This is a genomic window from Ruegeria sp. TASC047 (genome assembly GCF_059612445.1).
Genome location: NZ_JBXWQP010000029.1, coordinates 113,526 through 169,455 on the forward strand (window position 1 = coordinate 113,526; position 55,930 = coordinate 169,455).

At 60.2% G+C, this 55,930-nt stretch carries 57 protein-coding genes and 3 tRNA genes (2 of these 60 only partly in view); 39 read left to right on the top strand and 21 right to left on the bottom strand.

Going from position 1 to position 55,930, the window contains the following annotated elements:
• On the top strand, positions 1-328 hold the 3' portion of the coding sequence (locus AC2FLO_RS08355; protein ID WP_267366018.1) for a c-type cytochrome. 86 nt of this gene lie to the left of the window's left edge; 328 of the gene's 414 nt are visible here — the last part of the coding sequence; its start codon lies beyond the left edge, outside the window; its stop codon occupies positions 326-328.
• Here the strand turns inward: AC2FLO_RS08355 and AC2FLO_RS08360 are convergent.
• Together AC2FLO_RS08360 and AC2FLO_RS08365 are read right to left on the bottom strand one after the other, a co-directional pair.
• Positions 325-1,011 carry a hypothetical protein gene (locus tag AC2FLO_RS08360; RefSeq protein WP_496752728.1) on the bottom strand — a complete coding sequence of 229 codons (687 nt, stop codon included), beginning with the start codon at positions 1,009-1,011 and terminating at the stop codon, positions 325-327. The two genes, AC2FLO_RS08355 and AC2FLO_RS08360, sit on opposite strands and share 4 nt — an antisense overlap.
• 42 nt (positions 1,012-1,053) lie before the next feature.
• Positions 1,054-1,716 (bottom strand): DNA-3-methyladenine glycosylase I, encoded by a 663-nt coding sequence (locus AC2FLO_RS08365; protein WP_496752727.1) that lies wholly within the window; start codon positions 1,714-1,716, stop codon positions 1,054-1,056.
• A 418-nt stretch (positions 1,717-2,134) separates the two neighbouring features.
• Between AC2FLO_RS08365 and AC2FLO_RS08370 the strand changes: the two genes are divergently transcribed.
• From AC2FLO_RS08370 to AC2FLO_RS08390, 5 genes are all read left to right on the top strand, one after another.
• On the top strand, positions 2,135-3,085 hold the full coding sequence (locus AC2FLO_RS08370) for an ABC transporter substrate-binding protein (RefSeq protein WP_496752726.1): 951 nt from the start codon (positions 2,135-2,137) through the stop codon (positions 3,083-3,085).
• A 10-nt stretch (positions 3,086-3,095) separates the two neighbouring features.
• Positions 3,096-4,145, top strand: a complete 1,050-nt coding sequence (locus AC2FLO_RS08375; protein ID WP_480481922.1) for a quaternary amine ABC transporter ATP-binding protein — start codon at positions 3,096-3,098, stop codon at positions 4,143-4,145.
• Positions 4,142-6,208 (top strand): ABC transporter permease, encoded by a 2,067-nt coding sequence (locus AC2FLO_RS08380; RefSeq protein ID WP_496752725.1) that lies wholly within the window; start codon positions 4,142-4,144, stop codon positions 6,206-6,208. The genes AC2FLO_RS08375 and AC2FLO_RS08380 overlap by 4 nt, the downstream gene beginning before the upstream one ends.
• A 105-nt stretch (positions 6,209-6,313) precedes the next feature.
• Positions 6,314-6,979 carry an NnrU family protein gene (locus AC2FLO_RS08385; protein WP_496752724.1) on the top strand — a complete coding sequence of 222 codons (666 nt, stop codon included), beginning with the start codon at positions 6,314-6,316 and terminating at the stop codon, positions 6,977-6,979.
• A 70-nt stretch (positions 6,980-7,049) separates the two neighbouring features.
• Complete coding sequence (locus AC2FLO_RS08390) at positions 7,050-7,571, top strand: DUF2478 domain-containing protein (RefSeq protein WP_480582967.1); 522 nt, start codon at positions 7,050-7,052, stop codon at positions 7,569-7,571.
• A gap of 231 nt (positions 7,572-7,802) precedes the next feature.
• Here AC2FLO_RS08390 and AC2FLO_RS08395 read toward each other — a convergent pair.
• Positions 7,803-7,886, bottom strand: a tRNA-Tyr gene (locus AC2FLO_RS08395).
• A 116-nt stretch (positions 7,887-8,002) separates the two neighbouring features.
• On the opposite strand from AC2FLO_RS08395, the gene rlmB reads away from it, so the two are divergent.
• From rlmB to AC2FLO_RS08415, 4 genes are all read left to right on the top strand, one after another.
• Positions 8,003-8,773: a 23S rRNA (guanosine(2251)-2'-O)-methyltransferase RlmB gene (gene rlmB / locus AC2FLO_RS08400; protein WP_496752722.1), complete on the top strand. Its 771-nt coding sequence runs from the start codon at positions 8,003-8,005 to the stop codon at positions 8,771-8,773.
• A 15-nt stretch (positions 8,774-8,788) separates the two neighbouring features.
• Complete coding sequence (locus AC2FLO_RS08405) at positions 8,789-9,070, top strand: hypothetical protein (protein ID WP_496752793.1); 282 nt, start codon at positions 8,789-8,791, stop codon at positions 9,068-9,070.
• Between the two features lie 98 nt (positions 9,071-9,168).
• Positions 9,169-9,627 carry a YHS domain-containing (seleno)protein gene (locus AC2FLO_RS08410; protein ID WP_496752720.1) on the top strand — a complete coding sequence of 153 codons (459 nt, stop codon included), beginning with the start codon at positions 9,169-9,171 and terminating at the stop codon, positions 9,625-9,627.
• 196 nt (positions 9,628-9,823) lie between these two features.
• Entirely contained in the window at positions 9,824-10,294 is a 471-nt protein-coding gene (locus AC2FLO_RS08415; RefSeq protein WP_496752718.1) for a CoA-binding protein, read from the top strand.
• On the opposite strand, the gene AC2FLO_RS08420 is transcribed toward AC2FLO_RS08415, so the two are convergent.
• From AC2FLO_RS08420 to hisF, 3 genes are all read right to left on the bottom strand, one after another.
• Positions 10,291-10,863, bottom strand: coding sequence for a hypothetical protein (locus AC2FLO_RS08420; RefSeq protein WP_496752716.1), 573 nt, complete (start codon positions 10,861-10,863; stop codon positions 10,291-10,293). The two genes, AC2FLO_RS08415 and AC2FLO_RS08420, sit on opposite strands and share 4 nt — an antisense overlap.
• 69 nt (positions 10,864-10,932) lie before the next feature.
• The gene (locus AC2FLO_RS08425; protein WP_496752715.1) at positions 10,933-11,250 is read right to left on the bottom strand and encodes a phosphoribosyl-ATP diphosphatase; all 318 of its coding nucleotides are present in this window, start codon (positions 11,248-11,250) and stop codon (positions 10,933-10,935) included.
• Entirely contained in the window at positions 11,247-12,008 is a 762-nt protein-coding gene (gene hisF / locus AC2FLO_RS08430) for an imidazole glycerol phosphate synthase subunit HisF (protein WP_496752713.1), read from the bottom strand. Before hisF ends, AC2FLO_RS08425 begins: the two co-directional genes overlap by 4 nt.
• Positions 12,009-12,125: 117 nt before the next feature.
• Here hisF and AC2FLO_RS08435 point away from each other — a divergent pair, with 117 nt between their 5' ends.
• Positions 12,126-12,572 carry a DUF302 domain-containing protein gene (locus tag AC2FLO_RS08435; protein ID WP_267363290.1) on the top strand — a complete coding sequence of 149 codons (447 nt, stop codon included), beginning with the start codon at positions 12,126-12,128 and terminating at the stop codon, positions 12,570-12,572.
• A gap of 4 nt (positions 12,573-12,576) precedes the next feature.
• On the opposite strand, the gene hisA is transcribed toward AC2FLO_RS08435, so the two are convergent.
• Positions 12,577-13,296, bottom strand: coding sequence for a 1-(5-phosphoribosyl)-5-[(5-phosphoribosylamino)methylideneamino]imidazole-4-carboxamide isomerase (hisA, locus tag AC2FLO_RS08440; RefSeq protein WP_496752711.1), 720 nt, complete (start codon positions 13,294-13,296; stop codon positions 12,577-12,579).
• Positions 13,297-13,430: 134 nt separating this feature from the next.
• Here hisA and AC2FLO_RS08445 point away from each other — a divergent pair, with 134 nt between their 5' ends.
• The gene (locus AC2FLO_RS08445) at positions 13,431-13,832 is read left to right on the top strand and encodes a DUF2147 domain-containing protein (RefSeq protein ID WP_496752709.1); all 402 of its coding nucleotides are present in this window, start codon (positions 13,431-13,433) and stop codon (positions 13,830-13,832) included.
• 3 nt (positions 13,833-13,835) lie between these two features.
• Here AC2FLO_RS08445 and hisH read toward each other — a convergent pair whose 3' ends face one another.
• Positions 13,836-14,474: an imidazole glycerol phosphate synthase subunit HisH gene (gene hisH / locus AC2FLO_RS08450; RefSeq protein ID WP_480537406.1), complete on the bottom strand. Its 639-nt coding sequence runs from the start codon at positions 14,472-14,474 to the stop codon at positions 13,836-13,838.
• Complete coding sequence (gene hisB / locus AC2FLO_RS08455) at positions 14,475-15,062, bottom strand: imidazoleglycerol-phosphate dehydratase HisB (protein WP_496752707.1); 588 nt, start codon at positions 15,060-15,062, stop codon at positions 14,475-14,477.
• A gap of 154 nt (positions 15,063-15,216) precedes the next feature.
• On the opposite strand from hisB, the gene AC2FLO_RS08460 reads away from it, so the two are divergent.
• The gene (locus AC2FLO_RS08460) at positions 15,217-15,456 is read left to right on the top strand and encodes an Lrp/AsnC family transcriptional regulator (RefSeq protein ID WP_480482339.1); all 240 of its coding nucleotides are present in this window, start codon (positions 15,217-15,219) and stop codon (positions 15,454-15,456) included.
• On the opposite strand, the gene AC2FLO_RS08465 is transcribed toward AC2FLO_RS08460, so the two are convergent.
• The 3 genes from AC2FLO_RS08465 to AC2FLO_RS08475 all read right to left on the bottom strand — a co-directional run bounded on the left by AC2FLO_RS08465 (position 15,453) and on the right by AC2FLO_RS08475 (position 16,587).
• The gene (locus AC2FLO_RS08465; RefSeq protein WP_496752705.1) at positions 15,453-16,319 is read right to left on the bottom strand and encodes a GNAT family N-acetyltransferase; all 867 of its coding nucleotides are present in this window, start codon (positions 16,317-16,319) and stop codon (positions 15,453-15,455) included. The genes AC2FLO_RS08460 and AC2FLO_RS08465 overlap by 4 nt on opposite strands.
• 85 nt (positions 16,320-16,404) lie before the next feature.
• A tRNA-Gly gene (locus tag AC2FLO_RS08470) sits at positions 16,405-16,479 on the bottom strand.
• Between the two features lie 33 nt (positions 16,480-16,512).
• Positions 16,513-16,587, bottom strand: a tRNA-Gly gene (locus AC2FLO_RS08475).
• A gap of 150 nt (positions 16,588-16,737) precedes the next feature.
• Between AC2FLO_RS08475 and AC2FLO_RS08480 the strand changes: the two genes are divergently transcribed.
• On the top strand, positions 16,738-16,890 hold the full coding sequence (locus AC2FLO_RS08480) for a hypothetical protein (protein WP_209597812.1): 153 nt from the start codon (positions 16,738-16,740) through the stop codon (positions 16,888-16,890).
• A gap of 15 nt (positions 16,891-16,905) precedes the next feature.
• Here the strand turns inward: AC2FLO_RS08480 and AC2FLO_RS08485 are convergent, their stop codons facing one another.
• The 6 genes from AC2FLO_RS08485 to AC2FLO_RS08510 form a co-directional block, all read right to left on the bottom strand.
• Complete coding sequence (locus tag AC2FLO_RS08485) at positions 16,906-17,289, bottom strand: MAPEG family protein (RefSeq protein ID WP_496752703.1); 384 nt, start codon at positions 17,287-17,289, stop codon at positions 16,906-16,908.
• Between the two features lie 78 nt (positions 17,290-17,367).
• Positions 17,368-20,805: a pyruvate carboxylase gene (locus AC2FLO_RS08490; protein WP_496752701.1), complete on the bottom strand. Its 3,438-nt coding sequence runs from the start codon at positions 20,803-20,805 to the stop codon at positions 17,368-17,370.
• A gap of 154 nt (positions 20,806-20,959) precedes the next feature.
• Positions 20,960-22,087, bottom strand: a complete 1,128-nt coding sequence (locus AC2FLO_RS08495; protein ID WP_496752699.1) for an alpha-hydroxy acid oxidase — start codon at positions 22,085-22,087, stop codon at positions 20,960-20,962.
• A gap of 39 nt (positions 22,088-22,126) precedes the next feature.
• Positions 22,127-22,588 (bottom strand): GGDEF domain-containing protein, encoded by a 462-nt coding sequence (locus AC2FLO_RS08500; RefSeq protein ID WP_496806603.1) that lies wholly within the window; start codon positions 22,586-22,588, stop codon positions 22,127-22,129.
• 12 nt (positions 22,589-22,600) lie between these two features.
• Complete coding sequence (locus AC2FLO_RS08505; protein WP_496752697.1) at positions 22,601-23,419, bottom strand: hypothetical protein; 819 nt, start codon at positions 23,417-23,419, stop codon at positions 22,601-22,603.
• Positions 23,420-23,443: 24 nt separating this feature from the next.
• The gene (locus AC2FLO_RS08510) at positions 23,444-23,902 is read right to left on the bottom strand and encodes a hypothetical protein (protein WP_496752695.1); all 459 of its coding nucleotides are present in this window, start codon (positions 23,900-23,902) and stop codon (positions 23,444-23,446) included.
• Positions 23,903-24,082: 180 nt separating this feature from the next.
• On the opposite strand from AC2FLO_RS08510, the gene AC2FLO_RS08515 reads away from it, so the two are divergent.
• Positions 24,083-26,479, top strand: a complete 2,397-nt coding sequence (locus AC2FLO_RS08515; RefSeq protein WP_496752693.1) for an ATP-dependent helicase — start codon at positions 24,083-24,085, stop codon at positions 26,477-26,479.
• Positions 26,480-26,483: 4 nt separating this feature from the next.
• Here AC2FLO_RS08515 and AC2FLO_RS08520 read toward each other — a convergent pair whose 3' ends face one another.
• Both AC2FLO_RS08520 and AC2FLO_RS08525 read right to left on the bottom strand, forming a co-directional pair.
• A complete protein-coding gene (locus AC2FLO_RS08520; RefSeq protein ID WP_496752692.1) occupies positions 26,484-26,774 on the bottom strand; it encodes a DUF1330 domain-containing protein in 291 nt (96 codons plus the stop codon).
• Between the two features lie 370 nt (positions 26,775-27,144).
• Positions 27,145-27,369 carry a DUF1127 domain-containing protein gene (locus AC2FLO_RS08525; RefSeq protein ID WP_496804431.1) on the bottom strand — a complete coding sequence of 75 codons (225 nt, stop codon included), beginning with the start codon at positions 27,367-27,369 and terminating at the stop codon, positions 27,145-27,147.
• A gap of 889 nt (positions 27,370-28,258) precedes the next feature.
• Here AC2FLO_RS08525 and mraZ point away from each other — a divergent pair.
• The 9 genes from mraZ (at position 28,259) to AC2FLO_RS08570 (ending at position 37,989) form a co-directional block, all read left to right on the top strand.
• Entirely contained in the window at positions 28,259-28,762 is a 504-nt protein-coding gene (gene mraZ, locus AC2FLO_RS08530) for a division/cell wall cluster transcriptional repressor MraZ (protein WP_267363323.1), read from the top strand.
• A 4-nt stretch (positions 28,763-28,766) separates the two neighbouring features.
• On the top strand, positions 28,767-29,759 hold the full coding sequence (gene rsmH / locus AC2FLO_RS08535; RefSeq protein ID WP_496752791.1) for a 16S rRNA (cytosine(1402)-N(4))-methyltransferase RsmH: 993 nt from the start codon (positions 28,767-28,769) through the stop codon (positions 29,757-29,759).
• Entirely contained in the window at positions 29,756-30,124 is a 369-nt protein-coding gene (gene ftsL, locus AC2FLO_RS08540; RefSeq protein WP_209504535.1) for a cell division protein FtsL, read from the top strand. The genes rsmH and ftsL overlap by 4 nt, the downstream gene beginning before the upstream one ends.
• Positions 30,121-31,908 (top strand): peptidoglycan D,D-transpeptidase FtsI family protein, encoded by a 1,788-nt coding sequence (locus AC2FLO_RS08545; protein ID WP_496752688.1) that lies wholly within the window; start codon positions 30,121-30,123, stop codon positions 31,906-31,908. Before ftsL ends, AC2FLO_RS08545 begins: the two co-directional genes overlap by 4 nt.
• A gap of 22 nt (positions 31,909-31,930) precedes the next feature.
• Positions 31,931-33,430 carry a UDP-N-acetylmuramoyl-L-alanyl-D-glutamate--2,6-diaminopimelate ligase gene (locus AC2FLO_RS08550; protein WP_496752686.1) on the top strand — a complete coding sequence of 500 codons (1,500 nt, stop codon included), beginning with the start codon at positions 31,931-31,933 and terminating at the stop codon, positions 33,428-33,430.
• The gene (locus AC2FLO_RS08555; RefSeq protein WP_496752684.1) at positions 33,427-34,821 is read left to right on the top strand and encodes a UDP-N-acetylmuramoyl-tripeptide--D-alanyl-D-alanine ligase; all 1,395 of its coding nucleotides are present in this window, start codon (positions 33,427-33,429) and stop codon (positions 34,819-34,821) included. Before AC2FLO_RS08550 ends, AC2FLO_RS08555 begins: the two co-directional genes overlap by 4 nt.
• Before the next feature lie 36 nt (positions 34,822-34,857).
• Complete coding sequence (mraY, locus tag AC2FLO_RS08560; protein ID WP_480506250.1) at positions 34,858-35,940, top strand: phospho-N-acetylmuramoyl-pentapeptide-transferase; 1,083 nt, start codon at positions 34,858-34,860, stop codon at positions 35,938-35,940.
• A gap of 167 nt (positions 35,941-36,107) precedes the next feature.
• A complete protein-coding gene (gene murD / locus AC2FLO_RS08565) occupies positions 36,108-37,505 on the top strand; it encodes a UDP-N-acetylmuramoyl-L-alanine--D-glutamate ligase (RefSeq protein ID WP_496752682.1) in 1,398 nt (465 codons plus the stop codon).
• Between the two features lie 109 nt (positions 37,506-37,614).
• A complete protein-coding gene (locus AC2FLO_RS08570; protein ID WP_480475937.1) occupies positions 37,615-37,989 on the top strand; it encodes a glycine zipper family protein in 375 nt (124 codons plus the stop codon).
• Here AC2FLO_RS08570 and AC2FLO_RS08575 read toward each other — a convergent pair.
• Positions 37,986-39,167, bottom strand: a complete 1,182-nt coding sequence (locus tag AC2FLO_RS08575) for a BaiN/RdsA family NAD(P)/FAD-dependent oxidoreductase (RefSeq protein WP_496752680.1) — start codon at positions 39,165-39,167, stop codon at positions 37,986-37,988. The genes AC2FLO_RS08570 and AC2FLO_RS08575 overlap by 4 nt on opposite strands.
• Before the next feature lie 839 nt (positions 39,168-40,006).
• Between AC2FLO_RS08575 and AC2FLO_RS08580 the strand changes: the two genes are divergently transcribed.
• From AC2FLO_RS08580 to ftsZ, 15 genes are all read left to right on the top strand, one after another.
• Positions 40,007-41,830 carry an adenylate/guanylate cyclase domain-containing protein gene (locus AC2FLO_RS08580; RefSeq protein ID WP_496752678.1) on the top strand — a complete coding sequence of 608 codons (1,824 nt, stop codon included), beginning with the start codon at positions 40,007-40,009 and terminating at the stop codon, positions 41,828-41,830.
• Positions 41,831-41,858: 28 nt separating this feature from the next.
• Positions 41,859-43,016, top strand: a complete 1,158-nt coding sequence (locus AC2FLO_RS08585; RefSeq protein ID WP_496752676.1) for a phosphatase PAP2 family protein — start codon at positions 41,859-41,861, stop codon at positions 43,014-43,016.
• A gap of 21 nt (positions 43,017-43,037) precedes the next feature.
• Positions 43,038-44,639 (top strand): S8 family serine peptidase, encoded by a 1,602-nt coding sequence (locus AC2FLO_RS08590; protein ID WP_496752674.1) that lies wholly within the window; start codon positions 43,038-43,040, stop codon positions 44,637-44,639.
• A gap of 188 nt (positions 44,640-44,827) precedes the next feature.
• A complete protein-coding gene (gene ftsW, locus AC2FLO_RS08595) occupies positions 44,828-45,991 on the top strand; it encodes a putative lipid II flippase FtsW (protein WP_480506256.1) in 1,164 nt (387 codons plus the stop codon).
• A complete protein-coding gene (locus AC2FLO_RS08600; protein WP_480899058.1) occupies positions 45,991-47,088 on the top strand; it encodes a UDP-N-acetylglucosamine--N-acetylmuramyl-(pentapeptide) pyrophosphoryl-undecaprenol N-acetylglucosamine transferase in 1,098 nt (365 codons plus the stop codon). The genes ftsW and AC2FLO_RS08600 overlap by 1 nt, the downstream gene beginning before the upstream one ends.
• Positions 47,085-48,494, top strand: a complete 1,410-nt coding sequence (gene murC, locus AC2FLO_RS08605; RefSeq protein ID WP_480481858.1) for a UDP-N-acetylmuramate--L-alanine ligase — start codon at positions 47,085-47,087, stop codon at positions 48,492-48,494. The genes AC2FLO_RS08600 and murC overlap by 4 nt, the downstream gene beginning before the upstream one ends.
• 75 nt (positions 48,495-48,569) lie before the next feature.
• Complete coding sequence (locus AC2FLO_RS08610) at positions 48,570-48,818, top strand: DUF2484 family protein (protein ID WP_480583041.1); 249 nt, start codon at positions 48,570-48,572, stop codon at positions 48,816-48,818.
• Positions 48,815-49,081, top strand: coding sequence for a DUF2484 family protein (locus tag AC2FLO_RS08615; protein ID WP_267363876.1), 267 nt, complete (start codon positions 48,815-48,817; stop codon positions 49,079-49,081). Before AC2FLO_RS08610 ends, AC2FLO_RS08615 begins: the two co-directional genes overlap by 4 nt.
• Before the next feature lie 24 nt (positions 49,082-49,105).
• Positions 49,106-49,399 carry a hypothetical protein gene (locus AC2FLO_RS08620; protein ID WP_209504519.1) on the top strand — a complete coding sequence of 98 codons (294 nt, stop codon included), beginning with the start codon at positions 49,106-49,108 and terminating at the stop codon, positions 49,397-49,399.
• Positions 49,396-50,334, top strand: a complete 939-nt coding sequence (murB, locus tag AC2FLO_RS08625) for a UDP-N-acetylmuramate dehydrogenase (RefSeq protein ID WP_496752671.1) — start codon at positions 49,396-49,398, stop codon at positions 50,332-50,334. The genes AC2FLO_RS08620 and murB overlap by 4 nt, the downstream gene beginning before the upstream one ends.
• A 108-nt stretch (positions 50,335-50,442) precedes the next feature.
• Positions 50,443-51,360, top strand: a complete 918-nt coding sequence (locus AC2FLO_RS08630) for a D-alanine--D-alanine ligase (RefSeq protein WP_496752669.1) — start codon at positions 50,443-50,445, stop codon at positions 51,358-51,360.
• Positions 51,348-52,355 (top strand): cell division protein FtsQ/DivIB, encoded by a 1,008-nt coding sequence (locus AC2FLO_RS08635; protein ID WP_496752667.1) that lies wholly within the window; start codon positions 51,348-51,350, stop codon positions 52,353-52,355. The genes AC2FLO_RS08630 and AC2FLO_RS08635 overlap by 13 nt, the downstream gene beginning before the upstream one ends.
• An 8-nt stretch (positions 52,356-52,363) precedes the next feature.
• A complete protein-coding gene (gene ftsA, locus AC2FLO_RS08640) occupies positions 52,364-53,698 on the top strand; it encodes a cell division protein FtsA (RefSeq protein ID WP_209504922.1) in 1,335 nt (444 codons plus the stop codon).
• Positions 53,685-54,104: a hypothetical protein gene (locus AC2FLO_RS08645; protein WP_496752665.1), complete on the top strand. Its 420-nt coding sequence runs from the start codon at positions 53,685-53,687 to the stop codon at positions 54,102-54,104. The genes ftsA and AC2FLO_RS08645 overlap by 14 nt, the downstream gene beginning before the upstream one ends.
• 348 nt (positions 54,105-54,452) lie before the next feature.
• Positions 54,453-55,930: the 5' portion of a cell division protein FtsZ gene (gene ftsZ, locus AC2FLO_RS08650; protein WP_267363882.1), read on the top strand. 127 nt of this gene lie beyond the right edge of the window; 1,478 of the gene's 1,605 nt are visible here — the first part of the coding sequence; it begins with the start codon at positions 54,453-54,455; its stop codon lies beyond the right edge, outside the window.

The window sequence follows — 55,930 nt, forward strand, 5'->3', positions numbered from 1 at the left end:
AGAGGAACTCTATTTGCATTACTGCGCGACCTGTCACGGGATTGACGCAACCGGGCAAGGGCCGATGGCCAGCGTGCTGGTTGTTCAGCCGTCCGATCTGACCGCATTGTCCAGCGAAAGCGGGGTGTTCCCGACCGCCCGCGTTGTTGCCCGCATCGACGGCAGGGACCCGCTGGTCAGCCATGGCAGCCCGATGCCGGTCTATGGCCCTTATTTCGACGGGCAGGACACATCCATGAAAACACCGGAAGGTCAGCCGATCCTGACCAGCCAGCCGATCGTTGATCTGGTGGCATATCTGGAAACCCTGCAGCGCGCCCGGAACTAACTGCAAATCCCTTCGATCCTGGCTTCGCTCCACGGGATCAGGACCGGGCGCTCGCGCCCCTGTTCCGGCAAGGGTGACAGATCAAATTGGGCACCCAGCATGTCATGAAGTCTTTTGGTGCGCTTGGCCTGAGGGGCCAGCGCGCGACAGCACACGTACTCCTCGACGATCGCGCCCTGCTGTTCGAACCCGTAGGTCAGAAAATCCGGAGAGGTTTCGAGGTCGAACAGATACGGATCCCTTCGGCCCCCATGTTCCGCCGCAGCGCGCAGGGGGTGGTAACCCGTGGTCCGGCGATTCTGCCATTGCCAGACATGCGTCAACTCATGGGCCAAAAGCATCGCGGCCAGCAGGTTCATCTGATCCGGAAAGTCGGACATATAGTCCTCCAGATACCAGTCGCGGGCAAAGTAGACTTTGTTGAAGAGGGCCACGGCAACAGGTTTGCCCGTCACCGGCCCGGGGTCCACCGGGGGCAGAATGCGTTCGCGGCAGGCCAGTCGCGGGCGTTCTTCGCGGAAATACGTCACGTTTGCCACCGGGGCACCTTCGACCAGACGGATATGATCCAGATCCAGGGTTTCCCCCTGAATGGTTTCCGCAAAATCGCGCTCCTGCTCGGTCAACTCACGACCGCAGGCGGCCAGCAACAAAAGAGAAGCAAAGAATACACGCAGAACCATAAGTTGAATCTTATTCCGCTGCGGGTATTCCGCAAACCGTTTTCACAGACTCATGGCCAGTACCCGGCTGATTTCCGTAAGTGATCGCCCGGACTGGCCCATCCATGTATTAAAGGCGTTCTGAACCGCCCCCAACGCTTTCTTCGAGGTGGCAGGCTTGTCAATCACACCTTCGGCAATCAGGCGGGCGGTGACATCCTGGGACAGAATGAAGCTGTCCCGCCCGGCAAACCGCATCGCGTACTGTGCCGAAGCGCCGCCCAGTCGGGCCCCGCGTTTGGCCAACATGGCCAGAAGATTGACGTAGTCATCAGATGGCCAGCCGCCCAGCACTTTACCCACGCCGCCTTCCTCGCGCAGCTCAAGCAGGAACGCAGCGTTATCCCGTACAGCCGCGATCTTGGTTCCATTCCTGACGATGCGCGTATCCTGCAACAGGGTGTCAAACTTCTCATCATCCATGAACGCGCATCGCCCCACGTCGAACCTGTCAAAGGCTGTTTCGAACCCGTCCCATTTGTTTTCGATGACTTTCCAATTGAAACCGGCCTGAAAGATGCATTTCGTGATGATCGACAGCCAGCGGTCCTCGGGCATCGCTGCCAGTTCCTCAGGGGTTTTCGGTTTGCTCAGTTTTGCGTCCAGTGCTTCTGGCCCGCCGTGGCGCGCGGCTGCGATTTCAAAGATTTCGTCAAACGTTCGCATCTGTCTAACCTTGATGTTGCCCGACAATGAATGTTTGTCTTTTGTTCTTGTTTGGCAATGAAAAATATGACCGTTTCCAGATTTGAGGCAGTCCCCGGAATAATCGAATTCGCAGAAAAATGCAGATTTTTGAAAGAAGTTCTCGACAAAAGGTGGCAAAATGTTTTCTGATTGACTCGTCAGTCAATGTCCCGTCTTAGCGAAATGAAACAAGGGCTAGCCGGGTTGGATGCATAAAGAGAGCCGGGAGGGGGGAACAATCTGGCAGAAAGATCTTTTCCACAATTTGGAAACGGATCACTGTTCTTTTCCAGCCAAATTTGTGCATGCTGCGGCATGGCATTGTCATCAGACAGAAAGACCGGCGGGAAAATCCTTGCCGGGATGGGCAAAACAAATATCACAGGGAGTTAAGTCCATGAAAAAACTAAGTGTAAGCGTAATGGCTCTGAGCGTTGCAGGCGCGGCGCAGGCGGCGGATATGGGCGCCGTGGATGAACCGATCAAACTGGCGATCAACGAATGGACCGGCCAGCACGTCACCACGCATGTGGCGGGTGAGATGCTCAAGGCAGCCGGGTACAACGTCGAATATGTGACCGCTGGCATGATGAACCAGTTCCAGGCGCTGGCCGATGGCGACATCGACGCGACACTGGAAATCTGGTCTTCCAACGTTTCCGATGAATACGCCAAGAAAATCGGTGAAGGCACTGTGGTCGAAATCGGTGATCTGGGTCTGGATGCCAAGGAAGGCATCGCATACCCGGCGCATGTGGCCGATCTGTGCCCGGGCCTGCCCGCATGGGAAGCGCTGAAAGATTGTGCACAGGTCTTTGCGACGGCGGAAACTCTGCCCGGTGGTCGTCTGGTCGACTACCCGGCCGATTGGGGTACTCCGGGCGCGGATCGCATGACCGGTCTGGAATTGCCTTTCAAAGCCGTACCTGCAGGGTCCGAAGGGGCGCTGATCGCGGAATTGCGCGCTTCGACCGAACGCAAATCGCCACTGCTGATCACCTTCTGGCAGCCGCATTGGGCGATGTCGGCCTATGACGTTCAGTTCGTTGAACTGCCCGCTGGTGAAGAGGCGTGCTTCAGTGATCCGGCCTGGGGCCCGAACCCGAACGCTGTCAATGACTGCGACTTCTCTCCCTCGCGCATCTTCAAAGCCGGCTGGAGCGGTATGGAAGAGAAATGGCCGGCAGCCTTTGAAATCCTGACCAACTATCAGCTGGCGGTTGAAGACCAGCAGCCGATGATGGGCGCGATCGACGTTGACGGCGGAAAGGTCGAAGAAGTTGTCGCCGCATGGATGGCTGAAAACGAAGGCAAATGGCGTCCGGTTGTTGACGCGGCAACCCAGTGAGCCCGCGTAAGTGACGGACACGACTATGCCAGCCATCGCCTGCCGGAATCTCTGGCAGGTGTTTGGCCCCGGCGCTGACAAAGCCCTGACCGACGCGCTGTCTCGGTCAGGGAATGACGCAGACAAGGCTGCCGCCGCCCTTCGGGAACAGGGGCTGATCCCTGCCGTTCAGGATGCCAATTTCGAAGTTCAGGAGGGCGAGCTTTTCGTCATCATGGGCCTGTCGGGCTCGGGCAAATCCACGCTGATCCGCTGCATTTCGCAGCTGCTGCCCGGCACGGGCGGTGAGATTCGGGTGGACGGCGAAAATGTCATCGGAGCCTCGAAGAAGGCCCTGACCGAGTTGCGCCGCAAAAAACTGGGCATGGTGTTCCAGCATTTCGGCCTGTTCCCGCATATGACCGTTTCCGAAAACGTGGCCTATCCGCTGCGCGTGCAGGGTGTGGGCAAGAAGGAACGGCTGGCGCGCGCACAGGAGGTGATCTCACTGGTCGGTCTGGAAGGGCGCGAAGACAGCTTTCCGCGCCAGCTTTCAGGTGGCCAACGTCAGCGTGTGGGCATTGCCCGCAGCCTCGCCGTAAATCCCGATATCTGGTTTCTGGATGAACCGTTCTCGGCCCTCGACCCATTGATCCGCCGCCAGTTGCAGGATGAATTCCTGCGCATTCAGGCGACGCTGAAGAAATCCATCGTCTTCATCACCCATGACATTCAAGAGGCGCTGAAGCTGGCCGACCGCATTGCAATCATGCGCGACGGCAAGATTGTTCAGATCGGAACGCCCACAGATATCGTGTTGCGCCCGGTGGATGATTACGTGCGCGAATTCTCGAAGGATGTCGCCAAAGGTCAGCACGCCAAGGTCGCCTCGGTCATGCGGAGCAAGGCGGAATGTGGCCCGGATGATCCCGGCCTCACCACCTCGATGACGCTGGACGCAGCCCTTGCGCATTGCATGGAGCTGTATGAACCCGTGCCCGTGCGGGATGAGGCGGGCAATGTCGTCGGTACGGTGCATCCGTCCGATCTGGCGGCAGCTCTTCAGGTGGACGAGACATGACCGCCATAACCGACCTCCCGACACGGCGCAGTGCGCAGTTGACGGCAGGTGCGAAGGCCGCCCTGATAACGGTTATCGTCGGTGCAGTTTGCCTTGCGCTCGAGGGTTTCGCCCCGTGGCTGGTCAAATGGCCCACCGCGTGGGAACTGCCTGCAACCCAATGGGTTGGCGCGTTTCTGGACTGGTTTCTGAACCTGATCAAACCGGCAATGCGGCTGTTTTCGGACCTGATGACCCACCCAATGAACTGGGCGAATTTCGTGCTGGGCAATACGCCATGGCCCATCCTGATCGGGATCGTGACCGCGTTGGGCTGGTATCTGGGCGGCATGTCCATGGCCGCACTTGGCTTTCTGGGCCTCAGCTTTGTTTTGGCCTCGGGCTATTGGGCGGAAAGCATGAATACGCTGGCGCTTGTCGCCGTGTCTGTCCCTGTGGCGCTGGTCATTGGGGGCGGTATCGGCATCCTCGCCAACGAAGTGCCAAAGGTGAAATCCTTTGTGCAGGCTGTCCTGGACATCATGCAGACGGTGCCCACCTTTGCCTATCTGACACCGCTGCTGCTGCTGTTTGGGTTTGGTCCTGTTGTCGGTCTGATTGCTTCGGCCATCTATGCCGCACCGCCCATGGCGCGCAATGTGATGCTAGGATTGGAACGGGTAGAGCCCGAGATCAAAGAGGCGGCCATCATGTCCGGCGGCACTCGGTTCCAGCAACTGTTCCAGGTCGAAATCCCTGCCGCCACCACTCAGATTATGGTCGGTGTGAACCAATGCCTGATGGCTGCTCTGTCGATGGTTATCATCGCCGCCGTCATCGGCGGGTTCAACGATATCGGCTGGGAGGTTCTGCTGACCATGCGCAAGGCGCAGTTCGGCGAGTCGCTGATGGCGGGTCTGGTTATCGTGGTCTTTGCTGTGGTGATCGACCGGATGAGCGGCACTTTGGCGACCGAGCGTAAACGCTATGACAGCCGTGTTGTCTGGGTGATGTTGGGTTTTGCTATTATCTTCACAGCGGCCTTCTGGGCGTGGTTGCCAAACCCTGCGGAGCTGACCCTGCTGGACCCGATGGCCGAAGCCGTGGACAGCGGCCTGACCGCATTCACGCAGGCCAATGGCCAGTGGCTGGACGCCCTCAAGAACAACTCGCTGTTCTATATTCTGCTGCCGCTGCGGATCGGGTTGGATCAGGCGGTGCTGCCCTTCACATGGGGCTTCCAGTGGACGTCGAGCATGAGCTATGGCCTGTTCGCGGCCGGTGCCGGGATTGCGCTTTTCATGGCGTGGCGCGGACGGCTGACTGGCGGGCTGGTCGTTCTGATTCTGATTGGAATGCTGGAAACCGGTATCGCGAACCTGCCGTGGCCCTTTGTCCTGACTGGCGCTGCCGCGCTGGGCTGGGTTGCCGGGGGCTGGCGCTTGGCCGCGCTCTGCGTGGGGCTGCTCTGCACCATCCTCGTCTCGGGCCTGTGGGAAAGGGCGCTGCTGTCGCTTTATCTCAGCGGTGCAGCGGTGTTTACCTGCGCTTTGGCGGGTGGGCTGATCGGCCTTGCCAGCGCGGTATGGCAGCCTGTGTGGAACGTGGTTCGACCGATCTGTGACATGTTGCAGACGATCCCCCTTTTCGTGTTCCTGATCCCGGTGCTGATGGTGTTCCAGATTGGCGAGTTCTCGGCCTTTCTGGCCATCTGTGCCTATGCGATTGTCCCGATGATCCGCTACACGCGGCACGGGCTGGTCAACACACCGGATGAGATGATGGAGGCCGCAATTTCAAGCGGTGCGACCGAGTGGCAGATCATGCGCGATGTGCGGGCGCCTTATGCCGCGCCCACGATCCTGCTGGGGCTGAACCAGACCATCCTTTATGCCTTTGCCATGCTGGTTATCGCGGCACTGATCGGGACCACCGGTCTGGGCCAGTCGATCTATCTGGCGCTGGGTCAGGCGGATGTGGGGCTTGGTATTTCGGCCGGGGCCGCGATGGCGATTCTGGCACTGATTGCCGACCGCATCGTGCAGGGCTTTGCCGAAGAACGCCGCGCGGCGCTTGGGCTGTAATACAGGCAGGGGCGGCGTATCCGCCCCTGCGGCCCAACTTGATTTCGGGCAAGGAAGTCGCTGCCCTCTCACTCTAGACCGACCCCAACACGTTTGGAGAATATCATGACCGGTTGGGGACTATTTCTTGCAGCACTCATCGCTTTCCTACTCAGCCATGCAATTCCTGTACGGCCCACCGTGCGGGGATGGCTGATCGGCACGCTCGGGCGCCGGGGGTATTTCGCGGCCTATTCACTTCTGTCGCTGGCCGTGCTGGCCTGGCTGATTGTCGCCGCTGCAAACGCCCCCTATGTCGAGGTCATCCCGCCGTTCGCAGTCTTGCGCTGGGTGCCAATACTGATCATGCCCGTGGTGTGCTGGCTGGCTGTGGCCGGGCTTGCGATCCAGAACCCGTTTTCTTTCGGTGGGATGGGCAAAAGGCCTTTTGACCCCGAACACCCCGGTATTCTGCGCACCACCCGCCACCCGATCCTTGCTGCGCTGCTATTGTGGTCCTTGGCGCATCTTCTGGCCAATGGAAGCCTGTCACATGTGATCCTGTTCGGCCTGTTTGCCGGATTTTCTGTTATGGGCATGGCCCTGATCGACAGGCGAAAATCGCGTGAGATTGGCTTTGAATGGGTCCGGTTGTCGCGAAATACGGCGCGGTTCTCACTGCGCTTACCGCGTCCATGGCCACGCCCTTGGATCTGGCTAACCGCACTGGCCGCTTACGCGGTTCTTCTTCACCTGCACGCACCTGTGATCGGTCTGTCGCCGCTGCCTTGACTGGAGGAGTGGCCGGGCAGCCCCTTGCGTGCTATTTGAAACGTCACAATCGATTTACAAGAGGTCCAAGATGCATCTGGCCTATGTTACCACCACCGACCGCGGCGCGACGGATCGCCTGCTCAGCGCTGTTGCTGAACGTCTGCTGGCGTCTGGCGCGAAACTGGCCGGTGTCGTGCAAACGAACACGGAATGTACCGACAGCAGCAAGTGCGACATGGATGTCCGCGTGTTGCCGGATGGTGAAACCATCCGAATCTCACAATCACTGGGCACCCAGTCGCGCGGCTGCCGTCTGGACCCGGCAGCGCTGGAACAGGCGGTGGGGTATGTGACCGCCTCGCTTGCGAACGCACCGGACCTGCTGATTATCAACAAATTCGGCAAACATGAATCCGATGGGCGCGGTTTTCGCCCCGTAATCGGCGAAGCACTGGCGCTGGATATTCCGGTGCTGGTCGGCGTGAATGGGCTGAACGCCGAAAAGTTCAACACCTTCGCCGAAGGTGCGGCCGAAGAGCTGCCTGCGGATTTGGACGACATCGTAGGCTGGTTCAACCGCATAGCGCAGATGCGCCCGGCTGCGGAATAGGTGCGCAATCGACTGGCGCGTTGATCTGAACGTCATGACATGCGGTGGCGAAGGCCACGCGGCACCTTTCGTTCACAATCCGGTCGCGTTAGCGCCGGTTTAAGATGTGTAAAACGGATCAGGTCTGTTGAATCTGAGAATGACGGCAGACCAACAGCAATAACACAGCTGACAGACAATAACGCAATGCGGACTACACGTCCTGACCATCTTCGAAATATGTTGGAAAGATGGTGGGCGACCCTGGAATCGAACCAGGCGTGCGTCTCCGCGAGGGAGTTACAGTCCCCTGCCACACCTTGCGGCCTGTCGCCCACTGTCAGGCGTTGCACCTGACGTGGAGGCGTGATTACTAGCGCACCAAAGGAGCGTCAACAGGAAAATTTCCCTTTGACGCAGGAAACCGAATTCCCGGCCCGGAGGCCCGTAAAATGAAGAAACCCAAATGGGTCGTCGAAAAGGAACAGGCGCGCAAAGCTGCTGCTGCGGAAACCGTCTGGCTGTTTGGCCTGCACGCGGTTCGCGATGCGCTGATGAACCCGAAACGGCAAAAATTACACCTGATGGTGACGCGGAATGCGTGTGACAAACTGGCGGAAGCTATTGAATTTGCGGGGATCGAGGCCGAGATGGTCGACCCGCGCAAGTTTTCTGCGCCCATCGATTCTGGATCCGTGCACCAGGGCGCAGCGCTGGAGGTCAAGCCGTTGGAATGGGGCAGTCTGGCAGATAACTGCATCGGTCGCGAAAACCCTCGCGTCATTCTGCTGGACCGGGTCACCGACCCGCACAATGTCGGGGCGATTCTGCGCTCGGCCGAAGTTCTGGGGGCCAGTGCTGTGGTCGGCACACGCCACCATTCCGCGCCCGAGACCGGGGCACTGGCAAAAACCGCCAGCGGTGCGCTTGAGCGGCAGCCTTATCTGCGGGTGCGCAACCTTGCGGACGCGATTGTCGAGCTTCAGGGCATGGGCTTTCTGGTCCTTGGGCTGGACGGAGAAGCCGACATGACAATCGAAGGTGCGCTAAGCGATGGCCGTGACCGCCCTGTCGCGCTTGTGCTGGGCGCGGAAGGTCCGGGCTTGCGGCAGAAGACAAAGGAAACCGTGGATCAGTTGGTTAAAATTGACGCAGCCGGGGGATTTGGCTCGCTGAACGTCTCAAATGCTGCGGCAATCGCCTTATATGCATCGCGACCCTGAGCAAAGGAGAGCTTCATTCCCGGTCCTGCCAAAATCGCGACCTGCTGCTATTGCGGCACCCGGGCTGCCTTGATCCTGAAAGGCAAGGAACGGCACGAGCTGAGCTGTTCCAGTTGTGGCGCACCTTTGCATGATCTGAAGATGCTGCCCGCGCGGAAAGTACATAAACCCGAACCGCTGCGCGTAGCTGCGTCTCATGCTGCCCCTCGGAAAGCAAAGCGCAAAAAGAGGAAGAAGACCATGCTTGCGCGCGTGTTCGACGAAGCATGGGACATGATCGAAGACATCTTTGACTAAGTTTCAACTGGCGAACACTCGTTCACATCCGCGTCAACAGGGGTTCCGAAAAGCGCGAAAAGTTGCATGTTGATAGTCTTGAATGTGCAGATTCCCAAATGACGATACTGAACCGACGTACTCTTCTTTGCTCGCTGAGCACTGTATTGCTGGCTCCTGCCGTGTTTGCGCAGGACAACCCCGTGTACTACGCCACTGACGGTGTGGCGTTGGCGGGGTATGATCCCGTGTCCTATTTTGACAGCGACGCGCCTTCAAAAGGGGCACCCGAAAACGCGGTCATGTGGAAGGGCGCCCGGTGGCATTTCAAATCGCAGACAAATCGCGAGCTCTTTGAAGGCAACCCGCGCGCCTTTGCGCCGCAGTTCGGTGGTTATTGCTCATATGCCATGGCGAAGGGAGTACTGAAAAGCACGGATCCCAAGGCGTGGCAGGTGGTCGATGGGCGCCTTTACCTGACGCATTCGCCCGAGGTCGAGGAAATCTGGCAGCAGGATCGGGCAGGGTACATTGCGATGGCCGAGGAAAACTGGCCCGCAATTCTCTACGGAAAATAGGCGACCGTCAGATAATTGTGAAAAGTCATCACAAAAATGCGCCACCCCTCTTTTTTTTAACAGATCCATGCTTAAATGTCACAGTGACCGCGGAACGGAACTGCCGCGGGTCATTTCACTGTCCCTCGTTCCAACAACTGGCGCCCAAGCTTTCTTGGGCGCTTTTTTCTTTTTGGAACCCTGTTAAGGATAGGGCATGTCAGACTATTCCGATCAGTACCTTAAGGCCATTTTGCAACGCACCAAGACGGTGGCCGTTGTCGGCGTTTCCATGAACCCAGTGCGACCCAGCTATTACGTGGCGCGCTATTTGTCTCTGAAAGGGTTCAAGGTGATTCCCGTCAATCCGGGCCACGCGGGTAAAGACTTGTTTGGTCAGACGGTTCGCGGCAGCCTGTCAGAGATCTCCGAGCCTTTGGACATGGTGGACATTTTCCGGCGGTCCGAGGGCGTGCCACCCATTGTGGATGAAGCGCTGGATGCTTTCCCGTCGCTCGGTACGATCTGGATGCAGATTGGCGTGGAACACCCTGAAGCGGCGGCAAAGGCCCAGGCCCGTGGCGTGGATGTGGTGATGAACCGTTGCCCAAAGATCGAATATCAGCGCCTGTTTGGCGAATTGCGCATGGGCGGATTTTCGACCGGGATCATCTCGTCCAAGCTTTAGGGTTTGGCGGGGACGTAAGGTTTCAGACGGGCGACCTGTTCCTTCCGCCGCTTTTCCAGCACCACGTCGCGCGGGACCCAGTCATACTGGGTATCCTCGACCAGCGGAGACCAGAACAACACGCCGCCATAACGCCACGGGTCCAATACGACACCGTCATACAGCGTCGCGCCTTTACTGCTGATGATTGCGGTGCTGTGGTCGATCCGCGTCGGGTTGTCCGCGTTTGCAATGGCACGGTGCAGCTCCAGTGTCCGGAAGTTTTCCTGTTTCAGCCGCCGCTCGATATCCTCGGCCCAATGCCAGCACAGCCCACGCGGGCGCAGCCCCTTGTTGACCTTCATGTTATGGATCAGGGGCGGGTCTGTGATCTGGTATTCCTCGACCAGCTGAGCAGTATAGGCGTAAGCAATTCCCGCTGCGCGTCGGGCCTCCTCAGGGTCGATATCCGGGCCAAGGCCCTGAATCTCCGTGGCGAGCCGCTGCACCTCATCCCCGGTCGAGCGCGGCGGCGCGGCGCAGCCCGCGACGATGGCAAGGGTCGCCACAAGCATCAAAATTCGGATCATATCGCGCCTTCGCCCTGACAATCTGGCATCCGAGTATAACGGCCCAGGAGCCAGTGCGGAACCCGGACCTTACCCTTTGGGGCGGGCAGCTTTTTCAGCGACACCACTGGTGCCCTGACGGCGGTCCAGCTCGGCCAGAACATCATCCAGCGCCACGTCCCGCGCGGCCAGCATGACCAGAAGATGATACAACACGTCCGCCGCTTCCGAGGTCAGCTTAACCTGATCCCCTTTTACGGCTTCGATGATGGCCTCTATGGCCTCCTCACCGAATTTCTCGGCGCATTTCTCAGGGCCTTTCGCAAGCAGCTTGGCCGTCCAGCTGCTTTCGGGATCAGCCCCCTTGCGTGCCTCGATCGTGGCGGCCAGATCGTGCAAGATGCTCATGTCAGCCTCATGGGGATGCCAGCGGCGGCCATATGTTCCTTGGCCTCGCGGATGGTGTATTCGCCGAAATGGAAAATCGATGCCGCCAACACGGCGCTTGCACCGCCCTTGGTGACGCCCTCGACCAGATGGTCCAAAGTACCAACACCGCCCGAGGCGATCACGGGCACATCCACCGCGTCGGAAATGGCGCGGGTCAGCGGCAGGTTGAACCCGGATTTGGTGCCGTCGCGGTCCATCGAGGTCAGCAGGATTTCACCGGCCCCCTTGGCGACTACGGTTCTTGCAAAGGCAACCGCATCAATGCCAGTGGGTTTGCGCCCACCATGGGTAAAGATTTCCCACTTGCCGGGGCTGACGGTCTTGGCGTCGATGGCGCAGACAATGCACTGACTGCCGAACTGATCTGCCGCTTCAGCAATCACATCCGGATTGGCAACCGCGGCCGAGTTGAAGCTGACCTTATCCGCCCCCGCCAGCAGCAAGGCGCGCACATCGTCTTTTGTTCGCACCCCGCCGCCCACGGTCAGCGGCACGAAACACTGTTCCGCCGTGCGCTGCACCACATCGAACATGGTGCCGCGATTCTCATGGGTCGCGTGAATGTCGAGAAAGCAGATCTCGTCCGCTCCGGCAGCATCATAGGCCTTGGCCGATTCCACCGGGTCGCCCGCATCGCGCAGGCCCAAGAAATTTACGCCTTTGACCACTCGGCCATCGGCAACATCAAGGCAGGGAATGATCCGGGTTTTCAGCATAGGATATCCTTTATGGGCGCACCTCTAGCGGCAAAGCCCTGCCGATGCCAGACTTGTGATTGTGAGAGGTCTCAATTCTGTGAAAACTGGGGTGAATTTCACAGAAGGAATATCGATATGCGTAGACTGATACTGGCTTGTGTTTTTTCAATCGGAGGCGCGCTGACCGCAATGGCAGATGATCTGATCAAGGTTCAAACCGACAAATCCGTGGCCGAGGCGCTGGACGCGCTGGAAGCCGCCGTCGGAAATGCAGGCGCAACCGTGTTTGCCCGCATCGACCACGCGGCCGGGGCGGAAAAGATCGGTACGTCCATTCCTGCCAATCAGGTGCTGATCTTCGGCAACCCGGCGCTGGGTACGCCAGCCATGCAGATCGACCCGCGCGCCGGGCTGTTTCTGCCTCTCAAGGTGCAGGCGTACGAAGACTCCAATGGCCAGGTCTGGCTGATCTATGAAGACCCGAAAGAGACATTGGACGACCTGAACGATGTCGACAAATCACCGGTCATCGAAAAGATGCGCGGTGCACTGGCCAAGCTGACCGCCGCAGCCGCGCAATAACCGATCACGACAGGGCGCGGATGGCCTCGGCCAGGTCAATTGCGCCATCATAAAGCGCCCGGCCTGAAATCGCGCCGTTCAGCGCAACGCCGCAATCGCGAAGGGCGATCAGGTCGTCCAGTGAACTGACACCGCCCGAGGCGATCACAGGGATGGAAACGGCCTGTGCCAGGGCAGCGGTCGCTTTGATGTTCGGGCCCTGCATGGCACCGTCGCGATTGATATCGGTGTAGATGATTGCCGCAACGCCCGCGTTTTCGAAACTACGGGCCAGATCAGTGACCTGAACATTGGTCTCTTCGGCCCAGCCCTTGGTGGCCACCATGCCATTGCGTGCGTCGATGCCGACAGCGACCTTGCCGGGAAAGGCTTTGGCTGCTTCGCGCACCAGATCTGGATTTTCGACAGCGACAGTGCCCAAAATGACCCGCGCCAGCCCCTTCTCGATCCATGTTTCGATCGTGGCCATGTCGCGGATGCCACCACCCAGTTGCGCAGGCACCTTGCACGCTTTCAGAATTGCCTCAACCGGTGCTGCGTTGACCGGCTCGCCTGCGAATGCACCGTTCAGGTCGACCAGATGCAGCCATTCGCACCCCGCCTCGACAAAGGCACGGGCCTGAGCGGCCGGGTCTTCGTTGAACACGGTGGCCTTGTCCATTTCACCGCGCAGCAGGCGTACGGCCTGGCCGTCTTTGAGGTCGATGGCGGGGTAGAGGATCATGTCGGGCGGCCCTATATCACTGTTACACGCGCGGGATATCGCACAAGCAGGGCAGGGGATGCAACGCGACGCTGGGTCATTCTTGCCCGCCGCCCATTAGCGGGTCAGACTGCCCACAAAACAGGGAGAAAATCATGAAGACTTCTACTCTTTCAGCGGGCCTGATGCTGCTTGCTACAGCTGCTTTTGCAGACGATCCGGTTGACGGCCTGTGGAAAACCGCGCCGGGCGACACGGGTGGCTATCTGCATGTGACGATTTCCGAATGCGGCAGTGCGATCTGCGGCTCCATCGATAGCGCGTTCGACGCGGATGGCAACCAGCAGCTGGAATATGAGAACCTTGGCAAAAAGATCATCTGGGACATGGTCCCCGAAGGGGGCGGCAGCTATGACAGCGGTAAGATCTGGGCCCCCGACCGGGACAAAACCTACAACTCGAAAATGTCTCTGGACGGCCAGAATGCGCTGACCGTCAAGGGCTGCGTGGCGGGCGGCCTGATCTGCCGCGGGCAAACCTGGACGCGGGTTCAGTAAGCCTCAGGGCTTCCAGGTCAGGAAGTTGCCCAGCATACGCAGGCCAACATCCTGGCTTTTCTCGGGGTGAAACTGCATCCCAACCATCGTGTCGCGGCCAATCACGGCCGTGACGTCCTGCCCGTATTCCACATAAGCCAATCGCTGCGCCGGGTCGGACACGCGAAAATGGTAGGAATGGACGAAATAGGTGTGATCGCCTGATTTCACCCCGGCAAAGATCGGGTGATCGCTTTCCAGAACCAGATCGTTCCAGCCCATATGCGGCACTTTCAGAGCGGCATCTGACGGTTCGATTCGAACAACATCGCCTGCCACCCAGCCCAGACCATCGGTCTCGGTGTATTCATGGCCTTTGGTTGCCATCAGTTGCATGCCAACGCAGATGCCCAGAAAAGGGCGGCCCTTCTGTTCGACCGCCTCGACCATCGCGTCATAAATACCCTTATGGCCGCGCAGCTCGGCAGCACAGGCCGGGAAGGCACCATCACCGGGCAGAACCAGTCGGTCCGCACGCGCAACCACATCCGCGTCCGAGGTGACAACAACGTCACCTGCGCCGACTTCTTGCGCCATGCGTTGAAACGCCTTTTCCGCTGAATGCAGATTGCCGCTTTCGTAATCAATTATGGCGGTGAGCATTTACAGGGCACCCTTGGTCGACGGAATCGCATCCGCCTTGCGCGGATCGGTTTCAACTGCATCCCGCAGGGCACGCGCGACTGCCTTGAACGCGGCCTCGACGATGTGGTGGCTGTTGAAGCCGTGCAACTGGTCAATATGCAAGGTGATGCCGCCATGGGTGCTGAGCGCCTGAAAAAACTCGCGCACCAGTTCTGTGTCGAACGTACCGATCTTTTGCGTCGACAGATCGATATTCCAGATCAGGAACGGGCGGCCCGAAAGGTCCAGCGCACAGCGTACCTGCGCGTCATCCATCGGCAGATGGCACTCGCCATAGCGACGAATGCCCTTTTTGTCGCCCAGGGCCTGTGTCAAAGCCTGACCCAGCGCGATGCCGGTATCCTCGACCGTGTGGTGATCGTCGATGTGATAGTCACCCTTGGCGCGGATTGTCATATCGATCAACGAGTGGCGCGCCAGCTGGTCCAGCATATGGTCAAAGAACCCGACGCCGGTCTGATTGTCATATGTACCGGTGCCATCCAGATTGACCGAGACCGAAATTTCGGTTTCGGCAGTCTTGCGGCTGATCGAAGCGGTGCGCATGGGCAAATTCCTTTTGCTACAGGCGCGCTTATAGACGGGGTGGGGTGGGTTGATCCAGACCATGCGTTGCAATCGCTGCAAACTGTTGCAAGGGATTGCACCCGGCCCGGCACCATGTCAGCTTGCAGACAACATGAACCAACAGGGCCAAGCCATGTCCACCTGCGTATTCATCCAGATCCGCTGCAAACCCGGCACCACCTACAAGGTGGCCGAGGAAATCGCCCTGCGCGAAATACACTCAGAGCTTTATTCCACCAGCGGTGAGTTTGATCTGATGCTCAAGCTCTACATCCCCGAAACCGAGGATGTGGGCCATTTCATCAACGAGCACCTGCTGGTGATTCCCAATATCGAACGCTCATTGACGACGATGACGTTCAAGGCGTTTTAACCCAGTTCAAAGGTGGTCACGCCAAAGATGCGGCTCAGGTCGATATCCGGCTGATCGCCGGAATACATCCGAGCCGTTTCGAACACTTTCACAAGCCCCAGCGCATCCGCCAAAGCAAAAGCGGCCGCGTTGGGCTGTGGCATGTCGATGAAAACCGCTTGGTCGCTGGCTGTTGCTGATACGGCAGTCAAAAGACTGGCAAGCAGGCCCCGTGCGACACCGGCGTCATCTGCGAAAAGCGGCCCGATCTTGTACCCTGTCTTACACGGTCTCAAGGTGGCATATCCCCTGATCTGCCCCTCCACTGTACACACCCGTGAGATATGATTCGGCGCACTCAGCCAACCTGTTAGAAACGCGTCGCGCTGCGCAGGGAAGAGTTGCCGGTCATAGGCGAACAGCTCCGGCGATGGCTGACTGAGCGGGCTGATTGATGCGTCATCGCTCTGCCCTAGAGTGTCGAGAATGCCTCTGACAGTGCCGGTGAAGCGGTAATTGTTATAGGCAAAGGTGAAACCAGACTTGCGGTAATTGTGTTGCTGATCAACGACCCCGTCGAGCCCGATATTGCGCCCGGTTCGTTGCGCCAAAGCCCGATGCCAGATTTTCAGCCCGTAACCCGACCCCCGAAATTCCGGACGTACAATGTAAAATCCCAGAAACGAAAACGCATCACCATAGTCCACCACAGACACTGATGCGATCATCTCATCGTCCAGAAACCCGCCCAGAAACCCGTTGGGGTCGGTGCCGTAGAAACAGGCGGCGTCGTGGTAGCCGGGGTTCCAGCCCTCTTGGCCTGCCCAGTCGACAGCGGTCTGCATTTCATCCGCAGTCAGGGGGCGAATGACATAGTCGGACATAAGCATTTCCCGTGCGTGATTGAAACCACAGCCACAATGGCGCAATGCCAACGAAAGAACCATATGTTTGGGAAAACTTGGTATCTGGAGCGGGCGAGGCGATTCGAACGCCCGACCCTAACCTTGGCAAGGTTATGCTCTACCCCTGAGCTACGCCCGCATCAGATACATATGTGGTCCGAAGACCTCTCAATGGAGCGGGCGAGGCGATTCGAACGCCCGACCCTAACCTTGGCAAGGTTATGCTCTACCCCTGAGCTACGCCCGCGCCGTTGAGTGAGGAGGGATGTATAAATTCCCACGCGGGGCTGCAAGCGGAAAAACACAAAAAGCGGGAAAAATCTTTTCGACGGAATCCGGCCCGTGGCCCGTTCAACCCGTAATGCAAATCAACGAAACACAGGCAGGAGGTGCCGTCATGATATCCGTTGCAGACCTGAAGATCGTGATGCTTGCCGCGATGATTCTGATCGGCGCTGCCATCCTGAAACCGGACCGGCATGAACATGACCGGTTCACACCGGTTCTGCTGGGCGCGCCGCAGATCGAAACAACCGTTCTGGCAGGGTAACACCCGCCAGACGGCCTAAAGCGCCAGAATCAGGTTTGCGAAGGCCGCACCCAGAATGGCGAGGAATGTCAGGCTCATGCCGGCCTGCCGTAGGATGACGATCTGTGGCGTCCGTCCAAATCCGTACGCGTGCAAAAGACGCCCCGCCAGCAACATCAGCCCCAGCAGATGGACCAAAACCCCGGCCGCGCCCTGCAACTCGGCCATAGCAATCAGCAACAGGGAAATCGGGGCGTATTCGGCGCAGTTCGAGTGTGTCCGTATCGCCTTGATCATCAGCTTGCTGCCACCATCCCCGACCGAGATTCTGTCGCTGCGCCGTTGCAGGATCACTTTGACGCTGAGTGTGACGTAGAGAAGTGCGACCAGGGCCGCATAGATCGGGGTGATTGCAAGCATAATGGGTCTCCGCTCAATCATAGAAAAAGGCCGTGTGGTCTCCCACACGGCCTGATGAACATTAGTTTGTTTTATGGCTTATTCCAGTTCGATCAGAAGGTCCTTTGCGTCAATCTGGCCGCCGGGCTGGATATGCACGGCTTTGACGGTCGCGTCGCGTTCGGCGTGGATGCCGGTTTCCATCTTCATCGCCTCGATGGTCAGCAGCATGTCGCCTTCCTTGACCTGCTGGCCCGCGGTCACAGTGACTGTGGCCACAACACCGGGCATCGGCGCACCGACATGATCGGGGTTGCCGACCTCGGCCTTGGGGCGCGCCTGAGTGGTTGATGTGACCATCCGGTTCGGCACCCGGATCACACGCGGCTGGCCGTTGAGTTCGAAGAACACTTTGACCTCGCCTTTTTCATCCGTCTCGCCGATAGCCTGACACCGGATTTCCAGCGTCTTGCCGGGGTCGATTTCGGCCGTGATCTCTTCGCCGGGCTCCATACCGTAGAAGAAGGTGCGCGTGGGAAGGGTGCGGACCGGGCCGTAAATCCGGTGACGGCCCATGTAATCCAGAAACACCTTGGGATACATCAGGTACCCGTTCAGATCCTCGTCATCGACCTCTTTGCCCTCAAGCTGCTTGGATAGCTCGGCGCGGGTGGCCTCAAGATCGACGGCAGGCACATCCTTGCCGGGTCTCTGCGTGTTGGGGGCCTCGTCCTTCAGCACCTTCTTGATGATGGTGTTCGGGAAGCCGCCCGGAGGCTGACCCAGATTGCCGCGCATCATGTCGACGACCGAGTCGGGGAAGGCCACATCTGTCGCCGGATCCTCGACCTGCTCGCGGGTCAGGCCCTGACTGACCATCATCAGGGCCATATCGCCAACAACCTTCGACGAGGGCGTTACCTTTACGATATCGCCGAACATCTGGTTTACATCGGCGTACATCTGCGCGACCTCGTGCCAGCGCTCTTCCAGACCCAGACTGCGCGCCTGCGCCTTGAGGTTTGTGAACTGACCACCCGGCATCTCGTGCAGATACACCTCGGACGCCGGGGCCTGAAGGCTTGATTCGAAGGCCGCATACTGTCCGCGCACGGCCTCGAAGTAATCGCTGATCTCGCGGATCGCCTTGATGTCCAGCCCGGTGTCACGGTCAGTATGGCGCAGCGCCTCGACCACGGTGCCCAGCGTTGCCTGAGACGTGTTGCCGCTGAAGCTGTCCATCGCGCAATCCACCGCGTCCACGCCCGCCTCAGAGGCGGCAAGGATGGTCGCGCTGGCGATACCGGCCGTGTCATGGGTGTGGAAGTGGATCGGCAGTCCAACCTCTTCCTTCAGCGCCCGGATCAGAATCTTGGCCGAGGCAGGTTTCAACAGGCCCGCCATATCCTTCAGACCCAGAACATGCGCGCCTGCGTCGCGCAACTCTTTGGCCATTCCGACATAGTATTTCAGGTTATATTTGGTGCGGTCAGGGTCCAGAATATCACCAGTGTAACAAACGGTACCCTCGCAGATCTTGCCGCTGTCGATAACAGCATCCATCGCAACGCGCATGTTCTCGACCCAGTTCAGCGAGTCGAAGACGCGGAAGACGTCGATGTTCTTCGATGCCTGGCGCACGAACTCCTGCACCACGTTGTCGGGATAATTGGTGTACCCAACCCCGTTCGCGCCCCGCAGCAGCATCTGTGTCATCAGGTTCGGCATTGCCTCGCGCAGGTCGCGCAGACGCTGCCATGGGCATTCCTGCAGGAACCGGTAGGCCACGTCGAACGTCGCACCGCCCCAGCACTCGACCGAGAACAGCTGCGGCAGGTTCGCGGCATAGGTTGGCGCCACCTTGATCATGTCGATCGACCGCATCCGGGTCGCTAACAGCGACTGGTGCCCGTCGCGCATGGTGGTGTCGGTGATCAGCAGCTGCCGCTGCGCTTTCATCCAGTCCGCCACGGCCTGCGGGCCTTTCTGCTCCAGCAGGTTGCGCGTGCCCATCCGCGGCTCAGCCTTCTGCGCGGGGGGCTTGGCGACTTTCAGGTCGGCGCGCGGCTTGGGGCGGTCCTTGGTTTCGGGATGACCATTCACCGTGATATCGGCGATATAGGTCAGAACCTTGGTGCCCCGGTCGCGGCGGCGCTTGAAGGCAAACAGATCCGGCGTCGTGTCGATGAACTTGGTGGTGTATTCATTCGACAGGAAGGTCGGGTGCTTCAGCAGGTTGATGACGAAGTCGATATTGGTGCTGACGCCGCGAATACGGAACTCGCGCAGGGCGCGGTCCATCCGGCTGATCGCCTTCTCGGGCGTCGGCGCCCAGGCGGTGACCTTTGTCAGCAGCGAGTCGTAGTACCGCGTAATGACACCGCCCGCATAGGCCGTGCCGCCATCCAGACGAATGCCCATGCCCGTGGCCGAGCGATAAGCGGTGATCCGGCCATAATCGGGGATGAAGTTGTTCTGCGGGTCTTCTGTGGTGATCCGTGTTTGCAGCGCGTGACCGTTCAGATGCACATCGGCCTGGCTGGCGGCGCCGGTGGCTTCGGCCAGAGTCTTGCCCTCGGCGATCAGGATCTGCGCCTGAACGATGTCGATCCCGGTGACCTCTTCGGTGACCGTGTGTTCGACCTGTACGCGGGGGTTCACCTCGATGAAGTAGAACTTGCCCGTCTCCATATCCATCAGAAACTCGACAGTGCCCGCGCATTCGTAATTCACATGGGCGCAGATCTTGCGGCCCAATTCGCAAATCTCAGCGCGCTGTTCTTCGCTCAGGTAAGGGGCAGGGGCGCGTTCGACGACCTTCTGGTTCCGGCGCTGGACCGAACAGTCGCGTTCATAAAGGTGATAAATCTCACCATGCTTGTCGCCCAGAATCTGCACCTCGACATGGCGGGCACGGGTGATCATCTTTTCCAGATAGCCTTCGCCATTGCCAAAGGCGGCCTCAGCCTCGCGGCGGCCTTCCAGAACCTTTTCTTCCAGCTCATCCTCCGACTGGATCGGGCGCATCCCGCGTCCGCCGCCACCCCAGGACGCCTTGAGCATCAGCGGGTATCCGATCTCGGCGGCCTCCTTGCGGATCGCGTCCATGTCATCACCCAGAACTTCGGTGGCTGGAATGACAGGCACACCGGCCGCGATGGCCACGCGCCGCGCGCTGGCCTTGTCGCCCAATGCGCGCATGGTCTCGGCCCGGGGGCCGATGAAGGTGATGCCGTTCTTGACACAGGCATCCACGAAATCCGGGTTTTCAGACAGCAGGCCATAGCCCGGATGGATCGCGTCCGCGCCGCAATGCTTGGCCACGCGGATGATCTCGTCAATCGACAGATACGCCGCGACCGGACCCATGCCCTCGCCAATCTGATAGGCCTCATCCGCCTTGAACCGGTGCAGGCCCAGTTTGTCTTCTTCAGCGTAAACAGCGACGGTGCGTTTGCCCATCTCGTTTGCTGCGCGCATGACGCGGATGGCAATCTCGCCGCGATTGGCGATCAGGATCTTGTTGAAGTCTGTCATATCAGGTCCCGGTCTTTGGTGTTTGGGCGTCTTATTGGGCGGAGAATACGCACAGGTACATCCGTTCTTCTGGGTAGAACCGGCATGTTATCGCTCGCAAACGCCCTTTGGCCTCGGCACACTTATAGGGATGCCGCGTTGCAGCATCAATAATTTAGCGTTTCGTCTCAAACTGACATAGATCGGCCAGTCCCATCTGACCCATATTCGCGTGCAGATCCTGCCTCAGGATATCGATCACATGCGCAGGGCCTTTGGCGCCAAGTGCCGCAAGACCGTACAAAAAAGCACGCCCCAGCATGACAAAGTCCGCGCCCAGCGACAGCGCACGCAGGATATCCAGCCCGCCTTCGACACCGCTGTCGAAAATCAGCGGCAGGCGGGTCGCGTTCCGGATCGCGGGAAGAACCTCAATGCTGGCCGGGGCTGCATCGAACTGTCTGCCCCCGTGATTCGACGCCCACAGGGCGTCCACACCCACCCGTTCCAGCCTGTCTGCATCCTCGGGACGCAGGATGCCTTTCACGACGAACGGCCCTTCCCAATGATCGCGCAGCCATTTGACGTAATCCAGATCCGGAGAGGTCCGCAGCAGGTATCCGACATGGGCCGTCGGCGGCAGATCACCAGGGTCATCGATATATTTGTCCAGCGTGCGCATATGCGGAACACCGCTGCGCAGCATACCCAAAGCCCAGGCGGGTCTTTGAGCGATCTGTACCAGCAGGCGCGGTGTCAGTTTCGGTGGCTGCCGCAGGCCCGAGCGCGTCTGCCGCTCCCTGCGCGAGGCGACAGGGACGTCAGCGGTCAGAACCAGAGTTCGAAATCCGGCCCCGCGCGCCCGGTTCAGCATGTCCATGCGAATTTCTGGATCCCTTGGCGGATACAGCTGGAACCACGCGGTCTCGCCCAGATAGGGGGCCAGGTCTTCGGGGCTCTGACTGGCCACCGTCGATAGCGAATAGGGAATGCCTGCCTTGGCGGCGGCCTGCGCCAGCAGTCGCTCTGCATCAGGCCAGACAAGCCCGGACATCCCGATTGGCGCAATGCCGAAGGGCAAAGGGCAGGTGCCACCCAGGATTTTCACCGACGTATCGAATTCAAGGTCCCCATGCAGGATCGAGGGGCTCAGACGGACATCATCCAGCGCCTTTCGATTGTGATGCCGCGTCGTTTCTATCCCGGTGCCACTGTCGATATATTCCCACACGAAGTGCGGCAGCCGACGGCGTGCGCGGCGTTTCAGATCGGGAATGCCCGGATAAGTGCTGTGCAGGTCCATAAGGATTGATCCGGCCTTCGGGGCGATTCGGCAAGGTTTTCAGGCGGCTTCCGGCGATGGGCGTTTACCCGTTGCGGGAACGCGCCTGGCCTGCTCCAGCACCCCGGCGGCGACGTGAACCTGATTGCGCCCCTTGTCCTTGGCGACATACAGCGCATCATCCGCGGCACGCATCAGATCCTGCGGCATGGTGCCGTGGGCCGGGTAATGTGCGACCCCGACCGAGATTGTGATACGGGGCAGGGCCTTTTCGCCATAGCGGACAATGACCGCCTCGACCGACTGGCGTAACTGCTCGGCCCGGGTCATGGCATCTTCGGGGCTGTTGTCGGGCAGGATCAGCATGAATTCCTCACCGCCGATGCGGCAGGCGATCTCGTCCCGGTCGCAGCCCTGTTCCAGCGCCGCGCCGACCGCGCGCAACACCATGTCTCCGGCGTCATGACCATGCGTGTCGTTGAATTTCTTGAAGTGATCGACGTCCACGGCAATCAGGCTCAGCGCGGCGCCGGTCTACTGGCTGCGGCTGATGGCCTTGCGCAATGTCTCGGTCATGTGGCGGCGGTTGAACAGCCCGGTCAGCGGGTCGCGCACCGATTGGTCATGCAGCTGATCGCGCATACGGACATTGGCGATTGCCATGCTGATCTGTTCGGCGCACAGCTGCGCCAGCTTGCGGCTTTTGTGGAAACAGGCCTCACGCCCCTCAGCCGCGCGCAGATGCAACAGACCAACGGTTTCCCCGTGGGCCAGAATGGGAAAACAGAAATAGGGCCGCCCGTCATGCGGTTCGGCATGTTCGCAGACAAAATCGATCTCAGAAGCACCGTACTCATAAGTCCGGCCGCGCCTCAAACCCCAGCATCCTTCTGGATGGATATGAGATTTATGCGTTCCCCCGTTCCAGCTGGCACACCCGTCCAGCACGTCGCGCGAGTTGGAATAGACGTACACGCTCCCTTCGGCCTCGGGCAGGATATGGGTCATAAAGCGCGCGACCATGTCGAAAAGCTCATCCAGTGAGCGGCTTGATTGCAGCCACTCGTTCAACTCGCCCAGCAGGCGCACCTCACGCGCCAGGCGAAGCTGCTCTCCCATCAGTTCGCGTTCTTTCACGGCGCGCTTGTGTAGATCGCGCATCTGACGGCGGTTGGTGCGGTGGACAATCAGGATGACCGTGGCCAGCGCCAGCAACGCGACGCTGCTCAGCAACGCCAGCGACAGACGCATGCGCGTTATGAACAGGGTTCTGAGATTGGTGATGTCCGAATAAAACTCGATAGCGCCAAGGAAAACGCCGTCCTTGATGATCGGTGTATAAACTTCGGCCACATGTCGGGTGTTTGGGCTCGCATGTCAGGCGGGGTCATTGTCAATCGACTCAACCTCTGCCGCGGGTTTTTCCTCGTGGTTGTAAAAAACCCTTCCGGCGGCGACGACTGAATGGAAGTAATGTTTTGTGTTCACGGCCCCGACATCACTGGCCCGGGTCGACCAGAACACCCGACCGGACGCATCAAACAGCTTGAACCGGTAGATGTCCGAGGTTTCGGGCAGCAGCATCAGGAATTCCGCGTCATGCTCGTGCAGTTCATGGTACCGAAACGTTGCATCCAGATCGTTCAGATGGCTTTCGACCTGACGGCTTAGCTGCATGGCGTCTTTTCGCAAATCCGATTCCAACATGCGGTCCACAACCGGGGCAGGGGCCGCGTAGATGCCCCATCCCGCTGCCGCTGTCAGCGCGATCAGAATCAGGGTAACACCCACAAGTTTCAGCCGTGACGACCCGCCCGTCAGTTCCTTCGCTTCCATCTGTTCCACTCCCACAGCAATGGAACCAGCATCCGGGCCAGGACTTGACAGAGGGTTAACAGCCCCACAGGGCAGCGGCATCTTTGTTTAGAATTGAATGCAAAAAGACGTGAAAAATCCTTGCGAACAAGCCGTGAACAAACTCTTTCCCTCGGCGATCATCCGGCGTAGTTTGGGGGCATGAGCAGTTTTGACGAAATGGACGCCTTCGAAGGCGCATCCCTGTCGGCGCGGGCTATGGCCGTGCGCCCTTCGCCCTATCTGGATGAGCTGAACCCGGCTCAACGTGACGCGGTCGAACGCCTGGACGGCCCGGTTCTGATGCTGGCTGGGGCGGGGACGGGCAAGACCAAGGCGCTGACGGCCCGGATTGCGCATCTGCTCAACACGGCGCGCGCGCGCCCGAACGAGATACTGTCGGTGACCTTCACCAACAAAGCCGCGCGCGAGATGAAGGAACGAGTAGGCCGCCTGCTTGGCCAACCCGCCGAAGGAATGCCATGGCTGGGCACCTTCCATTCCATTTGCGTCAAACTGCTGCGCCGCCACGCGGAACTGGTCGATCTGAAATCGAACTTCACCATTCTGGACAGCGACGACCAGCTGCGCCTGCTCAAGCAATTGGTTCGCGCCGCCAATATCGATGACAAACGCTGGCCCGCGCGTATGCTGGCGGGGATCATCGATGACTGGAAAAACCGTGCGCTGACGCCCGACAAGGTACCAGCGGCGGATGCCGGGGCCTATAACAACAAGGGCATTGAACTTTACGCCCAGTACCAGACCCGCCTGCGCGAGCTGAATGCGGTGGATTTCGGTGACCTGCTTTTGCACATGGTCACGATTTTCCAGACCCACCCGGATGTTCTGGAACAATACCAGCGCTGGTTCCGCTACATCCTTGTGGACGAGTATCAGGACACCAACGTCGCCCAGTACCTGTGGTTGCGGCTGCTGGCCGGGGGGCACAAGAACATCTGCTGCGTGGGCGATGACGACCAGTCGATCTATGGCTGGCGCGGGGCCGAGGTCGGCAACATCCTGCGGTTCGAAAAGGACTTTCCCGGTGCCTACGTGGTGCGGCTGGAGCAGAACTATCGCTCGACCCCGCATATTCTGGCGGCAGCTTCCAACGTCATTCGGGGGAACGAAAGCCGTTTGGGTAAGGAGCTTTGGACCGATGCCAAAGACGGCCACAAGGTCAACCTGATCGGCCATTGGGATGGCGAGGAAGAGGCCCGTTGGATCGGCGAGGAAATCGACGCGATGCAGGGCGGGACGCGCGGTATCCGACCGATGAATCTTGATGAGATGGCGATTCTCGTCCGCGCCTCGCACCAGATGCGCGCGTTCGAGGACCGGTTCCTGACCATCGGTCTGCCCTACAAGGTGATCGGCGGCCCGCGTTTCTACGAGCGGATGGAGATCCGCGATGCCATGGCCTATTTCCGGCTGGTGACCAGCCCCGAGGATGATCTGGCGTTCGAGCGGATCGTGAATACGCCGAAACGCGGATTGGGCGACAAGGCGCAGCAGACCATTCAGATTGTGGCGCGTGAGAACGGCGTGTCTCTGGTAGAAGGTGCGCGGATCGCAGTCGACAACGGGCTGATCAAGGGAAAAGGCGGCAAAGCGCTGCGCGAGTTGATCGACGGGTTGGTCCGGTGGAATGCGATGACACGCGGGCCTCGGATTGAGGTCGATGATGACACGGTTATCGATGATGGGGTTTCGCCGATCCGCTATGGCGCGCCCGAGCATACCCATATCGAGCTGGCCCAGATCATCCTCGACGAATCCGGCTACACGGCCCATTGGCAGAACGACAAGACCCCCGAAGCGCCGGGGCGTCTGGAAAACCTCAAGGAACTGGTCAACCAACTGGATAATTTCGAAAACCTGCAAGGGTTTCTGGAACATGTCAGCCTGGTCATGGACAATGAACAGGACGGTGACGGGGCCAAAGTCTCGATCATGACCCTGCACGCGGCCAAGGGGCTGGAGTTTCCCGTCGTCTTCCTGCCGGGGTGGGAAGACGGGCTGTTCCCCTCGCAACGGTCGATGGACGAAACCGGCCTCAAGGGGCTCGAGGAAGAACGCCGTCTGGCCTATGTCGGTATCACCCGCGCCGAAGAGGTTTGTACGATTTCCTTCGCCGCCAACCGGCGGGTATTCGGGCAATGGCAGAACTCGATGCCGTCACGGTTCATTGACGAGTTGCCCGAGGACCATGTCGAGGTGCTGACACCTCCGGGCCTTTATGGCGGCGGCCATCAGACGGCAGGCATAGAAACCCGCGCGGCCGAAGCCAACGTCTATAACTCGCCGGGTTGGAGACGGTTGCAGGCGCGGCAGGGCCAATATGGCATGTCGCAACCCCGCGAAAGCCGCAACACGGTGATCGACGCCACCGCACTGGCCAGTTTCACGCTGGGCGAACGGGTGTTTCACCAGAAATTCGGCTACGGCGCGGTGATCGGGATAGAAGGTGACAAGGTCGAGGTCGATTTCGACAAGGCGGGCATCAAGAAAGTGGTCTCGCGTTTTCTGACCAACAAGGATGACGTCCCGTTCTGAGGCGTCATATCCCGTCGACCAGAACCAGATTGGTGGTTGCGGTGGCCTTTCGGATCTTCGCCAGTTCGATGTAATCCGGGTCATCCTTCCAGGATTTCGCTGCTGCAAGATCCGGAAATTCCATCAACACAATTCCGCCTTCGGGCCAATTGCCTTCGATCCGTTCGACCGGTTTGGATGAGACCGTCAGCAGGCGACCGCCGTGGCGGTCGAAGATCGGCATGAAACCCGCCAGATAGCCCTGATATCCGTCCGGGTCGTGAATGTTGATCTGCGCAATGAAATAGGCGGCCATGGCGTCCTCCGCATCAGAAATCAGGACGCCATCCTACACCAGTGTCCGGAAAACAAAAAACGGCGGTTCCCAGGGAGGAGGAGAGGGAACCGCCGTCTTGTCAACATCAGAGCAGGGAGGAGGAGAGCCCTGATGTATGCGAACCCGGGTTTGAACCCGGTATGAGGAAGACGCGGCGATGTCAGGGAGGAGGAAGACATCGCCGCGCGCTTTCAACATCAAGGCAGGGAGGAGGACGCCCCGATGTATCCGTGTCCGGCGGGTTGAGGCCGGTATTAGGTGCGGCAACGTCAGGGAGGAGGAAGACGTTGCCGCTGATTACAGACCCTAAGGGAGGAGGAAGGGCCTGATCTCAGTATGCGTGTCGCGCTTATCGCGCGGTTTGTTCGTTTGCCGCCTGCAGGGCAACGCGGCGGATCATCGAGCGGTGCAGGCCAAGATCGGCCAGCTCGTGGTTCGACAGGGTGGACAGTTCATTGACCGTCTGGCGATACATGCGATAGCGCACGAACCGGGTCTTCGCGTTTTCCAGAACTGCGCCAAAACCGAACGCCGGTGCGTTCTTTACTGCTGTATGCGTGCTTGCGACTGCCATGCTCATCATCCGTATCTTTTTGTCTTGCCGGTATCGTCCGGCCCTTGCTTGAGACTGAAGATAGGCAAATGCTGCAATTGCACAATAGGTCGCGACATCAATGCTGCTATGCAGCAAATGCATAGATTGGCTCAGTTTTTTCATTTCGCAGCGATGCGCCTTGAAAATATGGGGTCGACCCTAGGTCAGCTTTGGCAGGGGCATCTGGCCTTTCCCGGTGGCCTGCCTTTGAATTGAGCGCACTCGGCGGGAAAATGGGCAAAACATATCCGTTCCGATGTTGACAAGGCTTGGGTAAATCGCTCGCGGGAAATCATGGGGCAATGTGGTCGCGTGGGGGAGATTGCTGGCAAACGCCCCGAAATTTTGAACGATTCGAAGGGCTGATTGTGCATTTGACGCCAATATTTCCAGTCAAAATGAAAAGATGTCAAAATTCTTGGGAAATCGCGGGAAAAATTTCGACCGATAAATTTTCCTATATATGGGGGTGGGCTTTTTGCTACCCGCTAAAACTGGTGTCATGAAGCTCGAATCCTTCAATGATAATCCAGTCTGGCCGTGTTCCTCATGACACGCTGCGCAAAATTCCTATTGATTTCCATGAATTCCCATGTCATCCCTTATACATCCGATGAGGACGAGGCAGCAGGGGCACCAAACGACCCCGACCAAAAATATTCAGGTTTCATACAGGCATCTCGCTTTCATCAACCAAGAGATCCGGCGCGCGGGCGAGCAGACATCCCCCCAGGTGGCGCGCGCAGCTGGACATCCCGCAAAGCGGGTCAATGCGGCGGGTTGATCAGTGGCAGCAGATCAACCCGCCGTTTTTCATCCGGGGGGAACGTGAATTCAAGGTGGGGCGCAAGCGAAAGGGACAGTCGTCTTGGCGCGCAGGTTTAGAGGTGAAAGCCACCATAAGGTGGATACGAAGGGCAGGGTGTCGATCCCGGCCTCGTTTCGCCGTGTGCTTGAATCGTCCGATCCCAACTGGCAGCCCGGTGACAACCCTGAACTGGTGATTGTCTATGGTGACCACCGCCGCAAATACCTTGAATGTTATACCATGCAGGCGATTGACGAGGTTGATGCCAAGATCGATGCCCTGCCGCGCGGCTCGATGCAGCGGCGGATGTTGCAGCGCATGTTCCATGGTCAGTCCTTCCCGACCAACGTGGACGAAACCGGGCGTCTTGTGCTGCCCGCCAAGCTGCGCAGCAAGATCGGCCTCGAAGGCGAGGCGTTCTTTATCGCCGCAGGCGACACCTTTCAGATCTGGAAGCCCGAGACCTACGAGGTCGAGGAACTGGCCAAGACCGAAGAATGGATGGATGATCTGCCGGACGATTTTGATCCGATGCAGTTCCTAGACGGCACCGGGGATGCGTAACGGCATGGCCGGCGCTGCGTCCTCATCTGAAAAACCACATATCCCCGTTCTGCTGCGCCCCTTGCTGGCTGCGGTTGCGCCGGTCACGGGCATCTGGCTGGACGGCACGTTTGGCGCGGGCGGCTATACGCGCGGGTTGTTGGAGGCCGGGGCAGACAAGGTCATCGGTGTAGACCGTGACCCGCTGGCCTTTGAAATGGCGGCAGATTGGGCGCAGGATTACGGCGACCGGCTGGTGATGCAGCCCGGCGTATTCTCGCGCATGGACGAATACGCGCAGGATCTGGATGGCGTTGTACTGGATCTTGGCGTGTCCTCAATGCAGCTGGATCAGGCCGAGCGCGGGTTTTCCTTCATGAAGGACGGTCCGCTGGATATGCGGATGAGCCAGCAAGGTGAAAGCGCCACTGATCTGGTAAACACAGCGACAGAGGCGCAACTGGCCGATATCCTGTTCCACTATGGCGAAGAACGCGCCAGCCGCCGGATTGCCAAGGCGATTGTCCGGGCGCGAACCGAGGCACCGATCACAACCACCCTGCGTCTGGCCGAGATTGTCGAATCCTGTCTGCCGCGCCCGAAACCGGGGCAATCGCATCCCGCAACGCGCAGTTTTCAGGGTCTGCGGATCGCGGTGAATGCCGAATATGAAGAGCTGTTTCAGGGCCTTATGGCCGCCGAACGTGCGCTGAAACCCGGTGGGCAGCTGGCTGTTGTCACCTTCCATTCCATCGAGGACCGGATGGTCAAACGGTTCTTTCAGTCGCGCGCGGGCAAAACAGGGCGTGCGAACCGCTATGCGCCCGAGATGGAACAGGACCAGCCGCAATTCACGCTGAAGACCCGCAAGGCTGTTGGGCCCGACGAACAGGAATTGCAGGAAAACCCGCGCGCGCGCTCGGCCAAGCTGCGTGTCGCGATCCGCACCGATGCTCCGGCGGGGGAAATTGAGGCCCGCGCCATTGGAATGCCTCAACTTGGGGGAAGGGCAAGATGAAGAGTGTTTTGTATGTGTTGACTGCTCTGTCCGTGTTCGGATTGGCGCTTTGGGCCTATCAGGAGAATTATCGCACCCAACAGGTGGTGAAGGAAACGCAATCCCTGCAACGCGAGATCGGCATGGCGCAGGTGCGGCTGGCGGTCCTGAACGCCGAATGGGCTTATTTGAACCGCCCCGACCGGCTGCGAGAGCTGGCGGACCTGAATTTTGAACGCCTTGGTCTGCTGCCTCTGCGGGCCGAACAGTTCGGGCGCGCCGATCAGATCGCCTTTGCCGAAGACCCGGACCTGCCCATCGTTGACCCGATTGAATTGCAGGCCATCACCGACATTCAGGCATTGGGCGAGGTGCAGATCCCATGACACGCACGCCCCTTCGTCCACTGGCCCGTATCCTTGACGCCCGCGCCCGTGGCGAAAACCCAAAGGCGATCGAGCGTGAAAACATTCGCAAGCGCCACGAAGACATGAAAGACCGCGCCCGCGCCCGCGCCGAAGGGCGTCTGCTGGTGCTGGGGCTGTTCTTCTTCTGCGCATTCTCGGTTGTCGGCGTCCGCATGGGCATGTTGGCAACGTCCGAGGTGCAGGAACCACTGGCCAATGCGCCGGGGGCCGCGATTGCCATGCAGCGCGCCAATATCGTCGACCGCGAAGGGCGCATTCTGGCCACCAATCTGGATACCTATTCCGTCTACGCGCAGCCGCCACTGATGATCGATCCGATTGCGGCAGCAGATCAGCTGGTCGCGATCTTCCCCGATCTGGATAAAGAGCGTCTGGTCAAGGATTTCACTGGTAAGCGCAAGTTCCTGTGGATCAAGAAACGCATTTCGCCCGAACAGAAACAGGCCGTGCACGACATCGGTGATCCCGGCATCCTGTTTGGCCCGCGCGAGATGCGCCTCTATCCCAATGGCAAGTTGGCCGCGCATATCCTGGGCGGCTCCGGTTTTGGCCGCGAGGGCGTCAGCGCCGCCGAGGTGATCGGTGTGGCCGGGGTGGAAAAGCAGTTTGACGACTATCTGCGCGACCCGGCCAATGGCAACAAGCCGCTGCAACTGTCGCTGGACCTGACTATTCAGGCCGCGGTCGAACAGGTGCTCTACGGCGGTATGAAGATCATGAACGCCAAGGGCGCATCGGCGGTTCTGATGAATGCGCATACGGGCGAGGTTGTGTCCGCCGCCTCGCTACCCTCATTCGATCCCAATGATCGCCCACGCCCGCCGACCTCGGGGTTTGATCCCTCGGACAGCCCGCTGTTCAACCGCTATGTGCAGGGCGTGTACGAACTGGGGTCGGTCTTCAAGATTTTCACCGCCGCGCAGGCGGTTGAACTTGGGCTGGTAAACTCGAACACCATCATCGATACATCCGGCCCGATGAAGATCGGGCGCTTCCCGATCGGAGAGTTCAACGGCAAGAATTACGGCAAGATCAGTGTAGCGGATGTGATCGTCCACAGCTCGAACCGTGGCACCGGGCGTCTGGCGTTGCAGATCGGCGCGCAGCGGCAGCAGGATTTTCTGAATGCTCTCGGCATGTTCGACCCGACCCCTTTTGAGATTGTCGAGGCCACGGGCGGTGTGCCGCTGAAGCCAAAGAAATGGGGCGAGCTGAGCACTGTGACCATCTCCTACGGCCATGGCCTGTCAACCAGCCCGATGCATCTGGCGGCGGGATATGCGGCGATTGCCAATGGCGGGCACTATGTCAGCCCGACCATCCTGCGCCAGAATGGCCCGCAATACGGCCCCCGCGTGATGTCGCAGGGAACCGCGCGTCAGGCGCAGAAAATGCTGCGCAAGGTGGTGACGGATGGCACTGCCAGCTTTGGCGAGGTGAAAGGGTATGACGTGGCTGGCAAGACCGGCACGGCAGACAAGCCCAAGCCACGCGGCGGGTATTACGAAGACAAGGTCATCGCCACTTTCGCAACGCTCTTCCCGGCCTACGATCCGAAATATGTTCTGATCGTCACGCTAGATGAACCCTCGATCGTGGCTTACGGCGGAAAACGCCGCACCGCAGGCTGGACAGCAGTGCCTGTTGCCGCCGAACTTATTGGTCGCGTGGCACCTCTGCTGGGCTTGCGTCCCCGGCTTGAGCCTGAGGCGGGCGCTGCTATAACGCTGACCTCAAACTAGGCTGTCCGGCAAGAGGTGGGTCATGGGCACAAGGACAAAGAAACTCAGCCAACTGGCCCTGACCGCGCGAGGCGGGGTTAACCCCGAGATCACCGGTCTGGCCGTTGACAGCCGCGAGGTGAAAGATGGTTTCCTGTTTGCAGCTCTTCCCGGCACGCGGGTTCATGGCGGCACGTTCATTCAATACGCCCTGCGCATGGGGGCCGCCGCCATCCTGACCGATGCCGAAGGGGCGAAAATCGCAACAACTGAACTTGCGGCGTCGGATGCGGCGCTGGTGGTTGTCGAAGACCCGCGTCAGGCACTGGCCGGGGCCGCCGCCCTATGGTTCGGTGCGATGCCGCAGACGATTGTCGCGGTCACGGGAACCAACGGAAAAACCTCGGTTGCCACCTTTGTGCGCCAGATCTGGACCGAACTGGGCCATGCCGCCGTCAACCTTGGGACAACCGGTGTCGAAGGGGCATGGACCGCACCGCTGGCCCATACCACGCCCGAGCCAATCACCCTGCATCGCTGTCTGGCGGAAGCCGCCGAAAACGGTGTGACCCACGCCGCGATGGAGGCCTCGTCCCACGGCCTTGAACAGCGCCGCCTGGATGGCGTGCACCTGACCGCTGCCGGGTTTTCGAACTTCACGCAGGACCATCTGGATTACCACGAGACTTTTGAAGCGTATTTCGCAGCCAAGGCCGGGTTGTTCGACCGGGTTCTGCCGCAAGATGGCACGGCTGTTATCAACCTGAGCGATCCCAAGGGGTCTCGGGTCCGCCGGATCGCTGAGGCACGCGGTCAATCGGTGCTGACCGTCGGGTTGGGCGACGCCGATCTGTGCCTGATCAACCAGCGGTTCGATGCCACCGGGCAGGATCTGCGATTTGCGTGGCAGGGCCGGACCTTCCAGACCCGCCTGAACCTGATCGGAGGGTTCCAGGCAGAAAACATCCTGCTGGCCTGCGGGCTGGTGATTGCTGCGGGCGACAGCCCCGAACGGGTCTTTGAAACGCTGCCGCACCTGACCACCGTGCGCGGGCGTATGCAGCTGGCCGCAACCCGCGACAACGGCGCGACGGTTTTTGTGGATTACGCGCACACCCCCGACGCCGTGGCCACCGCCCTCAAGGCGCTGCGTCCGCATGTGATGGGTCGTTTGATCGCCATTGTCGGCGCGGGCGGCGACCGCGATGCCACGAAACGCCCGCTGATGGGAAAGGCAGCCGCCAACCACGCAGATATGGTTTTCGTCACCGACGACAACCCACGCAGCGAAGACCCCGCCGCCATCCGCGCCGCCGTCATGGCAGGTGCGCTCGAGGCAGCGGGCGACGTCAGCGTGACCGAGGTCGGCGACCGCGCCGAAGCCATTCTGCGCGGCATCGATGCCCTGCAACCCGGCGACGCGTTGCTGATTGCGGGCAAGGGCCACGAAACCGGTCAGGTCGTCGGCGATCAGGTGCTGCCCTTCGATGATGTCGAACAGGCCAGCATTTCCGTCGCCGCGCTGGACGGGAGGGTCGCATGACGCTCTGGACAGCATCCGAGGCCACTCAGGCAACGGGTGGGCGGGTCACGGCCGATTGGACCGCTGATGGTGTCTCCATCGACACGCGCACCCTTCAACCCGGTGATCTGTTTGTGGCGCTGAAAGCGGCGCGGGACGGGCATGAATTCGTGGCTCAGGCGCTTGAGAAAGGCGCAGGCGCGGCTTTGGTTTCGCATATTCCCGACAACGTATCGCCAGACGCACCACTGCTGATCGTTGATGATGTGCAGGCGGCGCTCGAGGCTTTGGGGCAGGCGGCTCGTGCCAGAACGAATGCGCGTGTGGTGGGGGTGACCGGCAGTGTCGGCAAGACGTCGACCAAGGAAATGCTGGCCGTGATCCTTGAAACGCAAGGCAAAACCCATGCCAGCGTGGCCAGTTACAACAACCACTGGGGCGTTCCGCTGACCCTTGCACGGATGCCGCGCGACACTGAATTCGCGGTGATCGAGATTGGCATGAACCATCCGGGCGAGATTGCCCCGCTGGCCCGGCAGGCCCGCCCGCATGTGGCGCTGGTCACGACCGTGGCGGCGGTGCATCTGGAAGCCTTCGAGAATGTGGCTGGCATCGCCCATGAAAAAGCTGCGATCTTTGAAGGGCTCGAACCCGGTGGCGCGGCAATCGTCAACGCAGATATCGAGCACGCGGATATCCTGCGCCAAACGGCGCTTGAGCAGGGGGCCGGGATCGTGGATTTCGGCCAAGGCGCAACGGATTACCGGCTGACCGACGTTCAGCAGGGGGCGAACACCGTGAATGCCGAAGCTGCCGTTGGTGATCAGGTATTCCGTTTTGAGGTGAACTCTGCCGGTACGCATTTCGCCATGAACGCGCTGGGGGCTTTGGCAGCCTGCGTTGAACTGGGTGTCGATCTGGATCAGGCTGTTGCGGGTCTGCGCGCATGGTCCCCGGTCAAGGGGCGCGGTGTACGGGAAAGCCTTTCCCTGCCCGGCGGCGGACAGATCGAACTGCTGGATGACAGCTATAACGCCAACCCGACCTCGATGGCGGCCGCGCTGGACGTGCTCGCCGCGTCACAAGGCAAACGCCGTATCGCCTTTCTGGGCGACATGAAAGAGCTCGGCACGCAGGAAGAGGCGATGCACGCCGCCATGGCCGATGCCAAAGCGATGGCACATGTTGATCAGGTGCATTGTATCGGCCCGTTGATGCGGGCACTGCACCACGCGCTGCCTCCGGTGAAACGCGGCCTCTGGTCCGAAACCAGCACCGAGATGGCCGAACAGTTGCCTTCGCTGGTCAGGGATGGCGATACTGTGCTGGCCAAGGGCTCCCTCAGCATGGGATTGGCCTCGATTGTTGACGGTCTGCGCAAAATGGGGCAAGGGGGCGCGCTTGATGGGTGATCACGCCCGTGCGCCTCGTGTGAGAAAGGTATTGTCATGCTGTACTGGTTGACCGCTCTGTCGGATGGCGGGGATTTCTGGAACCTCTTCCGGTATATCACCTTCCGCGCAGGCGGTGCCTTCATGACGGCACTGATCTTTGGGTTCATCTTCGGAAAACCCCTGATCAACGTGCTGCGCAGAAAGCAGGGCAAGGGCCAGCCGATCCGCAATGATGGCCCCGAGGGGCATTTTTCCAAGGCAGGCACGCCAACAATGGGCGGTTTGCTGATTGTCGGGGCTCTTGTGACCTCGACCCTTGTCTGGGCGCGACTGGATAACCCTTATGTCTGGATGGTGCTTTTCGTGACCCTGTCTTATGCGGCCATCGGATTCGCGGATGACTACGCGAAAGTCTCAAAACAGAACACGCAGGGGGTTTCAGGCAGGATGCGCCTCGCATTGGGCGTGATTATTGCCGTGCTGGCTTCGCTTTGGGCGACTTTGCACCACCCCGAAGCGTTGCAGAACCAGCTGGCTGTACCCGTATTCAAGGACACGCTGGTCAATCTGGGCATCTTCTATATCCCGTTTGCGATTGTCGTGATCGTAGGGGCCGCCAACGCAGTAAACCTGACCGACGGTCTGGACGGGCTGGCCATCATGCCAGCGATGATCGCCGCCTCGACGCTGGGCGTGATTGCCTATGCGGTGGGCCGCGTCGACTTTACCGAATATCTCGACGTGCATTACGTGCCGGGCACCGGTGAGATCTTTATCTTTACCTCAGCGCTCTTTGGTGCGGGTCTGGGATTTCTGTGGTACAATGCCCCCCCGGCGGCGGTCTTCATGGGCGATACCGGGTCGCTGGCGCTGGGCGGCGCGTTGGGCGCCATTGCCGTTGCCACCAAGCACGAGCTGGTTCTGGCCGTCGTCGGCGGCCTGTTCGTGGTCGAGGCGCTGAGCGTGATCATTCAGGTCCTCTACTTCAAACGCACCGGCAAGCGGGTCTTCCTGATGGCCCCGATCCATCACCATTATGAGAAAAAAGGCTGGGCCGAGCCGACCATCGTCATCCGCTTCTGGATCATCTCGCTGATTCTGGCGATGATCGGTCTGGCAACGCTGAAGGTGCGGTAAGGCTCCCGCCAGGTTCGGTGGGCCTGCGGCCCTCCTGCCACCTGTTGGGCCCGGCTCGCGCCGCAGCGCGAGCCTGACACGCCCCTTGTCATTGTGATTTTCTTCAGTGCAGTGTGGCCTCCAAATCCAAATCCAAATCCAAATCCAAATCAAAGAAGGTGTGTAGAATGATCCCGGTCAAAGGCTTTTCAGGGCAGAAAGTTGCGGTTCTGGGATTGGGCCGGTCCGGTCTGGCAACCGCACGCGCCTTGCGCGCAGGCGGGGCGGAGCCGGTCTGCTGGGATGACAACCCGACAACCCGCGCCATAGCCGAGGGCGAAGGATTCTCCTGTGCCGACCTGCGCAAACAGGGGGCGTTTGACACCATTGCCACGCTCATCGTTTCGCCGGGCATTCCGCATCTTTATCCCGAACCCAACCCCGTGGTTGCCGCAGCCTTGGATGCAGGCGTGCCGGTCGACAATGACATCGGCCTGTTCTTCCGCTCTTTCGCGGGGCCGGAGTGGAACAACTATGACACTCCGCCACGGGTCATCGCGGTCACTGGCTCGAACGGGAAATCCACCACCGCGGCGCTGATTCATCACATCCTGACCGCGGCCGGGCGCGAGGCGCAGTTGGCCGGAAATATCGGGCGCGGTGTTTTGGATATCGATCCGGGTGGCGATGGCTCGGTCGTGGTGCTGGAACTTTCCAGCTACCAGACGGAACTGGCCCGTGCGCTGACCCCGGATGTGGCGGTGTTTACCAATCTGTCGCCCGACCATCTGGACCGCCACGGCGGCATGGGGGGATATTTCGCGGCCAAACGGCGCCTCTTTGCCGAAGGCGGCCCGGACCGTGCGATCGTCGGCATCGATGAAACCGAAGGCGCCTTTCTTGCTGGCCAGCTGGCCGAAGGGCCAGCGGATGACCGCGTAATTCGTATCTCGGTAACGCGAAAGCTGACCGGGCCGGGATGGCAGGTCTTCGCGCGCAAGGGGTTTTTGTCGGAATACCGCAAGGGGCGGCAGGCCGGGTCTATCGACCTGCGCGCGATCAAAGGCCTTCCCGGTGCCCATAACCACCAGAACGCCTGTGCGGCTTATGCGGCCTGCCGGTCGCTGGGCCTAGCGCCGCGCGTGATCGAGGATGCGCTGCACGCGTTCCCGGGCCTGCCGCACCGCAGCCAGATCATCGCCGAGGCGGACGGGGTAACCTATGTCAACGACTCCAAGGCGACCAATGTCGATAGCGCCCTGAAGGCGCTGACTGCGTTCAAACAGATCCGCTGGATCTGTGGCGGGCTTGAGAAAGAAGGCGGCGTCGCAGCTCTGAACGCAGCAGCGGATCAAGTGATAAAAGCCTATGTCATCGGTCGTGAGGCGGCGGGCTTTGCGATGCAGCTGACGGTCGACGCACAGGTTTGTACCACGATGGAGGCGGCAGTGGCGCAGGCCATGGCGGAAGCCCAGGCGGGCGAGACCGTTCTGCTCGCTCCGGCGGCGGCAAGTTTTGATCAATATGACAATTTCGAACAGCGTGGCGACGACTTCACGGCGCAGGTGCAAAAACGGCTGTGCTAAGGCCGCACCTGCAACAGCCCGCCGGTAGATGTGGACATTTTTCAATCAGATTGACACTTTGTGGGAATTGAGGTTGCGTCACCTCCAGGTCAATAAAGAGGAAGCGGAAATGTCTGCACGCAAAATTCTCTCCATCCTTCCCGTCGTTGCGCTGGCCGGGGCCTGCGCCAATAGCGGGGCGAATTATGTTCCCATCATCGACGGGCCTGTGGGTCCGAACTACCAGTCCGATCTGGCCAATTGTCAGGCGCTGGCCCGGTCTCGCCCGACGCTGGACAGCAACACCGCGGGCGCTGCCGCCATCGGCGCGGCTGGTGCGGCGGCAACCACAGCGATCATCGACAACAGCGCCAGCGATCTGGGCCGTGCGGCGGCCGCCGGTGCTCTGGTCGGTGTGGGTGCCAGCGCGATCAGCAACACCCAGAACCAGGAAGTGATCGTGCGCAACTGCATGCGCGGTCGCGGGTATAACGTCGTAGGTTAAATCTTGGCGGCAATGGCGACACCTGCGGCATGGCCCGATGACCATGCCCATTGAAAGTTGTAGCCGCCAAGCCACCCGGTGACATCCACCGCTTCACCAATCGCATAGAGGCCAGGGACATACTTGGCCTCCATCGTTTTCGATGACAGATCATCGGTATCTATCCCGCCCAGCGTGACCTCGGCGGTGCGATACCCTTCGGTTCCCGACGGTACCAGCCGCCAGTCAGACAGGGCCGCGACCAGATCAGACAGTTTCGCGTCCGACTGATCGGCCAGATTGCCGGACATCGGGATGATTTGGCTTAAATACTCGACCAGCCGGGACGGCAGATGCCGCGCCAGTGCCGTTGTCAGCGCCTTGCGCCCTGCATTTTGCCGTTGTGCGCGCAGCAGATCGAACAGGGGCAGTTCGGGGATCAGGTTCACGCCGATCTCCTCGCCTTCGCGCCAATAGGAGGACAGCTGCAAAACGGACGGTCCGCTGAGGCCGCGATGCGTGAACAGCAGCGCTTCGTCAAAACTTGTGCGGTCATTCGACAGCCGCACGGGCAGGGAAACACCGGATAGGTCCTTGAACCGGCCATCCGAAAAGGTGAACGGCACCAGCGCCGCGCGGGTGTCGGTCACCCGCAGGCCAAACTGCCGGGCAATGTCATAGGCCAGCCCGGTCGCGCCCATCTTGGGGATGGATTTGCCCCCCGTGGCCAGTACCAGATTGGCGCAGGTCAGATGCAGGCGCTGCCCCTCACGCTCGACCTCCAGCGCGAATCCGGTGCCATCCTTGCGCAGATCACGCAGCGCGGTCTGCACCCAAAGCTCGGCGCCGGCGCGGCTCATCTCGTCCAGCAACATCTGGATGATCTGCTTCGAGGAGCCGTCGCAGAACAACTGCCCCAGCGTTTTCTCATGCCATTTGATGCCGTGCCGGTTCACCAGGTCGACAAAATCCCACTGCGTAAACCGGGCCAGCGCGGATTTGCAGAAATGCGGGTTTTGCGACAGGAAGTTGCCCGGCCCCGCATACATGTTGGTGAAATTGCACCGCCCTCCGCCCGAGATGCGGATTTTCTCGCCCGGCGCCTTGGCGTGGTCGATTACCAGCACCCGCCCACCGCAACGGGCCGCACACATCATGCCTGCCGCTCCGGCGCCCAATATGATCGTATCGAACTTCATGCACCGCCCTTGGCGTGGATTTTCGGCGATGACAAGGGTGAAACCCGGCGCATCGGGCCTGAGGCAAAGGATTTAGTTGTCAGGTGAATGATTCCCGGTAAATCGGGGCCTGCGGGCGGTGACACCCTTGCGCGGGGGCCGGTTTGGGCTGGTTGTCGGGATTTTGCGCGCGCGTCTCGGGGCGGGATTGGAAGAGTGCAGATCACAGAAAACCACTCCCGAGTCCGGTCAAATTGCGGCACCGTTCAGGTTGTGCGAGGCACCTGGTCCCGCCACATGTTGGGCCACCGAACAGGGTGGCGACTGGCTTGACCGGCTGAAACGGCGAGGGCCGGGCAACGTTCAGATACTTTTTGGAGAATCGATTTCCGGTACCAGTCAGCCGCTGTCGTGTCATGCCGTCCGCCCGGTTTAGCGGCAACAGGAAGCTCCAATGCCAAAGGCTTGACCGGGGTCAGCCCTCGCGCACTCCTAACGGGAAGTCTTGCCGCGTCAGCCCGTCTTTCCCGCCAAGCACAAAGCGCCACAGATGCCGGGTAAATTGGCCAAATTGCACCGAAAAATATGTGCAAAAATAAAAATATGTCGACGGAAGTTCACTAAAACAATACAATTACCCTTATTATTTTGAACTTAACGCATTCTGGAAACCAAATCTCATCAGCGGGCCGATTAATGCCTCGTGATTTCCATTCAGGCCCGTGGCCCGTCCCGCGCAATGCAGCGCCATTCACACCCGTCGGCTGCATTTGCAATCACAACACGCCTCTGATGCGTGCCAGCCCGCCTGTTTTCGGGGTGGCACATTTCAACAAGTTAAAGAGTTCCGAGACACGATCATGGGTATTAATCTGAATTTGAACAATCCAAGCGAACTTCCCAAGGCGCGGCTCAGGGCGATCCTGTTCCTTGATGCATGTGATTACTCTGCCGCCGTCCGCGAGGCCGAGCTTGAGACACTGGCCAGAATCCGCCGCGATCTGAACTGCGTCAGCGATCTGGTTAACAGCTTTCGGGGCCGGGTGACCGGCCTGACCGGTGACGGGCTGTGCGCCGTTTTTCCAAGCGCGCGTGCCGCTGTCGAAACTGCGCTGGGGGTGCAGAATGTCCTGACCCATGCCCCCGACCGGTACGCAAAAGGGTATCGAATTGGGATACATCTGGGCGACACGTTCGAGGTTGACCAGCAGATCATCGGTGACGCTGTGAATACGGCGGCCCGGATCGAAAGCGTCGGCTCATCCGGCGAGGTTCTGGTCTCAAGCGTTGTGCGCAATGCGCTGCGCGGGCGGCAGGATTTCCTGTTCAACTCGATCGGGCGGCCCAATCTCAAGAATATCGGTGCCTCGCTCGAGCTGTTCAAAGTGGCCCGCGCAACAATCGACGTTCCATATGAGAAGGACGGGAAAGAACAGCCGGTTCCTGTTCCCGCCAACCCAACGGCCTACCGGTCCGAACGGCTGTCGTACACCTTACCGCGCCCGAATTTCGTGATCGGTCTGTTGTCTCCGGATGTAGGGGGTGGTTCCGAAACCGCGGCATTCGTGTCCAACATCGTTGCGGAACAGCTGTCCAAATCCCTTACCGAAACCGAAGCGCTCGAGGTTCAGGATTACCGGGTGCCGCAGGTTGCGCTTCCAAAGGAACCACTGTCGGCTGGGCCTGATCTTTTCCTTCAGTGTCGCGCTTCGACCTGTGGCAGCATGTTGCAAGTGTCCGCCACCGCAATGCGGTCGGAAGACAGAAAAGTGATCTGGAGCCAGAATGTGGTGGCCGATCAGGGTGACTTTCTGGGGCAGAACTGCTCGGGCCTGACATCGTTCATCAGCTATGCCACTGACGCCTTGCTGACGGCCTTGCTGAACGGGCGCCACATGCGCGACCCGGCCTCCCATCACGCGGCGAAAACCGCCGTTGCCGCCGTGCATCACCTGTTGACCATGACCGGGCCGGGACTGGACCAGCTCGAGGCGGATATTCTGGCGGCTTACGAGCTTGATCCCAAGCCGGTCTATCTGGCGTGGCTGGCTTACGTCACGACCTTCAAGGTCGGCGAACGGTACGGAACCTGGGATGCCACACTGGAAGCGCAGGCGCGCGATCTGGCCCGCCGCGCTGTCGAGGCTGACCCGGATAACGGCACTGTTCTGGGCCTTGTCGCCCACGTTCATTCCTACGTGTTCCGAGAGTTTTCGGTGGCGCAGGATCTGGTCGACCGCGCGCTCGAGCTCAGCCCTTATCGGGCGATGAGTTGGGATTCAGCAGCCATGCTCTATTGCTACACGGATCGCCCCGCGCTGGCGGTGGAAGCCGCGCAGAAGGCACGGCTTATCGGACGGCACAGCCCGTACCGGCATCTGTTTGACGGGGCAGGATGTGTCGCCGCGCTGGTCAATGGCGAGTTCGAGAAATCCATCAGGTTCGGCGAATCCGTGATGGAGGTTCAACCACAGTTCAAAACCGTCATGCGCTATCTGGCTGCGGCTTACGGGCACGCAGGTGACCGGCAGCGAGGCGAGTTCGCCTTGCAGCGGCTGACCAATCTGGAACCGGACATGTCGCTGGCCTGCATCCAGCAGGACCGGTTCCCGGTGCCAACGCGGTTCAGCGCGCAACTGATGGAAAGCGGCCTGTCCCGGATCGGGTTGCCGCAACACGCTTGAAGTAGGGGTAAAAGTAGGGGGTTTACTTATGTCTTACGTGTCCACGCTCAATGATTTTGGAATGATGGCCCGACGTGGAGAGCTGATTTCCTGCAAAGTGGTGAAATTGATGAATCTTGCCGGAACCGGTGGTCTCGGCTCCTCATTGGGGGCGAACCAATCTGAGTTGAACAATTTCATTTTCGATGCCCAGAGAGAGAGTTACCTGCAATACAGTAAAGCGATCAACGCGCTGGATCCAGAGGTGTTGGACGATGAAACGCTGCGCAAACTCAGTGATTTCATGCAGGACGAGCGGTTCATCGATCCGCTCAAGGCTGACGCAGGCGTAATGGGTTCGATAGACGATGAGATCGGGAAACGCTCTGCCCTCGGCGCGGCGTCCGTCGCGATGAGCGCATCTTCGGCATTCGCACTGAACCGGAACCGCAACAGAAACCGCAATCGGAACAGAAACCGGAACCGAAACAGAAATCGCAATCGTAACCGGAACCGCAGCGATTTTGACGTCGGCGGCAGCGATGCTTCCTTCGGCTGGCGCGAGATGCGCGATCTGTGCCGGATCGGTATGCTGCCCGCATCCGGACTGCTGGGCAAAATCTGGGAAAACATCGATCTTCTGCCGCCACCGGGCCCTGACGAAAGCATGAAGGAAACCGAATACCTGCTGATCCTGCAAGGGCGGCTCAAGTGGTCAAATCAGGCGACGCGGCGCGAGGAAATCGTGACGCAGGCAGGCTTTGGTATTGATGAATATCTCAGTCCGCTGGGCATTGACGAGAAGGGCGGCTTTGATGCGACCCGCGCGCTGATGACGATCCTGCTGGAACTAACGAATGAAATCGGCCTGACCTACAAGAACCGCTTCAGCCGGCCCAGACCCAATATCATCCAGCCATTGATCCGGCCCTTCCTTCCGGTGCCTTTTCATGCGGCTTACCCCTCGAACCACTCCTACCAATCCTTCGCGATTGCCGAACTGTTCTCGCGGCTGATCCCCGAACATCCGGGCACTGTCGCTTTGTTCCACCGCGCCCAGCGGATTGCTGAAAACCGCGAATGGGCCGGTCTGCATTATCCAAGCGACACAGCCGCCGGGCGAAGTCTGGCCAGAAAAACCGTGGCTTACCTGACCGAGGTTCTGGACGAACTGATGGACGAAGCACAAGACGAATGGCTGGGCTAAGGATCAACGCGAGGTGACGAAATGACCGCAGGAAACGAAGACTACGCACGCTATTACTATCTCTGGCATCTGGTCGCGATCAAAGCCTTGACCGTCAAGGCGCCCCCACCCGCTGATGGAGAGACCTGCCCGAAAATCGATATCGCGATCTGGGATTTCACAGGTCCTGCTCTGGACGAGGCGAAAATCGCCCTGATCGACATGGGCGTGGCCCCGCATCACCCGAACCTGAAAGCGCCGGATATCGGACCGGTTCCGGCGGACAGGGTCATTCGGGACGACGCCCTTGATCTGGCCAGCCACCCATTCGGCGTCAAATACATCGACCGGTCTACCGTTGGGGCAGGGGCCGAGCATATCGAAGAGCAGGTACAACATCTGTCGGGCATTCAGGACCCCTTGGGCATTCCGGGCCTGACCTCTCAGGAACGGCGGGTGATTGCCGGGCTGAGGTCGGGTTTTGGCGTCAAGCGTTACATCGATGCCTATGACGATCGCTATGCCGGGCACGGCACCAGCTGTGCCGGGCTGGCCTGCGGAACCAGCTTTGCGGCGGATCAATTCGGCAATACCGGCAATATCGCGGCGTATTATGGGGTTGATCCCAAAAGCAGGATTATTCCGATCACGACGTCTATCTCGCCCAGCCCGGAAGAATTGATTGCGGCGTTTCTTTATGCCCTCCACAAAGGCGCGCATGTCATCCTGTTTCCGCGCGATGCCGCGAACCCGGACCACTGGCCGGGATATCGATTTCGCCCTGCCACTGGCACCGAGCCGTTCTATCCGGGTCTGGACTCGCACGAAAAGACGCGCCTGCACGAGACGAGGCGCGACGAACCCGACGGCGACGCGCGCGACATCTCGGTGGCATGGTCGGCGCTGGACAAGATCATCAAATGGGTCAGCACGAGAATTCCGGTGGTCTGCGCGGCTGGCAATGACGGTCGAAGTGAACTGATTTACCCTGCCAGCCTGTCCGGTGATCCAACCAACGGGATCATCTCGGTGGGGGCCGTCAACTATAATGGCACCCGGTCCGGGTATTCAAACCACTCTGCTGATCTGACCGTGTCCGCCCCCTCGGATGACGGTGAGATCTACAACCGCTATCAAATTCGTCTGGACCGTGATGCAGCCTCGGCCACTGACTTCCATCTGGAAAACCCGAAACATCACCTGAAACGCGACGGCAGTGGTGACGCGATCCCGATTGTCGAATTCGCGCCTCAACGGTTGGTGACCTTGGATGTGCCGGGCCCGCGGGGCTATGTCGAAGGCAGCCTTGCCGCGGCGGTCAAAACCCGAAAAAAGGCGGTGGACGATCCTGCCGGGCTGTATACTGAATTCGGCGGCACTTCGGGGGCTTCGGCCCTTGTTGCCGGGGCAATAGCGATGATGCAGCGAAAGTCGCCCAATGTTCTCAATGGGGTGCAGATCAAAGCCATCTTCAAGAACCTCGAAACATCTGCAACGCGTTTCGACAACACCCACTGGTATTGGTCCTCTGCCGCAGGAACCCTGCAAGCTGACGCGATCAACGGTTACACGCCGCCCCCCAGGGCCGAACTGTTCGGTGTGGCGGGGTTGCTGGATGTGCCGCTGCTGCTAAGCAAGGTCTGATGCCCACCTCCTCCCGTCCGGTGGCCGTCGTAAAACGGCTGACCGGCGATCCGGGCGTGCGGCGCGGGTCTTGGGCGGGAAATCCCGATTTGCTCCTGAACAGGCTGGCCTGATCGCCAAATTGCATGTAGACTCTCAGCCAGATCCCGAAAACGGGGCGTTAACGAGGCAGAGAGTGGCGGTATCTCATGACTGAGATGGTGTATGGCGCGGTCCAGGACCAGCGCGGAGAACCGATTCTACCGAAATGGTGGCGTACTATCGATCGCTGGACGATGTCCTGCGTTCTGATCCTGTTTACCATCGGGTTGTTGCTGGGGCTGGCCTCTTCACCGCCACTGGCCGGTCGCAACGGGTTCGATCCCTTCCATTATGTCGAGCGTCAGGCCTTGTTCGGCGGATTGGCGCTGATCGCGATGCTGCTGACCTCGATGATGTCTCCAACCTTGGTGCGGCGTCTGGCCGTTCTTGGTTTTCTGGGGGCCTTCGTCGCTCTGGTCTTCCTGCCGGTGTTCGGTACGGATTTCGGCAAGGGCGCAGTGCGCTGGTACTCGCTGGGCTTCGCCTCGCTGCAACCGTCCGAGTTTCTGAAACCCGGCTTTGTCGTCGTGGCCGCGTGGCTGCTGGCCGCCTCACAGGAAATCAATGGCCCTCCGGGGCGGTTGTGGTCCTTTGCGCTCTGCATGGCCATCGTGGCCATGTTGGTTATGCAACCCGATTTCGGTCAGGCTTGCCTGATCCTGTTCGGCTGGGGCGTCATGTATTTCGTGGCCGGGGCACCTATGCTGCTTTTGCTGGGCATGGCCGGTGTTGTCGTTCTGGGCGGGATGCTGGCCTATTCGAATTCTGAACACTTTGCCCGCCGCATCGACGGCTTTCTAAATCAAGAGGTCGATCCCACAACCCAGCTGGGCTATGCCACCAATGCCATCCGCGAGGGCGGCTTGTTCGGCGTCGGCGTGGGAGAGGGGCAGGTGAAATGGTCGCTGCCCGATGCCCATACCGATTTCATCATCGCCGTCGCGGCCGAGGAATACGGCCTGATCCTTGTCATGATCATCATTGCGCTATATGCGCTGATCGTCGTGCGCTCGCTGCTGCGGCTGATGCGCGAACGCGACATGTTCATTCGTCTTGCGGGCACGGGACTGGCCTGCATGTTTGGCGTTCAGGCGATGATCAACATGGGTGTTGCGGTACGTCTGCTGCCGGCCAAGGGCATGACTTTGCCGTTCGTCAGCTATGGCGGCTCATCCCTGATTGCAGGCGGTATTGCCGTTGGCATGCTGCTGGCCTTCACCCGAACCCGCCCACAGGGCGAACTCGGCGATATTCTGCGCGGACGAGGATAATGGGGAACCCTTACCTGTTGATTGCGGCTGGCGGCACCGGGGGCCATATGTTCCCCGCTCAGGCGCTGGCCGAGGCGATGCTGCACAAGGGCTGGCGCGTGCGCCTGTCCACCGACCCGCGCGGTGCGCGCTATACCGGTGGCTTTCCCCATTCGACCGAAATTGTCGAGGCGTCCTCGGCCACCTTCGCCCGTGGCGGCCTGGCGGCAAAGGCGATGGTTGGCCCGATTATCGCTGGTGGTGTCACCAGCATGATCTTCCAGATGATGCGCGACAAACCCGATGTTGTCGTGGGCTTTGGCGGTTATCCGTCGATCCCGGCGCTGGGCGCCGCGACCCTGCTGAAAATACCGCGGATGATCCATGAACAGAACGGGGTACTGGGCCGCGTGAACCAGCTGTTTGCAACCCGCGTTGCGCAGGTGGCCTGCGGCGTCTGGCCGACGGATCTGCCCGAAGGCGCGCATGGCATTCACACCGGCAACCCGGTGCGTGCCGCGGTCCTGGACCGTGCCGCCGCCGGGTATATCCCGCCGGGTGACTATCCGATGTCGGTTCTGGTGATGGGTGGCTCGCAGGGCGCGCGCATCCTCAGCGATATAGTGCCCGGTGCGATTGCCGCGCTGCCCGAAGACCTTCGCGCGCATATCCGTGTCTCGCATCAGGCGCGGGATGAAGATGGCGAACGGGTCAGCGCATTCTACCAAGACCATGGTATCCGCGCCGACGTTCAGCCCTTCTTCGATGACATTCCCCGCCGCATGTCGGATGCGCAGCTGGTGATCTCGCGCTCGGGCGCGTCCAGCGTGGCCGATATCTCGGTCATCGGTCGCCCTTCGATCCTGATCCCGTTTGCTGCTGCCGCTGGGGATCATCAGACCGCCAACGCGCGCGGGCTGGTCCAGGCCGGCGGGGCCATCATGATCCCGGAAAATGCGCTTGACGTTCCCACGCTGACACAGCAAATCACCACAGTTCTCACGAACCCCGAAGCCGCACAGAAAATGGCCCATGGTGCCCTGTCGGTCGGGGCGCCCGATGCCACCCAGCGTCTGGTCGCTCTGGTCGAGCAGCTGGCGCAGAAGGAGACCACATGAACCCAGCAACCAAACTGCCGCAGGACGTAGGGCCGATCCACTTCGTGGGCATCGGCGGGATTGGTATGTCGGGCATCGCCGAGGTGCTGCTGAACCTGGGGTATCAGGTGCAGGGCTCCGATCTGAAAGCCTCGAAGATCACTGACCGTCTGGCCAGTTTGGGGGCCGAGATTTTCGTCGGCCAGCGCGCCGAAAACCTTGAAAACGCCGCCGTCGTGGTTGTCTCGACCGCGATCAAACCGGGCAACCCGGAGCTGGACCAAGCCCGCGCCCAAGGTCTGCCCGTTGTCCGCCGCGCCGACATGCTGGCCGAACTGATGCGCCTGCGCTCGAACATTGCCATTGCCGGAACGCACGGCAAGACCACCACGACGACCATGATGGCCGAACTGATGGTTGCAGGCGATTTCGATCCGACCGTGATCAATGGCGGCATCATCCACGCCTATGGATCGAACGCGCGGATGGGGCAGGGCGAATGGATGGTGGTCGAAGCCGACGAAAGCGACGGTTCCTTTAACCGGCTGCCCGCAACCATCGCCATTGTCACCAATATCGACCCCGAGCATATGGAACATTGGGGTGATTTCGACAGGCTGCGCGACGGTTTCTACGAATTCGTCTCGAACCTGCCATTCTACGGTCTGGCCGTCTGCTGCACCGATCATGCCGAGGTTCAGGCCCTTGTCGGGCGCATCACCGACCGCCGTGTCCGCACCTATGGATTCAACGCGCAGGCGGATGTGCGGGCGGTGAACCTGACCTACAAGGGCGGCGTGGCGCATTTCGACATCCATCTGCAATACGAAGACAAGATGATCGAAGGCTGTACCCTGCCGATGCCCGGCGATCACAACGTCTCAAACGCGCTGTCCGCCGCTGCCGTCGCCCGTCATCTGGGCATGAAAGCTGCGGAAATCCGCGATGCGCTGGCCAATTTCGGCGGCGTCAACCGTCGCTTTACAAAGGTCGGAGAAATCGACGGTGTCACCATCATCGACGATTACGGCCACCACCCGGTCGAAATAGCCGCCGTTCTCAAGGCCGCCCGTCAGGCGACCGAAGGCCGCGTGATTGCTGTGCATCAGCCGCACCGCTATTCGCGCCTGTCCAACCTGTTTGACGATTTCTGCACCTGTTTCAATGACGCCGATGTCGTGGCCATTGCCGAGGTTTTTGCCGCTGGTGAAGACCCGATCGAAGGCGCGTCGCGCGACGATCTGGTGCAGGGCCTGATCCGTCACGGCCACCGCCACGCCCGCGCGCTGCTGGATGAAGACGACCTTGAACGCCTCGTCCGCGAACAGGCCCGTCCGGGCGATATGGTCGTCTGCCTCGGGGCCGGTACGATCAGCGCCTGGGCCAATGGCCTGCCCGAGAGATTGCAAAGAAAACAAGCTGTTTGACGCGTCATTTGTTTGTTGCACAACTTAAAAGTGTGATACTCTGACCGCAACAGTCGCGTGTCCTCGGAGGGGCGAATGGACTATTCGATGATCTTTGCAGCGCTTTGGGTGATCTGCGCCACCATCGTGGCAATGTTGCCGATGCGGCTGCAATTCCCGCCGGGGTTTGTCCTGTTGGTCTGCGCACCAATGCTTATCGTGTGGCTTGGATATGTCCACGGCTGGTTCTGGTCGGTCGCGGCATTTGCAGGGTTCGTGTCGATGTTCCGCAACCCCATCCGGTATTACTGGCGCAAATGGACAGGGCGCGAGGTCGCAGAATGACATGGTCTATCGCTCTGGCGGCCCTGTGGGGCTTTGCTGCCAACGTTCTTGCGCTGATCCCCAGCACCGACAACCACTGGACGCGCGCCTATATCCTGATCATCGTGGGCATTCCCATCGTCGGCTATGTCACCTATGAAAACGGCCCCTGGATCGGGCTGCTGGTGCTGGCAATGGGCATGTCCGTGCTGCGCTGGCCGGTGATTTATCTGACCCGTTGGACAAAGTCGAAAATGCAGGGCATGAAGGCGGCCAAAGAATAACCGGCCAACTTCAGGAGGTCTGTCATGGCGACAATCGCCACATTTGCCTATCTGCCGCTCGTTTCCTTCGTTCTGGGTGCCGCTGCCGGGTTTACGGCGGGCCGCTGGCTTGGCCTGCGCAGCCTTCTGTGGCTGATCGGGCTGACATCCGCGGTTGGTCTGGGGCTGATCGTCGTGCTGGCTGGTGTCGGAACGGGTGAAGAAGACAAGGCGTTCGGCCCGCTGGTCTGGTTGACTGCCGGTGTTCTTCCCTTCCTTTTCGCCGCAATCATGGGCGGGGTCGGTGGGCGCAGCCTGGCGGTGCGCGCGACTACATGACTCTGCTTCCCCCTGTTCTTCCCGATGTCCGGGGCCGCCTGTCCAAAGCGCGCAACCTGTCTGACCTCACATGGCTCCGCGTTGGTGGGCCGGCGGATTATCTGTTCCAACCTGCCGATGTCGAAGACTTGCAGGCCTTCCTGCGCGATCTGCCAGATGATGTGCCGGTCTTTCCGATGGGGGTCGGCTCGAACCTCATCGTGCGCGATGGTGGCTTGCGGGCCGTTGTGATCCGGTTGGGGCGCGGGTTCAACGCCATCTCAGTTGAGGGCAACACCGTCACTGCGGGCGCGGCGGCGCTGGATGCACATGTTGCGCGCAAGGCGGCGGATGCGGGCGTGGACCTGACCTTTCTGCGCACTATCCCCGGCTCGATCGGGGGCGCGGTGCGGATGAATGCGGGCTGTTATGGCAGCTACACGGCGGATGTGCTGCGCAAGGCCACCATTGTCACCCGGCAGGGCGACCTGCGGGACCTGACGCCCGAGGATCTGAACTTTCGCTATCGCCAGTCCGACCTGCCCGAAGGCGCCGTTCTGATTTCGGCCACGTTCGAAGGCCCGTCCGGCGATCCCGATGACCTTCACGCCCGAATGGAAGCGCAACTGAAAAAGCGTGACGAAACCCAGCCCACCAAGGACCGCAGCGCCGGATCGACCTTCCGCAACCCGGCCGGTTTTTCCTCGACCGGGCAGGCTGATGACGTGCATGACCTCAAGGCGTGGAAAGTGATCGACGATGCCGGAATGCGCGGCGCGACACGCGGCGGGGCACAGATGAGCCCGAAACATTCGAACTTCCTGATCAATACCGGCACCGCCACCGCTGACGACCTCGAAGGTCTGGGCGAAGAGGTGCGAAAAAAGGTTTACGAAACAAGCGGCATCACGCTAGAGTGGGAAATCATGCGGGTCGGTGATCCGCTAAAAGAATAAAGCCCCGACCGTCAGACCAAAACAGGCAAATTCAGGCGACGGATCAAAGGCATAAACGCAGTACGGACCACCACATAAGGTCCGGGGACATTGAGGCGCACATTGGGTATGTCGAGCAGGACAAACCCCAAAGTGGCGGTATTGATGGGCGGCCCCTCGGCGGAACGCGAGGTGTCTCTCAGCTCTGGGCGCGAATGCGCGGCCGCCCTTGTGGGAGAAGGTATTGAAGTGGTCGAACTGGACGCAGGTCCCGACCTCTATGCGCGCCTGTTGGATATTCAGCCGGATGTGGTTTTCAACGCCCTGCATGGCCGCTGGGGCGAGGATGGCTGCGTGCAGGGGATGCTGGAATGGATGCGGATTCCCTATACCCATTCGGGTGTTCTGGCCTCGGCCCTTGCGATGGACAAGCAACGCAGCAAGGACGTCTATCAGGCCGAAGGTCTGCCCGTTGTCCCCAGTGTGATCGTCCCGCGTGCCGAGGTGACCCGCGCCCATGTGATGGAACCGCCCTATGTGGCCAAACCCAATAACGAAGGGTCCAGCGTCGGCATCTACATCGTCCACGAAAACGCCAATGGCCCGCCGCAGCTGTCCGAAGACATGCCCGACCAGATCATGGTCGAGAAATACGTGGCCGGGCGCGAACTGACCGTGACCGTGATGGGCGACCGCGCCCTGACCGTGACCGAGATCATGACCGATGGCGGCTGGTACGATTATGACGCCAAGTACAAACCCGGCGGATCATGGCACGTGGTCCCCGCCGATATCCCGCAGGACATCTTTGATCGCTGCATGGATTATGCCCTGCGCGCGCATGATGCTTTGGGCTGCAAGGGTGTCAGCCGCACCGATTTTCGCTGGGATGACAGCGCGGGTGCTGATGGTTTGTTTCTGTTGGAAACCAATACCCAGCCGGGCATGACGCCCACTTCACTGGCCCCGGAACAGGCCGCGCATCTGGGCATGACATTTGGCCAGCTCTGCGCCTGGATGGTTAAGGACGCCTCATGCAACCGTTAATCGCCAGCCGCTCTCTGGAAATCCATCGCACCAAACCCCTTGCCGGGCCGGATGCCGATTTTGCCTCGGCAGATACGGAACCGCATGACACCCAGCCCATTCTGCGTCTGCGCGGGGCGCGGGTGTTTTCCCGCACCGCACGCCGCAGCGATCCGGCCCCGTCGCGCCTCAGCTATCGTCTTCAGCGCTGGATGCTGACGCCGGGCATCCGTCTGGGCGTCAAGCTTGGCCTGCCGATCTGCGCCATTGCCGCGGCAGTTGGCGTCTATTTTGCCTCTCAGGACCGGCGCGAGGCGCTTGGTACCTATATCGCCGATATACGCACCTCGATTCAGGAACGCCCCGAGTTCATGGTCAACCTGATGGCCATCGACGGGGCAGGCACCAGCCTGTCCGATGATATTCGCGAGGTCGTGCCTCTGGATTTTCCGATCAGTTCCTGGGATCTGGATGTCGAACAGATACGCGACACGATCACCGGGCTCGATCCGGTGAAATCGGCAACCGTCCGCATCCGCCCCGGCGGCATCCTTCAGGTCAACGTGGTCGAGCGTCAGCCCGTGATTGTCTGGCGGACGCATGACGGGCTCGAACTGCTCGACGAGACCGGCGCGCATGTCAAGGAAACCACCTCTCGCAAGGACCATGCCGACCTGCCGCTGATCGCGGGTGCGGGCGCGGATGCCCATGTGGCGCAGGCGCTCGAGATTTTCCAGACCGCCCGCAGCCTGGGCAACCGTGTGCGCGGGCTGGTGCGCGTGGGTGAACGGCGCTGGGATCTGGTCCTGGACCGTGGCCAGCGCATCATGCTGCCGACCGAACGCCCGGTGCGCGCGCTGGAACGCGTGCTTGCGGTGAACGAGGTGCAGGACCTTCTGGAACGCGACGTGGCCGTGGTCGACATGCGCCTTGGCCAGCGTCCCACCATTCGAATGACCAAAGCCGCCAGCGAAGACTGGTGGAATACAAAAGTGACAATGAGTAACGGGCAGTAACGAGCATGATGACCGATCTTTATCAGTCTCAACGCGCCATGCGTCAGATGCGGCGCCAGGCATTGCAACGCGGTGTGATCGCGATTCTGGATGTGGGCAGTTCCAAGATTGCCTGCCTCGTTCTGCGTTTCGACGGATCGGGCCGGCTGAGTGAAGATAACACCATCGGCTCAATGGCGGGGCAGACGGGGTTTCGGGTTATCGGGGCCGCAACGACACGTTCGCGCGGCGTACAGTTTGGCGAAGTCACCGCCATGCAGGAAACCGAACGCGCCATCCGCACCGCCCTGCAAGCGGCGCAGAAGATGGCCGATATTCGCGTCGATCACGTCATCGCCTGTTTCTCGGGGGCCAACCCGCGCTCTTACGGGCTGGACGCGCAGGTCGATCTGGATGGTCAACTGGTGTCCGAGGCCGAAGTGGGTCGTGTTCTGAATGCCTGCGACGTGCCGGATTACGGCGACGGGCGTGAAGTGCTGCACGCACAGCCAGTCAATTTTGCGCTCGACAACCGCTCGGGCCTGATCGACCCGCGCGGGCAGATGGGTCAAAGCCTTGCGGTCGATATGCACATGCTGACCGTCGATGCGATGGCGATCCAGAACATCGTGCGCTGTATCAAACGCTGCGATCTGGAACTCGCCGGGATTGCAAACTCGGCCTATGTCTCCGGAATTTCGGCGCTGGTCGAGGATGAGCAGGAACTGGGCGCGGCCTGTATCGACATGGGCGGCGGCACCACCAGCGTTTCGATCTTCATGAAGAAACACATGATCTATGCCGATTGCGTGCGCATGGGCGGCGATCACGTGACCGCCGATATCTCGATGGGGCTGGGCGTGCCCGCGGCAGTGGCAGAACGGATCAAGACGTTCAATGGCGGCGTTCATGCGACCGGCGCTGATGACCGCGACATGATCGATATTGGCGGCGATACCGGTGACTGGGAACACGACCGCCGCACCGTCAGCCGGGCCGAACTGATCGGCATCATGCGCCCGCGGGTCGAGGAAATTCTTGAAGAGGTCCGCGTGCGTCTGGATGCGGCCGGGTTTGAACATATGCCAAGCCAGCAGATCGTTCTGACCGGTGGCGGCAGTCAGATCATGGGGCTGGACGGTCTGGCGACCCGCATCCTTGGTCAACGCGTGCGTCTGGGTCGCCCGCTGCGGGTGCATGGCCTGCCGCAATCGGCGACAGGTCCGGCGTTCTCGTCCTCCGTGGGGCTCAGCCTGTTTGCGGCGCACCCACAGGACGAATGGTGGGATTTCGAAATCCCGGTCGACACCTACGCCGCGCGCCCGTTCAAGCGGGCCGTCCGGTGGTTCCGTGACAATTGGTAGCCCCCTGTGCCGGGCCGCTTTGTGTGCGGCCCTGTTGCCGGGGTGGGTTTCGGCCCAGACCATCATCACGCCCGAGGCATTTCTGGATGCCGCCGTCGGCAAAACGCTCACCTTCCATGAGATTCGCAGCGGCTATTTCGTCGGGACCGAGCAATTTCTGAACCGTCACATCTCGGTCTGGCGGCAAGAAGGGCAGGGCTGTGTCTATGGGCAGATCACCACGCCAAACGGTCAGATCTGCTTTCTCTATGACAACGATCCGGATGGTATTCCCGTCTGCTGGTGGCCCTTCCTGCACGAAGGCCGTCTGATGGTGCGTCTGGCCTCGTTTGCAGAAAGCGAAATTCAGGAGGTTCGCAGCATCACCGAAACCAGCCTGAATTGTCCAAGTGCGCCGCTCAGTTGAAAAATCCGGTTGCAGCGCGTCGATTTATCCCTCAAGATATCCACAAGGCCCGGCAGAGGCCTCGCGGCAGGACCTGAGCAGTTTTCCGCAGTGTAAATGATGGTCGACCAAAGCGTGACGAAGGGCTGAGTCCTCGCGCCGGGGTCGTCTGCCTTGTGATGGTCGCCGGCGTTTCCGCTATATCTGGCAGTACCTGCGAAATGCCGCCGGTTTCTGCCTTATTTCCTCCATATTTTGTGGTGAATCGCGATTTTTGACGTGACCTTTTCGCATCAGCCCGCTAGAATCGAGCAAGGATAGGTAAGAAAAACACCGCTTTGGCGGAACATAAATACAGGCGGACAGAGCATGACATTGAATCTTTCGATGCCCGGGCAAGACGAACTGAAGCCTCGGATTACAGTATTTGGCGTTGGCGGTGCGGGCGGTAACGCTGTCAACAACATGATTGAAAAACAGCTGGACGGCGTCGATTTTGTCGTCGCCAACACCGACGCGCAGGCGCTGCAGCAAAGCCAGTCCTCGGCGCGGGTCCAACTGGGTGTGAAGGTCACCGAAGGTCTGGGGGCAGGGGCCCGTCCGGCCGTGGGTGCCGCAGCTGCCGAAGAAAGCATCGAACAGATCGTCGACCATCTGGCGGGCGCGCATATGTGCTTTATCACCGCAGGTATGGGCGGCGGCACCGGCACCGGCGCTGCTCCGATCATCGCGCAGGCCGCGCGTGAACTGGGTGTGCTGACCGTGGGTGTCGTGACCAAGCCCTTCCAGTTCGAAGGTGCCAAGCGGATGCGTCAGGCCGAAGACGGCGTTGAGGCGCTGCAAAGGGTCGTCGACACGCTGATCATCATTCCGAACCAGAACCTGTTCCGCCTCGCCAACGAAAAAACCACCTTTACCGAGGCGTTCTCGATGGCTGACGATGTCCTGTATCAGGGCGTCAAAGGCGTAACCGACCTGATGGTGCGCCCGGGCCTGATCAACCTCGACTTTGCGGATGTGCGCGCCGTGATGGACGAGATGGGCAAAGCCATGATGGGCACCGGCGAGGCAACCGGCGAAGATCGCGCCATTCAGGCGGCGGAGAAAGCCATTGCGAACCCGCTGCTGGACGAAATCAGCCTCAAAGGCGCCAAAGGCGTGCTGATCAACATCACCGGTTCGCACGACCTGACCCTGTTCGAACTGGACGAAGCCGCCAACCGCATCCGCGAGGAAGTGGACCCCGAGGCGAACATCATCGTCGGCTCGACGCTAGATACCGCCATGGAAGGCGGTATGCGCGTGTCGGTTGTTGCAACCGGCATCGACGCCACCGAAAAAACGGCTGACATTCCGGTCGCGCGCCGCTCGATGTCCGAGCCGCTGACCCGCACCGTTTCGGCCGAAGAATACGGTCGCGAAGAAGCGCCCGCAGCCGCCGAAATGGCAGAGCCCGCGCCGCAGATGGAAGAAAACCGCGAACCTTCGCTGTTTGAAGCCGCGGAAGAGCCCGCCCAGCCGCAGTTCCAGCCGTTCGACGAGCGGGATGAGGACGATCTGCCGCCCCCGGCCTATCAGCCGCGCGTCGCCGAATTCGAGCCGCAGCCCGAGCATGTCGAACCGGCGCCCGAGGCTTTTGTTGCCCCGCGCGCGCCTGTCGCAGGCACCCCGTCGCCCGAAGCACTCCAGCGTTTGCAGGCAGCGGTTCAGAAGGTTCCCACGGCAGCTCAGCGCGCCGCTGCGACCCGCCCGCAAGCGGCGGTTTCGCATCACGAACCCGAAGAACGCTCGCGGTTTGGCTTCAATCGGCTGATCGACCGGATGACTGGGCACGCCTCTGACACACC

Bases quoted from the DNA above. Each gene is read 5' to 3' on its own strand.
- AC2FLO_RS08415 (WP_496752718.1), top strand. From the start codon at position 9,824: ATGTCAGACTATTCCGATCAGTACCTTAAGGCCATTTTGCAACGCACC.
- AC2FLO_RS08615 (WP_267363876.1), top strand. From the start codon at position 48,815: ATGACATGGTCTATCGCTCTGGCGGCCCTGTGGGGCTTTGCTGCCAAC.
- hisF (WP_496752713.1), bottom strand. From the start codon at position 12,008: ATGCTGAAAACCCGGATCATTCCCTGCCTTGATGTTGCCGATGGCCGA.
- AC2FLO_RS08365 (WP_496752727.1), bottom strand. From the start codon at position 1,716: ATGCGAACGTTTGACGAAATCTTTGAAATCGCAGCCGCGCGCCACGGC.
- AC2FLO_RS08490 (WP_496752701.1), bottom strand. From the start codon at position 20,805: ATGACAGACTTCAACAAGATCCTGATCGCCAATCGCGGCGAGATTGCC.
- mraY (WP_480506250.1), top strand. From the start codon at position 34,858: ATGCTGTACTGGTTGACCGCTCTGTCGGATGGCGGGGATTTCTGGAAC.
- AC2FLO_RS08555 (WP_496752684.1), top strand. From the start codon at position 33,427: ATGACGCTCTGGACAGCATCCGAGGCCACTCAGGCAACGGGTGGGCGG.
- rlmB (WP_496752722.1), top strand. From the start codon at position 8,003: ATGAAGAAACCCAAATGGGTCGTCGAAAAGGAACAGGCGCGCAAAGCT.
- AC2FLO_RS08575 (WP_496752680.1), bottom strand. From the start codon at position 39,167: ATGAAGTTCGATACGATCATATTGGGCGCCGGAGCGGCAGGCATGATG.
- AC2FLO_RS08385 (WP_496752724.1), top strand. From the start codon at position 6,314: ATGACCGGTTGGGGACTATTTCTTGCAGCACTCATCGCTTTCCTACTC.
- hisH (WP_480537406.1), bottom strand. From the start codon at position 14,474: ATGCTCACCGCCATAATTGATTACGAAAGCGGCAATCTGCATTCAGCG.
- AC2FLO_RS08420 (WP_496752716.1), bottom strand. From the start codon at position 10,863: ATGATCCGAATTTTGATGCTTGTGGCGACCCTTGCCATCGTCGCGGGC.
- AC2FLO_RS08550 (WP_496752686.1), top strand. From the start codon at position 31,931: ATGGGCACAAGGACAAAGAAACTCAGCCAACTGGCCCTGACCGCGCGA.
- AC2FLO_RS08515 (WP_496752693.1), top strand. From the start codon at position 24,083: ATGAGCAGTTTTGACGAAATGGACGCCTTCGAAGGCGCATCCCTGTCG.
- AC2FLO_RS08570 (WP_480475937.1), top strand. From the start codon at position 37,615: ATGTCTGCACGCAAAATTCTCTCCATCCTTCCCGTCGTTGCGCTGGCC.
- AC2FLO_RS08480 (WP_209597812.1), top strand. From the start codon at position 16,738: ATGATATCCGTTGCAGACCTGAAGATCGTGATGCTTGCCGCGATGATT.
- AC2FLO_RS08545 (WP_496752688.1), top strand. From the start codon at position 30,121: ATGACACGCACGCCCCTTCGTCCACTGGCCCGTATCCTTGACGCCCGC.
- AC2FLO_RS08520 (WP_496752692.1), bottom strand. From the start codon at position 26,774: ATGGCCGCCTATTTCATTGCGCAGATCAACATTCACGACCCGGACGGA.
- hisB (WP_496752707.1), bottom strand. From the start codon at position 15,062: ATGCGCACCGCTTCGATCAGCCGCAAGACTGCCGAAACCGAAATTTCG.
- AC2FLO_RS08390 (WP_480582967.1), top strand. From the start codon at position 7,050: ATGCATCTGGCCTATGTTACCACCACCGACCGCGGCGCGACGGATCGC.
- AC2FLO_RS08585 (WP_496752676.1), top strand. From the start codon at position 41,859: ATGTCTTACGTGTCCACGCTCAATGATTTTGGAATGATGGCCCGACGT.
- AC2FLO_RS08380 (WP_496752725.1), top strand. From the start codon at position 4,142: ATGACCGCCATAACCGACCTCCCGACACGGCGCAGTGCGCAGTTGACG.
- AC2FLO_RS08465 (WP_496752705.1), bottom strand. From the start codon at position 16,319: ATGTCCGACTATGTCATTCGCCCCCTGACTGCGGATGAAATGCAGACC.
- rsmH (WP_496752791.1), top strand. From the start codon at position 28,767: ATGGCCGGCGCTGCGTCCTCATCTGAAAAACCACATATCCCCGTTCTG.
- AC2FLO_RS08495 (WP_496752699.1), bottom strand. From the start codon at position 22,087: ATGGACCTGCACAGCACTTATCCGGGCATTCCCGATCTGAAACGCCGC.
- murD (WP_496752682.1), top strand. From the start codon at position 36,108: ATGATCCCGGTCAAAGGCTTTTCAGGGCAGAAAGTTGCGGTTCTGGGA.
- AC2FLO_RS08360 (WP_496752728.1), bottom strand. From the start codon at position 1,011: ATGGTTCTGCGTGTATTCTTTGCTTCTCTTTTGTTGCTGGCCGCCTGC.
- AC2FLO_RS08610 (WP_480583041.1), top strand. From the start codon at position 48,570: ATGGACTATTCGATGATCTTTGCAGCGCTTTGGGTGATCTGCGCCACC.
- AC2FLO_RS08425 (WP_496752715.1), bottom strand. From the start codon at position 11,250: ATGAGCATCTTGCACGATCTGGCCGCCACGATCGAGGCACGCAAGGGG.
- AC2FLO_RS08510 (WP_496752695.1), bottom strand. From the start codon at position 23,902: ATGGAAGCGAAGGAACTGACGGGCGGGTCGTCACGGCTGAAACTTGTG.
- ftsL (WP_209504535.1), top strand. From the start codon at position 29,756: ATGAAGAGTGTTTTGTATGTGTTGACTGCTCTGTCCGTGTTCGGATTG.
- AC2FLO_RS08485 (WP_496752703.1), bottom strand. From the start codon at position 17,289: ATGCTTGCAATCACCCCGATCTATGCGGCCCTGGTCGCACTTCTCTAC.
- hisA (WP_496752711.1), bottom strand. From the start codon at position 13,296: ATGATCCTCTACCCCGCCATCGACCTCAAAGACGGCCAGGCCGTACGC.
- AC2FLO_RS08630 (WP_496752669.1), top strand. From the start codon at position 50,443: ATGTCGAGCAGGACAAACCCCAAAGTGGCGGTATTGATGGGCGGCCCC.
- ftsW (WP_480506256.1), top strand. From the start codon at position 44,828: ATGACTGAGATGGTGTATGGCGCGGTCCAGGACCAGCGCGGAGAACCG.
- AC2FLO_RS08580 (WP_496752678.1), top strand. From the start codon at position 40,007: ATGGGTATTAATCTGAATTTGAACAATCCAAGCGAACTTCCCAAGGCG.
- ftsA (WP_209504922.1), top strand. From the start codon at position 52,364: ATGACCGATCTTTATCAGTCTCAACGCGCCATGCGTCAGATGCGGCGC.
- AC2FLO_RS08410 (WP_496752720.1), top strand. From the start codon at position 9,169: ATGACGATACTGAACCGACGTACTCTTCTTTGCTCGCTGAGCACTGTA.
- murB (WP_496752671.1), top strand. From the start codon at position 49,396: ATGACTCTGCTTCCCCCTGTTCTTCCCGATGTCCGGGGCCGCCTGTCC.
- AC2FLO_RS08590 (WP_496752674.1), top strand. From the start codon at position 43,038: ATGACCGCAGGAAACGAAGACTACGCACGCTATTACTATCTCTGGCAT.
- AC2FLO_RS08600 (WP_480899058.1), top strand. From the start codon at position 45,991: ATGGGGAACCCTTACCTGTTGATTGCGGCTGGCGGCACCGGGGGCCAT.
- AC2FLO_RS08460 (WP_480482339.1), top strand. From the start codon at position 15,217: ATGTCCACCTGCGTATTCATCCAGATCCGCTGCAAACCCGGCACCACC.
- AC2FLO_RS08435 (WP_267363290.1), top strand. From the start codon at position 12,126: ATGCGTAGACTGATACTGGCTTGTGTTTTTTCAATCGGAGGCGCGCTG.
- AC2FLO_RS08370 (WP_496752726.1), top strand. From the start codon at position 2,135: ATGAAAAAACTAAGTGTAAGCGTAATGGCTCTGAGCGTTGCAGGCGCG.
- AC2FLO_RS08525 (WP_496804431.1), bottom strand. From the start codon at position 27,369: ATGGCAGTCGCAAGCACGCATACAGCAGTAAAGAACGCACCGGCGTTC.
- AC2FLO_RS08620 (WP_209504519.1), top strand. From the start codon at position 49,106: ATGGCGACAATCGCCACATTTGCCTATCTGCCGCTCGTTTCCTTCGTT.
- AC2FLO_RS08445 (WP_496752709.1), top strand. From the start codon at position 13,431: ATGAAGACTTCTACTCTTTCAGCGGGCCTGATGCTGCTTGCTACAGCT.
- AC2FLO_RS08635 (WP_496752667.1), top strand. From the start codon at position 51,348: ATGCAACCGTTAATCGCCAGCCGCTCTCTGGAAATCCATCGCACCAAA.
- murC (WP_480481858.1), top strand. From the start codon at position 47,085: ATGAACCCAGCAACCAAACTGCCGCAGGACGTAGGGCCGATCCACTTC.